This is a genomic window from Mycoplasma zalophidermidis (genome assembly GCF_018913985.1).
In the GTDB taxonomy this organism is placed as follows: domain Bacteria; phylum Bacillota_I; class Bacilli_A; order Mycoplasmatales; family Metamycoplasmataceae; genus Mycoplasmopsis; species Mycoplasmopsis zalophidermidis.
Genome location: NZ_JAHMHK010000002.1, coordinates 1 through 57671 on the forward strand (window position 1 = coordinate 1; position 57671 = coordinate 57671).

Sequence of the window (57671 nt, forward strand, 5' to 3'; positions counted from 1 at the left end):
TCTTGCTATTTTCTTATCATTTTTTGTATTAATTAAATCATATGAAATATTATCAAGAACGTAATCGTCTGGATTAATATTTTTACCTTTGTAGATAAAAATAATATCATCGCTTGTAATTGAACCGACTTTTTTATTTTCGGAACCAGATTTTAATTTTGCTTGAATTTTATTGTCAATTAATGCAATGATAGTTGCAGTAGCTGTGGCAGAGGATGCAAGTGTTGTAATTGTTTTTAAAATTTTTTTCATTTCATTTTCCTTTGAATTTCATTTTAATAATTAATAGTTTGGTGATAGGCAAATATGTGTAAATTATATAATACTCAATTATATATACATATAATTATTAATTTTAATAAGGAATATAGCTCTAAATTATGATATTTTTCAGATTTCAACTTATCAAATATAAGTTAAATTAGTGATTTTGTAATTTGATGTAGATAATTATATTTCTATAACAACAATTCTGGGGATACGGTTTTTATTTTATCAATCTATAAATAAAGTTGTGTTTTTATCAGTTTTTTTAAAAAATGCCAAGCGCATACTCTTAACGCTTGGCATTTAATTTTAATAATAATGTGATAATATTATTTTTCAATTTAATTAAAGTGTTTTTAAAATTATTTGTTACCGTTTTTATTTTCTTTCGAATGAATTAAATGGGCAATAAAGGTGTTAATTGGTGTTGGTATATTGTGGGCTTTGCCCATACGTGCAACAGCACCATTTAAATAATCAATTTCTGTTAAACGTTTGTTTTTCATATCTTGATATAGCGAGGGATAGTGTAACCCTTGTTTATCAACCGGGAATGTACCGGCAACAATTTTGTGAACTAATTCCTTATCCATATCAACATTGTCTTCAGCCTTAGCAACTAAGGCCATTTCATCAATAATAGCTTTTGATATTTCGTAGTTGTGTTCGTATGAACCATATTCATTAATATTACAGTCAATTAAAGTACACATCGTGTTCAATACACAGTTAACTACTGCTTTGTTTCAAATTGAAGCATAAACATTTTGTGAATAACTCACATTCAAACCTGCCTTATTCAACTCCTCAACAATTTGCATAGTGTAATCTAGATTTTTTTCTTCAACTTGTTTTAAATCCATTTTACCACTACCGCCAGTTTTTAAAACACCAGGCCCACCTAAACCAGATGATCAAACAGTAGTACCAATCAATATATTTTCAGGCGTAATAAATTGTTTTAGAGTTGTGATGTGTCCTAACCCGTTTAGTACGCAGATAATTTTTGTTTTTGGATTCATTAAAGGATGTATAGTTTTTAACATATCCTTTAGTCCCATTGCTTTAGTAGCAACAAAAACCAAGTCAAAACTATCTTTAATTTGGTTAACTTCACTTGTGTGGTAAACAGGGAAATGTAAATATCCTTCATTGTTTCCATCAATAATAGCTTGCAAACCATTTTCCTTCATAGCGTCGACGTGGTCTTTTCAACCATCAATAGCCACAATATCGTGGCCAGATTTGTGCATCATGTAAGCAAATCTTAAACCCAAAGCACCCGCTCCGGCAAATAAAATTTTCATAATTTGTCTCCTTAAATTTTTACTTTTAATATTATATTAAAATCTTAGAATTGCTTATTAATAAGATAATATTTCCAATTAGATTTATAAATGAGCATAAAAGCAAATTAATAGTATAGTTTGACAAAAAAATATTTTAATATTAGCACTTAAGTATTTAAAAATAAAAAACAAGCGATTGCTTGCTTAAATTTAAATGTGCCAATTAATATTCAGTAATCAAAATTACTTGGATGTTAGTATTTGATTGCAAATTTAAGATAGCGTCGAAGTTTAAATTGTCTGGCAACGAATCAATAATTAAAATATTACGAAGGTTGGTTGAGCTCTGAATTAGTTGCGCAAACATCGATAAATCTAGGTGGTCATTTTGAAATTTTTTGTGATTAAATCTTCTTAATAAGATGGTTTCTGTTGGATAAGAATTAAGTAGCGAATTAATAACATTGTTTAGATTGCTTGGCTGAGCAATTAAAGGTTTAATGCTAAATTCACAATTTTTAATATTAATCTTTGAATTTTGACTTTGAAATTTGAATGTTGAACTATATTTAAAAAAATCATTGCGGAATTTTAAATATAGTTGATATGAGCCTAAAAATATTAAACCCATAAACATAAGTGCCAAATAAGATCCAACAATAATAATCACATTAGCATCGTAATCAGCACCAACGAGCGGAGGAAACAATGTCGATAACGCAACAAAAGCAATCATTATCGAAACTAATATATAAATTACTTTTTCTCATCATCTCACTTTTAACTCTTTATTTCGTATGGATATGACCAAAATTGATACGATGGCAAATAGATATTGAATAAAAAATACTAAATTACCTGCATTAAGAATCGTAGCAAAACTATCTTGTATTTTAAATATGGATGGAATAATTGATAAAAATATCATAGAAAGCACGGTTATTAAGGTCACAAAAATTGTAGCATTTTTATGTTGACCATTTTTAGCCACTTTTGATAAAGAATGAGGGATAAAACCATCTTGCGCAAGTGGAACAACGGTTTTAGCATAATAAACCATTGAAAAAATTGTTGAAGTTATTTGTCTAAACAACAAACCCAGAGTAAAGATAATTAAACCGGTAACACCTAAAGCTTTTTCCATTAAAGCCGCCACATAATTAGACTGTGTAGAATTGGCCAAGGGCGGAACAAAAATAAAAATTAGGTAAAAAACTAGATAAATGAAAATGATAATACCAAATAGATAAAGCAATATTTTTCTAAAGTTTTTTGTTTTAACCTCGGTGCTTAACCCTGCTAATCCTTCAACACCGGCAAAAGCATAAATGAAACTTAATATCGCACTAATAATTAAATAGGGTGTGATAGTTCCGGTTTTGGTTGTAAAAATATTGGTAGCTCTTGAGCCAGTGATTGTTAGATAAATAATTACCGCAAATATAAATACTAGTACAATTCATTTAATTAAAGCTGAGTAAAAAATCACTTTTTTAGAAATGTTTAAACTTAAGGCAGAAATGATTGTTAAAACAATGAAAAATAATAGTGAACAAATTTGTAATATTAATTGATATTTAAAATCAGCCACAAAAAAGCTTACTAATGTTGAAAAAAATAATGGAGTAGTTGCGCTAAAAAGAGGTGCTTGCATAAATTGATTTCAGCCATTGATATACCATAATCAACGGCGATGGGATGAATTTTTAACATATGCATAAGATCCTCCGCTTTGTTGCCCATACCATTGTGAACCTCTAGCAAAAGCCAGCATCACACCAGCAGCAATAAAAGCCGTGATGGCAAAAATTAACAAGCTATAGTTACCAGTTTTAATCACGCTAGAGATAGTAGCAATAAATCCAAAGCCAACAATATAGTTAATCCCATAAAAAATAAAACTTTTACCGCTAAATTTTTTATTCATAATTCCTTTCCGTATTAAAAATACTGATTTATTTTATACATAAAACCAATTGAAAAGAAATAAAAAAATCATTTTTTGCATCAAAAAAAGCTCTATAAATAAGTTTTTATTTTTTTAGGAAAAATGAAGTTTTAGTTAAATTTACAAACACGCCGTTTTTGGACTAAATTTAAGCCAAAAACTGCTAAATTGCTATATTAAATCGATTCAGATAACTCATAAAAAGCAAAAATAAAAAGTAAGTCGCGCTTACTTTTTAATGATTGGAATTAAAGTAGTGTGAATGATCCACCAGCTGCTTCGATAGCATCAATAGCTGTTTGAGAAGCTGCGTGAGTAGATACTGAAAGTTTTTTAGTAAGTTTACCATTACCTAAAATTTTAACAGGTAAGTTAGTTTTGATTAAATTAGCTTTAATTAGAGTTTCTAAATTAACTTGATCGTTTTCGTTAAATCTTTCTTCTAAATCTTTTAAATTAACAACTTGGTATTCAACGTGGTTAACGTTTGTGAAACCACGTTTACCAATACGACGGAATCAAGGTGTTTGTCCACCTTCAAATCCTGGTCTGTGTCCGTGACGTTTATTTTGACCCGATTGACCTTTACCAGCTTGTTTACCTTTACCAGCGGCGTGACCTCTACCAACACGGTGCTTGTCTTTGCGAGCACCGTGGGTTGGTTTTAATGATTCTAAATTTTTGTTCATTATATTTCCTTTCGTTAATTAAATATTATCGACTGTTTGAATAGTACTTTTGAAAACGAGTTCAAGTTGCTAAACTAAACTAAATATTTAATTATAGTAAGTCTTTGACGTCTTTACCTCTAATGTCAGCAATTTGTTCTGGTGTTCTCATTTGGGTTAAGGCTTTTAAAGTTGCTCTAACAATGTTAGATTTTGAACGTGAACCGTATGTTTTTGAATATACGTCAGTGTAACCAGCTAATTCAACAACTGCACGTACAGTTGATGAAGCAACAATCCCGGTACCTTTAGCGGCAGGTTTCAATAACACTTTAGAAGCCAAGAATTTAGCTTCGTTTTGGTGTGGTACTGTACCATTTAGAATTGGTAATGAGATTAAATTGTTTTTAGCATCTTTAACTGCTTTTTTGATTGAATCGGGAACTTCATTTGCTTTTCCGTGACCAAATCCAACACGTCCCTTTTTATCACCAACAACCACAAAAGTTGAGAATGAGAATCTGCGTCCACCCTTAACGGTTTTAGATACTCTAGAAATTGAAATTACTTTTTCACTAAATTCGTTTTGGAATGAATCGTTTCTTCTTCTTGGTTGTCTACGTTCACGAGTTTGTTGTTTACGAACAGGTTTTGCGTCGCTATTAGCTTTTTCTTGAGGTTTTACAACTTCTTGAGTTGGAGCTGCTTGTGTTTGATTAATATTATCTGTCATTAGAATTTAACTCCTTGTGCGGTTTGTCTAACTGCTTCAGCGAATGCTTTAACACGACCGTGGTATACGTAACCTGAACGGTCAAATACGATTTCAGTTAATTTAAGAGCTTTGATTTTTTCACCCATTAATTCACCAGCTTTTTTAGCTGATTCGATGTTTCCCGCAAATTGTCCATTAACTAATGTTGATACACTAGCTAATGTAACACCTTTAGAGTCATCAATTAATTGTGCATAAAAGTTTTGGTGTGATTTGAAAACGCATAAACGAGGTTTCACGCTGGTGCCAATGATTGATTGACGTTCACGTAAATGTTTCTTTTGACGTGCTTGATTTCTTGATAATTGAGCCATAATTTTGTCCTTTCGAAACTACTTCGCAGCAGTTTTCCCTTCTTTACGACGAATAACTTCGTCTTTGTAAGCAATACCTTTACCTGAGTAAGGGCTTGGTTTTCTTGTTGCACGAACGATGGCAGCGAATTGGCCAACGCTTTCTTTTGAAATTGATGATAATGTAATTTCAGTTGGTTTTGGTAATTCAACTTTAACATCGGCAGGAATGTCTAATAATTCAAGGTGTGATTTACCAACAGCTAATTCTAATTGCTGTCCTTTTAGAACTGCTTTGTAACCAACCCCTTTAATAACCAATTCTCTTTTAAAACCTTCACTAACACCGATTAACATGTTTGAAATTAAAGCGTTAGTAGTTCCATGTAATTGTTTGGTTGATTTTTCTTCGTTTGCTCTTAGTGTGCTAATTTTATTTTCTTCAATTTTGATAGCAATAAGTGGTGAAAAGTTTGCTTCTAGAGTACCCAATTTACCTTTTACGCTAAATTTGGTTCCATCTAATGTTGCATCAACACCAGCAGGGATTGTTAAGATTCTGTTTCCTACACGTGACATAATCTACCCCCTATCAAATGATAGCGATAACTTCACCGCCAACATTTTCCTTACGCGCTTGTTTTTCAGTCATCATGCCTTTTGAAGTAGACACAATAGCTGTACCATAACCTGATAATACTGTAGGTAGGTCTTGAGCTGAAGAATAAACTCTTAGACCTGGTTTAGAAATACGTTTGAAATCAATGATTGCTCTTTGAGTTCCTTTGTATTTCAGGCTAACTTCTAAAGTTTTTTCAATGCCTTCACCTTTAACGTTTACGGCTTGAATGTAACCTTCAGATAATAGAATGTCAAGGATTTTAGCTTTTTTGCTTGAGAATGGAATGTTTACTGTTTTAAATTTTCTTTGGTTGGCGTTTTTAATACGCACAATCATATCTGAGATTGGATCTGTAATAAACATAATTATCAACTCGCTTTCTTATATCCTGGGATTTGTCCAGCGTGTGCTTTAACACGGAAACAAATACGACAGATTTTAAATTTTCTTAAAACAGCGTGTGGACGACCACAAATTTCGCAACGTGTGTAAGCACGTGTTGAAAATTTCGCATGTTTCTTTTGTTTAACTTTTAACGAAACCTTAGCCATAATTATTTATCTCCTTTAGCAAATCTAATTCCAATTAATTCAAGCATTCTTTTAGCTTCAACATCTGAGTTAGTTGTTGTAATTAATTGAACGTCTAATCCTTTAATTCTTCTGATTTTGTCAAAATCAATTTCTGGGAAAATGATTTCTTCTCTAATTCCTAATGAGTAATTTCCTCTGCCATCGAAGGCTTTAGGGTTTGCCCCGCGGAAATCACGGATACGAGGCATTGAAATGTGAATTAATTTTTCTAAAAAGTCTCACATTTTTTCTCTACGTAGAGTAACTTTACCCCCCATAGGCATGCCTTCTCTTAATTTTCATGATGCGTTTGATTTTCTAGCAACTGTTTGGTAGGGTTTTTGGCTAGAAATTAGTGTTAATTCGTTTAAAACTTCTTCAATTGCTTTTGAGTTTGTAACTTCTCTACCTGCGGTCATATTTAAAACAATTTTTTCAAGACGAGGTACTTGCATAATTGATTTAAATTTGAATTCGTCCATTAATGCAGGTACGACTTTTTCTAAATAGTGTTTCTTTAAGTTCATAATTAATATTCCTTATTAGTTTTCTTGATAATTCTTGTTTTTTGACCATTTTTATCGATTTGGTAACCGATTCTTGAAATTGTAGGAGCTGTTGTTTTAGTTCCTTTTTTAGCTATTACTGCGATGTTTGATACGTGGATTGGACCTTCTTGTTTCTTAATAGCGCCATCTGATGCTTGTGAAGGTTTTTTGTGTTTGATTTGCATGTTAACATCTTTAATGAAAACTTGGTTATTTTTAGAGTCAATGCGGATAATACGTCCTTGTGCTCATTTGTGAGCACCTGAAATTACAACAACTTCGTCGTTTACTTTAAATTTCATAATATTAATCCTTCCCTATAAAACTTCTGGTGCAAGAGAAACAATTTTTAAATATCCCTTGTCACGTAGTTCACGAGCAACTGGTCCAAAGACACGAGTTCCTCTCATTGATTTATCATCTTTAATAATAACTACTGCGTTGTCATCAAATTTAATGTGCGAACCATTCGGTCTTTTGATACCGTAACGTGATCTAACAATCACCGCTTTAACAACTTGACCTTCTTTAACTGCTGCATTTGGCAATGCCTTTTTAACTGAACAAATAATGATGTCACCGATGTTGGCGGTCTTTTTACGTGAACCACCTAAAACTCTAATAACACCAACTTCTTTAGCACCTGAGTTATCAGCAACCTTTAATTTAGATAATTCAATAACCATTATTCTTCTCCTCTAGCAGCTTTTTGTTTAATTTCCACTAAACGGAAGTGTTTGGTTTTTGATAGTGGACGTGTTTCCATAATTGAAACAATGTCACCAACTGATGCTAATAATTTTTCGTCGTGAACAGCGAAACGTTTTACAACTCTATAACGTTTTGAGTATAAAGAGTGTGAACGGTAGCTTTCAACTTCAACAAAAATTGTTTTGTCGCCACGAACAGAAGTAACTTTACCAGTTAAACTTTTACGTGTTGTTGTTCTTTCCATTATTTGTCTCCTTTAATTTGTTCAATTGCAGTTAAACATTTTGCAATGTCTTTTTTAACAGCGTTAATTTTGTGGCTTTGGTCTAATTGTCCGGTAGCGTTTTTAAAACGTAAAGTTAATAATTCCGCTTTAAGGTCGTTAATAAGTTTTTGTAATTCATCAACTGATTTTGATTTGATATCTTTATAAAGCATTATTGTTGACCTCCTTGTGATTCATCTTTAGTAATAATTTTTCATTTAACAGGTAACTTGTGTCCACCTAAACGTAGAGCGTCACGAGCAATTTCTTCTTTAACACCTGAAACTTCAAACATCATTGTATTGACTTTAACTGGTGTATATCATTTGTCTGGAGACCCCTTACCTGACCCCATACGAACACCAATTGGTTTAGATGTTTTTTGGAAGTGAGGGAAAATTCTAATAAAAACTTGTCCTTCACGACCCATACGACGAGTAATCGCAATACGGGCTGATTCTATTTGACGAGCATCTACTCATGCAGATGTTATGGCTTGTAAACCGAATTCGCCAAATGAAACTTTGTTACCTTTGTGAGCTTTACGTTTATCGTGACGTAAAACGAAAGGTTTACGATATTTGGTTCTTTTTGGTTGAAGCATTATTTATTTCCTCCTTCCAAAATTTCACCTTTAGAGATTCAAACTTTAACACCAATTGCACCGTATGTTGTACGCGCTGTTGCTTGTGCGTAATCAACATCTTGTCTTAAGGTATGTAGTTTCATTTCTCCACGAGAATATCCTTCTGTACGAGCCATATCAACTCCGTTTAAACGGCCTGAAACAGCTGTTTTGATACCTTTTGCTCTTGCTTTTAATGCATCGTTGATAATGTATTTTTGAGCAATTCTAAAGCTTTCACGATTTTCGAGTTTCATCGCAATAGCTTCCGCAGCTAAACGAGCGTTTAATTCTGGTTTAGCGATTTGCATTACTTGTAAATTAATATCAAGTTTTTTGTCTTTTAAATGTTTATGTAAAGCTACATTTAGAGCTTCAATGTTAGCACCGTTTTCGCCTAAAATTTTGGCTGGGTTTGCTACATGTAAAATAACAGTTACTTTATTTGATTGTGTTCTTTTGATTTCCACTTGACCGATTTGGTATTTACGTACTAATTTATCGAAGAATTTGTAAATTTTATCGTCTTGAACTAATAATGATCCAAATTCTTTTTTGTCTGCAAATCATGTTGTGTTGTGTGCCTTAGTTACACCGTAACGAAAGCCATTTGGATTAACTTTTTGTCCCATAATATTGCCTTTCTTAGTTTCTTTCTTCTAAAACTACAGATAAATTTGATGTACGTTTAAAAATTGAGAATGCTCTACCTTGTGAGTGAGGTTGGAATCTTTTTAGTGTTGGTCCCTCATTAACTATAACTTCTTTAACAAATAATTTTGATGCATCCATTCCGTGGTTGTTTGTTGCGTTGGCAATTGCTGAATTGATTAATTTAATAAATAGTTCTGAAGCTTTTTTATTTGTATTTCTTAAAATACCTAATGCTTCACGTACGTCTTTACCTCTAAATAAGGCAGCTACTAAATTAGCTTTACGTACACTAATACGTTGAATTTTTACGTGTGCTTTTGCTTGCATAACTATTTTTTACCTTTATCAGCACCGTGACCATTGTAAGTTCTTGTTGGAGCAAATTCTCCAAGTTTGTGTCCTACCATGTCATCAGTTACATATACATCAATAAAGTTTTTACCATTGTGAACTTGGAATGTTAGACCAACAAAGCTTGGGAAGATTGTTGAACGTCTTGATCAAGTTTTGATTGGTTTTTTAGCTGCGCCACCTTCAACGATTGCATCAACTTTTTTTAGTAAGTGATCATCGGCGAATGGGCCTTTTTTAAGACTACGAGCCATTATTTAGCATCCTTTCTTCTTCTTAGAATCAATTTGTTTGAAGATTTCTTAGTTTTTCTAGTTTTAACACCAAGAGCTTTTTTACCTCAAGGTGTAAGAGGTGATTTACGTCCGATAGGTTGTTTACCTTCACCACCACCGTGTGGGTGATCTACTGGGTTCATAACTGAACCACGAACTGTAGGTCTCACACCCATGTGACGGTTTCTACCAGCTTTCCCTAAGTCAACTAGTAGGTGTTCTTCATTTCCAACTTCTCCAATTGTTGCACGGCAACGAGCAAGAATACGACGTGTTTCGCCTGATTTTAGACGTAGAACAACGTATTTTCCGTCGTCATCTTTACCTAAGATTTGTGCACTGGTACCAGCTGAACGAGCGATAATACCGCCCCCTCCTGGTTGCATCTCGATATTGTGGATTAAGGTACCTTCTGGAATTGATGATAGAGGTAATGTGTTACCTACTAAGATATCAACATCTGTACCTGAAATAACTGTTTGTCCCACTTTAAGTCCTTTTGGAGTTAAAATGTATCTTTTTTCTCCGTCAGCATATGCTAATAATGAAATATTAGCTGAACGGTTTGGGTCATATTCAATTGACTTAACCACTGCCGGAATATTGTCTTTATTACGTTTGAAGTCGATTAGTCTATAAAATCTCTTCACACGGCCACCTTGGTGTCTTACAGTAATTTTACCTTGGTTATTACGACCAGCATTTTTCTTTAAAATTACTAGTAAAGATTTTTCAGGAGCATGTCCTGATAGGTTTTTGCCGTAGTCTAGAGATGACATATTACGACGACCGTTAGTAATTGGCTTGTAATGTTTAATTGCCATGTCTATATACTCCTTTGCTTAAAAATATATGAGGAAGTTTGTCTTTTAAGCAATCTTTTTAATCCTCTTTATTACGCTTCTTTTTTAGTAGCGGCTTTTTTTGTTGTAGCTTTTTTAGTAGATTTTTTAGCTGCGATTTTGGCTGCTAATTCTTCTTCTTTAGCTTTATCTGCTGCTTTAGCCTCTTGTGCTTTAGCGGCTTTTTGAGCTTGTTTAGCTTCGTCTTGTGCTTCTGATTCATTAGGGTAGAAAACAATTTTGTCATCAGCCGCTAATGTAACAATAGCTTTTTTGTAACGGTTAGTAAAACCATTAAAACGTCCTACTCTCTTAGCTTTTTTATCAACTTTGATTGTATTAACGTCAGTTACTTTAACTTGGAAAATAAATTCCACAGCGTGTTTGATTTGGTATTTATTTGCGTGATAGTCAACTTCAAAAGTGTATTTATTTTGAGCTTGTAGAAGGTTAGTTTTTTCTGTAAGAATAGGTTTACGAATGATTTGTGTTAATTCCATAATTATTTTCTCCCTTTTTCTACGAAATGAGTTAGACCTTCGTTTGATAGTACTAATACGTCTGCTCAAATTAATGCTTCAACAGTAACTGATGCAGGTTTAATAACCGCAACATTGGCAACATTACCTAATGATTTGTAAACTGTTTCATCACTTGATACAACTAAAACGTGTTTTACGTGTGTTAGTTTTAATGTGTCTAATTTAGCAACCGCTTCTTTAGTTGAAATGTTTGCTAATTTAAAATCATCAACAATAACTGCATTGTCTTGTGCCAATAATGTTAAAGCACTTAGGAAGGCAGCTTTTTTAGCTTTCTTATTAACTTTTAGGTTGTAGTTTCTTTCGGTTCTAGGGCCAAAAGCACGTCCACCACCTACTCATATTGGTGATCTTGTCGAACCGGCACGAGCACGTCCTGTACCTTTTTGTCTTCAAGGTTTTTTACCACCACCTCTAACTTCAGCACGTGATTTAACTGAGTGGGTGCCTTGTCTTCTTGAGGCTCTTTCTGACATAATTGTGTCAAAAATTGCTTGTTCATAAATTTTTTCTAAGTTGAATACTTCAGCAGGTAATTTTGAATTGTCGAAATCAAATTTCGCTTGTTCATCAACTTTAGTTACTTTAGAAGTTTTAGCTTTAGTTGTTGTTTTAGCAACTTTAGCTTTTGGTTCTGTCGATTCAACTTTTTTGGTTGCTTTTTCTTTCGCTTCTGAAACATCAACTAGTTTTTCTTCATTGATGAATTCAATTGCATTTTCATCTTTAACATTTTTGCTTGCGACAGCATCAATAATGTTAACAATTTTCGCTGAGGTTGTTGAACCTGAAAATTGTCCACCTCTATGGAATCAAACTCTTGATTCTCCTTCAAGTTTATCAGCATCTTTTTGAAATTGTTCTAGAGCTTCTTTAAATGTTTTGAAGTTTTTTGATCTGGCTGCACCTTCTTTTTTAAGGTTGAACGAGATTACATTGTCTTTACCGAATTTTTCAGATAAGTAAAATTTGTTAACTGACATATTAGTTTTCTCCTTCTTTAGCTGCTTCTGCTTCTTTAGCAGCAGCTTCTTCTGCTAATTTAGCTGCTTCTGCTTCAAGAATTAGAGGTTCCAATTCACTTGAGTGCATTCCAACTTTAACTTCAATACCGAATTTTTTAGCTCTTTCAACTAATTCATTCATCTTAATAACTTCATCAACATCAACTAGAACAACTGGTTTATGGTTTGGTAAACCTTTAACAGCTTCTTTGATGATAACAAGTGATTTTTTAGGTCCGGGAATCGATCCTTTAACCAATAAAATATTGTTTACAGTGTCAACTTTAACAACTTCAAGGTTTTGTACAGTAGTTTGTACAGCACCTAAATGACCAGGCATTGTCATACCTTTGAAAACTTTGTTTCCAGCGATATCACCAAGTGATCCAGTTTGTCTAACTGGTTGGCTACCACCACCACCACCGTGTGATTTAGGTCCGATGTGTTGGTTTCATCTTTTAATGGTTCCGGCAAAACCTTTACCTTTTGATGTACCGGTAACGTCAACAAGTTGTCCTGATGTGAATAAATCAGCTTTAACTTCTTGTCCTAATTCATAGCCTTGCATGCCACGAATTTCTTTAATGTAGCGCTTAGGTGTTGTATTTGCTTGTTTGAATTGACCTGCTAAAGGTTTGTTAATTCTTGAAGCTCTTAAATCCTCAACTGCTAATTGGGTTGCAACATACCCGTTAACTTCAGCAGTTAAAACTTTAGACACAACATTTGGTCTAACTTCAATGACTGTAACTGGAACAGCTTGTCCATCTTCAGTAAAGATTTGGGTCATACCAATTTTACGTCCTAAGATTCCTTTCATAATTTCTCCTTCTCGTTAGAAAACTAACGACCATTGCTTGATATACAAGTTGGCTTTATTTTATTTTTGTGTAATTTCGCTAATTTGAACACCAGCTGGAAATTCGAATCTACGAATTTGGTCTAGTGTTTTAGCATCAGCGTTGATTAGAGTAACAAGTCTTTGGTGTACTCTTGCTTCGAATTGTTCACGAGATTTTTTGTTAATGTGAACCGATCTAAGAATTGTAACAACGTGTCTTCTTGTTGGCACTGCTACAGGTCCTGAGAACTTAACATTATTTTTTTGTGCGATTTCAACGATTTTTTTCGCAGCAAAATCTAATTGTTCATGTTCGAAGGCTTTTAGCTTGATATTAATTTTGCTCATGTTGTCTCCTTTGTTCATATGCGAACGTTACTCCACATAAATTACTTAAGTAGTCCTCAACAACGTATTGGCCACTTAACAACCTTATGCTTCACAGTAATAGTTGCTTTTATATTCTATATTAAAATTAGAATTTCGTAAATAAATATTTCATGTTTTTATATTGGCTTATCACTTGTTATGAACCACCAAAAAGCGTTGTTATCAAAAAATATGAAATTGTTAATTAATATTACGATTTTGAATGTTTTTGATAATTTAATAATTCCAGCACTGTTTAACAAAAAAAGTTTGATTTTAATGTTAGAACAAATCAATTTGTGTTTAACGGATATATGATACACCAAAAAGCGTTGTTAAATAATAATTATATTTTTAAACTTATTACCTATATATAATGGGTAAGAGATTGTCTGAAATAATTAATATTGTGGACAAATAACAAAAAAGCAAGCTTTTTGCTTGCTTTAAATGACAGATTATTTAGTTGGTTTTATGTCCTTGAACATAAATCTAAATACACCGGAGTTATAAACAGTCGATAATTTCTGGAACTTATCAACAACACGAGTATTTTTTAATGTTTCGGGTGTTGTACCTTCAGATCATATATAACACTCTGCAGAACGAGGGTTTTTAGTTCATATCTGATCATTCCCAACCGCTATATCCAAATCATCTCTATTACCTTTATCACAACCAGCTCCAGTATTGTTAAGGTTATACAAAGGAGATGAATTATTATTATTACCCTCGGTTTGTCATACACTACCATGAGTAACCAATCATTTACTGAAATCAATATTAGATCAGTTATAGGCAGTTTTCCCATCTTGCTCCCATGTAATTGTCGGTTTGATTGATGGGTCATTTAATTGTCTATGTTTTGCCACAATTCATGTTTCAAAACGAGTGGTAAATAGATAAATATTTTTAGTATTAGCATCATAATCAACCGCGAATCTCATCGATACTGTTGTGGCGGCCGGCATTGTTTTTTCATCTTGAATTATTTTGAAATTACCTTTTTGTTTGGCAGTTACAGTTTTGGTATTATGATCAATATTTGAATTACCGATCAATAATACTGAAGGTAAAACTGCTTCTATATAAATTTGATGGTATTTAACTCTAATTCTCAGCATTTGCTTACTTGAATCAGCGTTTATTTGACTAAATTGTTGGTAAATGTAGAATTCAGGGAATAAGAATTTAAAGTCAAATTTAGAATCTTGAGAGTTTATAAACCCAGTTCTCTCACTAACATTTCCACCTTTTATATCATAAATTTTATGATTTGCATAATCAATAATTACTTCATCAGTTTCATCGACAATTCCAAACGATTTTTTAAATGTATTGAGAGTTTTAGCACTAATTGAGTTTAAATCGTTTTCTTCCCAGCCGAGTTCATCAGCTTTAGCAATAACTTGTTTACTATTGTAACCCAAATTATTTTTGTTGTAATCTTTGAAGAATATATCTGCAGAGCCGTCAAGAAGTTTGAGTTCATCTTTGGTTGTAAAGGAAATCTCCACAGTTCTATCTGTTTCAAATCCTTTGAATTCGCTATAAATTGAAAGGTTTGAAGGTTGATATTTGTATCTAAGTTTAATCTTGATGCTTTTAGCAACTTGTGAACTCTTCGTTTCTTGAAGGAACGAATTAATGTCTGGTTGTTTAACAATATAAACCTTCATATTTAATGGATTATAAATAGAATCATCGTCTAATTTAGTAAATTTAAATTTATCAAACATATTTAAGAATTGGTCATTGTTTGTAATATCAATTTCTGTTTGAGATGAATTTTCCATTCCATTTGTAATTTTTTCAAAATTCGTCTTAAATTCTTCACGTGTTATCGATGGCTTAGCAACTATTTGGTAATATGGTTTAACAAGGTTTTGTTGTTCATCGGGATCAACAGTACCAATAACATTTTCAAAGAATAAATTACTATTAGTATTCGCTCAATTTAATAATGTTGGTAACTGAGTAAAAATGTTCTTAATAGCATCATTATTTGTTGTTGTCGTATTAAATTCCTTAACTCAATTATCAGAGTCATTATTTTTACTAATTTTACCTACTTCAGACGTAATTAGAGCAAGGGTTTGCCCATAAACTTGTTCTAAATTGCTCAATTTCGGTTCATTGCCTCAAGTTATAGTTGATTTAAACAGATATTTGTAAATTTCGCTTAAATCTATACGTTTTGCAAGTAAACCTGATATTTCGTTTTTAAATGTTGTAATCATTTGGTCAAATTGAGTGATAGATGAATTAATAGAATCAACATAATTTTGTAAATCATTTGCTGATGTTGAAGCAATCATTTGAGTATATTCGGTTTTATTTTTTTCAAAAGCTGAACTAAATTCATTGAAATCTTTTTGAGTTTGAATTAACCCTGCTTTTTCAAATAGGGTTGTACCATCTTTTTCTTTTGAACCCGCTTTGAATGTAGTATTTAATAAATCAATCAAACCAGTTTTATCTTTAATCATTTGGTCAAAATCAATTCTTAATTGTTTAATAAATTTTTCAATTTTATCTTTAGCGTTATTTATTAATTCAAAGTTTTTATTCAAGTAGCCAGTCACAAAAGTATCTTGACCAGCAGGCGCGTCAATTTTGACGAATGAATTGATGCGTGCTCCTAGAGTATTATTATCATCAATAAATTGTTTAATTAAATCTTTTGTTTTAATTATAGCGTTAAAGTTATCTTTGGTTTTTTGTCCTCACAATGAATCAATCAAGAATTCACTAAAATTTGTTAAGTTAGTTAATGATTTATTTATTTCATTGTGCTGAACATCAAAAGCATTTTTAATTTGACGTTTGTATTCATCCAATGCTTGCTCAATTAATTTATTAACTGATTCAATAACTTCCTCAGGAGTTGCATCTTCTGGTTTTGTATAGTTTAAAACATTAACGGCATTTTGTTCGTAATTATCAAAAAGTGACGAACTATTGGCATTGTTGGATTCTAATTTTAAAGAATCTAATAATTGTTTAGTTTTAGTTTTTAATGATTTAGCAGAAGCTATTTTAGAGGAAACAAGTTTACTGATTTTTTGGTCTATTTCAGACAATAAGGATACCTTGAATTCTTCGTTATTTTGTATTATTTTATTAGCATTTTTTGCATTGTTGACCACAGCACTTAATGAATCATATGCGTTTTTCACATTATTTGAATCTACGTTTTCTGTTAAACCGCTGCGTTGTAATCTTAATAACGATTCAGCCTCACGATATTTAGTTGTTAATTTTCTTGAGTTTTTAATTACATATTTAATTGAATCATTACCTTCGCCAGATAATCATTTATCTCTTAAATCATAGTAATTTTTAGCTGGTGTAGTGTCTGATAGAGGAATTGCTTTTAATTCTTTATTAAATTCGGTAATTTTTGCATTAATTACATCTTTTTCCTCTTTGGTAATTAAAGTGTCATTTTCTATTTCACTTTGAATTCTAGCACTATCTTGGTTAACATCTAAACGGACCATGTGTAAATCTAAAAGTTTAATATTTTTATCAATTTCATCTTGTTTAGCGACTATGGTTGAATCGGTTGGAATATCTTGTCTAAATAATAACGTTCCTGAATCAATAGCTTTTGATAATTGATCCTTATCTTGAGAAATTGAGTCATTAAGAGGAACTAATGAGTTATTAAAATCATTGACTTCTTTTAATTTAGTAGCTAATTCCAATAATTTAGGCATAAACGATTTAAGGTTATTTACCATCACAATTACATCGTTCATTTTAGAATTATCCTTGGCATTTTCTGTATCATGCAGTAGAGTTTCAATTTTCTTATCAATTTCTCTACCTAAATAATGTGTTTTTGTTGCAGAGTTGTAATCAGAGCTGTTTTTAAACTCATTTAATGAGTCTAAAGTGTCTTTACGTTTATTTCTTAGTGTGGTTTGATTTGTTAGTTGACTTTTAATTTTGGTTATTCTTTCTTCAATTTGGGAAGGTAAAAGAATTTCGTTGTCATTAGGTAATATATCTCAAAGATTCTGGATTAACGCTTTTTCGTCAGCAACAGTTACATTATATTTAGGAACACTTTTTCGTTCGGTTTTCCATTCTTGAATTATTTTAGATACTTCATTTAGCACTTTAATGAATTCTAGAGCCTTGACAGATTTTTCTTTGACGAGTGAAATTCTAGCATCTTTGGCATTACTATCTTCATCAATGTTGTTATTTGCTTCACTGACAACCGAATTTAATCAGTTTTGTAATTTTTCTGTATTTTGTGTGCCGCTAATGCCGTCTTTTTCAAAGAAATCAACAGACTGGTTAATATTTTTTGCCTCATCAACAGTACCACTTATTTCAAGAGTTTCTTTAATTCTATTTTTTGCAATTTCAATTGCTTTAATTATTTCAATAAATTTTTCTCTATTTTCTTGAACTTTTTGTTCAACTGAATTTTGAGTATCAGTTTTGGTATCGGAACTAAACAGGATTCTCGCTTTGTCAATAAGCGGTTGTAAATCACTTGTAAGATAACTTTTTACAATGTCAGAAATAGTGTTAGCATTTGCTTGCCTTAATGTTTCTGCTGAACCTACTTGTAATCCTAACGAATCATAGTAAATTTTATTTTGATTAATGATTTCGATTCTGTCTTTGATTAAATTTAACGCATCTTTGTTTGCGATTTCTTTTAAGTTTTCAGCCAATATACTATTAATAATTTTAGCTGAGTTTTGAGTTAATGAATTATCAACCAAATTACCTAAATCTACAGGTTTACCCATAATTTGAGTAATTACTTCATTAACTTTAACTCTAATTTCATTTGAATTATTGTTTAATTCAGGAATTGATCTGAAATTATTAAAGTGTTGCAATAGCATGTTTGCTTGCTTTTTGTTTTCGCTCTTCAAACCCGCTTCAGTTTTAATTCGTTTTAGTTCACTTAATAAGGTTTTGTCTTTTAAATTAAGCTGTTCTGTGGTTAAAGGTTGATACTGAGCTCCTAATAAAGCATTTAAATCTTCAAGAGCTTTTTTATGAGTGTCGATATCTGGGTCATTTTCGTATTCATGAATTAAATCAATAATATCTTTTTGACGGTTATTGAAGTTTTCCATAGCATCAATATTTTGAATAATTAAATCTGCGGTAGCGCCGTCAATATTTTTATTAATTTCATTATTTAATTTGTCTTTAAATGCACCGACGTGATCCATCACGTTAGAAGTTCCCGTAGGTTTAGTGCTGGTTGTATTATCAATTTCTTTTTCAACAAATGCAGAATATTTTAATAATCTATTTTGAACGAGATCTTTATTGTAAGCAAATCTCATTGCTTTTTCTGCTTGTTGCATTGAATCAATTGTTGAAGTCAGAATATTAGCACAATCAGTTACGTAATTTTGACGGGCTTTTTCATAATCATCAAAATTAGTGTATTGGTCTGGTTTGGTCTGTTCATGATATGATTTTTGATCAAGTTCAGCAACAAACAAGTCAATACGTGCCTTTTCCTTGTTGTATGTAGCAATTAATTGTTCTTTTTCAGCATTTAAAGAAACCACTTTATCATGCAGTTCCTTCGCTTTTTGAAGAATAGCTTCGGGGGTATAACTCGTATTTTCTATAACGTCATTATATGTTGTTTTGTTTGTTTTAACAGCCGTTTTTACACTAGCTAACAGAGTGCGTTGTTCTTGGTCCGGAGATAATACTTTGTTTAACTCGTTAACCATTACTTTACGCAATTCATGTTTAGCTTTTGCGATTTCAATAGCTTCAGTGATTTTTTTCATTTTGGCTGCGGTCATTTCACTAGTATCGCCTTTAGCAGGCATGTTTATTTTAATGACTTCACCTAAATTGTTTGCCTCTTTGGCTGACTCGCTTTGTATTAAAGCAGGGTCGCTTTGAATGTTTTCTTTTTCAATTATTGCCCGTTTAATTTGCTCAATTAAATTATTTTGAGCAGTCAATACAGCAACGGCATCCTTAGCTGTTGCATCTGACTTGGCTTTGTCTTTCTCTTGAGCGTATGAATCTATATCCTTAATCGCTTTATTAACAAGGTTTTTCAATGTGTCGGCACTTTGTCCGGTAATAGGATATGCTTTAGATTGAATAGATTCATTACGTGCTTTGATTTGATCCTTGCGAAATGCCAAAACTAGACCATCATTCATTTGAGATGTTTTCTTAACAGCATCTTCAATACTTGCAAGAGTTGGCATCTCTTCACCGGCTTGAATAACCTTAAAAATACCATCCATTTTATTCTTGATCAACTCAGAATCAGCAATTGCTTTAGGAACTTCAGAACGTTTGTCTGGACTTGCATTAAACTCTTCAGAATTAGCTTCAAAAGTTTTCAAATTGTCTTCAATTTCTTTAACCTTAGCAATAGATTGTTTAAGAAGTTCAGCTTTTTCAAGAATTTTTTTCTTTTGTTCTGTTGTTAAGTTTTCTTGTTTAGATTCCTTAATTAAATCTTCTAAACGTTTACGTAAAGCATTTTCACCAGATGAAGTTTGTTTGCCTTCTTCAGCTGGATAATATTTATCAATATCTGCTGTAATAGCCTTCAATTTAGCTTCAACAGAGTTATTGTTACGTTTTTCTTTTAAAGTTTTAATTAGTTCTGTAGCTTGATGTTGGAGCTTGTTGATTTTATCTAAATTGACAGGATTTTGCTTAAGTTCGTTAGAAATTTGTGTTTTGATAACATCAATTTTTTCAAATTCTTCAGTAAATTGTCCTACAATGTCAGCATCCGCTTTAATCTCATCAACTACTTTGTCTAATGATTTTAGCGAGTCTTTTAAATCCCTAATAATACTTGTTGAATTTTGAATATCGCCGATTTGATTTGCAACATCATTTAAAATTTTCAATTGACCACTTTCAGCATTAGCAAAATTATTCGAATTTTCTAATTGCATTTTTTGGTCATGAGTTAAATTGCCTTGGCCGTTTTGTGAACGATCCAGAGCACCAAGTAAATCGTTAATGTTTTGAGCACGCTTTTGCAACAAGTCTTTATTAGATTGTAATTTATCTAGTTGAATCTTTTCGTTAGTGGTATACTCATGCGGATTTTCTGCAGTTGGGTTAAATGTTCTTTCAGCAAAAATTTGAGCTTGCAAACGATTATAAGCGGTTTGATTCTGAAGAATAGTTGTTTCTAAAACATTAACCAGAAATTTATATTTCTTGATTTGATCTAAAACAACTGTTGAAACAACCGGATTAAATTTCACAGAAACAATTTTTTGAGTTTCAGTATTTAATTCATTAATTAATTTTTCAAGTAAAGTTGTATCAATTTGTTGCGATTCTAAATCATGTTCCTGTTGCTTAGTTAGTTGATTTAATAATTGTAATGATGATTTCATTAACTTAACTTCAGCATTAGTTTTCGAATATAAATAAGATAGTTCAACTTTTTGTAACGATCTTAATTGTTCTCTGATTGAATATTTTTTAGCAACTATTTGATTAGTGACTAAATCTACAAAAATATTTGCATCAGAAATTTGGTTGATTAAATCTGTCGCTTGTTGCTCAACTAATTTACTTAGATATTTATCTTTGACTTGTTGAGGATAATCATTAAGGTTTAGGATAGAATTTTTGATTTGATCCTTAATTTCATCTAATTCTTTTCTGGTTTCAATTAAGGTTGACATTGCTTCTAATTTCGAATCAACTAATGATTTGATTTTTGCTAAATCAGTATTATTTTCAATAATTTCATCAATTTCTCTATTTAATTTTAATATTTCTTGTTGAGTGACACATTTAGCATTCTTATTATGTTCTTGTTCAAAATATAACAATGAATTTGAAAGTTTATCGTTGAAATAACGTATTGAATTTAAACGCGATGTATAACCCAATACTTGACTCAATAGTTTCGCCTTATCAAAACTATCTGGTTTTTCATTGTTGGTTAAAGCAACTATATTTTTCTCTGTAATTATCCTGTTTCAAACATTTTTTAATTTTGATTTAGATAAGTATTGATAAGAATAAACACGTTCCTTCAGTTTCTGGATAATTTCAGTATTTGATAGCGATGAATTATTTAGCACGGAATGATAAATTCTAATATCTTCATTTGCTTGGATGATATCGTCTTTATTTTGACTTGATTCTAACTTAAGTTTTGTGTTGTTTAAGTAGTAATCAGAAAGTTTGAAGTAATTGTTAATTGATTCCCTAATTAAAAGACTATTAATTTGTGAAGTATTTAAAAGTCCAGAATCTTCAATAACTTGAATCATTGATTCAATAAGTACTCTATTTTCTTCAATAGATTTGTTTGATTTAACCAAATCTATTAAATTTATAAGTTTTTTAATAACCTCAGAATTAGCTTCATTTTTATTATTGGTTATAGCACTATCAAATAATGTTTGTCCAACACTTTCAACATTAGCATTAACAAGAGATGTTATTTCACCAGTAATTTTTACATATTCTTCATTGAATTTTGTATTAATTTGACCTTTAGCATCAATAATTTTGTTTTCTATAATTCTTTTATTAATTTCGATGTCATTGATTCTAAATTCTCTAGCTAATACATCATGTTCAATTTGCGATATATTTTGACTGATGGTATTTTTTAATGCTTTTGTTGGCAATAATTTGTTTAATTCTGCGATATTATCATCAAATGTATTACCATCTTGTATTAAATAATCATTAATCAGTGAGTCTTGCTTTGTTAAAAATTTATCTAACTCGTTTTGATAATTTTTAACTCATTGGACACGTTGCGATTTACTAATTTTATCAAAATCATGCAAACTAATTTTTAGGTTTGTAAGTTCGTTTGAACCAAATTGGCTTACCAAATCTTTTTCTCTTAAACGGTTAGCTTGATCTGATAATAAAACATTTAGGGTTTTTAAATTGTCTTTAGAAATTTTATCTAGGTTCGCAACATTATTTGCGAAATTGAAAATGTATTTTTTATGTAAATCATTAATTCTATTGATTTCTTTATATTTTGTTAGGACTGAAGTATCAGGATTTGAAAGAATTAGTCTTGCTTTATCTCTTTCTGACTCAAGATTTGCTTTTTCTTCAGGAGATAAATTAATTAAATCAACATATTTGTCAAATAATTTAATCGAATTTTCAAATTGTTTTTCAACGTAACTTTGTCTATCAAAATTTGCTCTTTGTTCAAGCAATGATAGTGTTGTAGCACCGGCCGCAGCTAGTGAACCAACCGTTATTAATAATCCATTTATTGCGTTTTTCTTTGTCATTATTCATCTCCTTTATCTTCATGTAATCTTAAAAAGAAATCGTATTTATCAATCCCTCTAATAGAAGTAGGCTCGTTCATTGATTTTCAACCTAATTTATCGGAACTGGTAAATGAACCGGATCTTGATGCCCGATTACCTTTATCAGTAAATAAACCAGCAAATCTTTCAGCAAATTTATTGGCATAGAATTGAACATCTCGGCCAGGGTATTTAATTTCAAGATCGACCTTATCACCTTTCGGTAGGTATACCTCTCAGTACATTTCAAAATTATTTTTATAACTTGCGTCATTACCTTCTCACGAGTTGTAAATTACCGTTTCTTCCCAACCGTGAAGAACTCCATATCTGCCTGTTCCCTCTTCATAAACTGGGATGGTGATACCATATGGCATTCAGTTAGTGTATCCGTTTCCTACTCATTCAAGATCTGAACCAGATTGGATTCAAAACATAATTTTTTTACCATTTGATAATGAGGCGTGTTTTCATGTGGTTCCACCCATTTCAACGCCACTATCTTTAAGTCTAATCTTAAATTTCATGTTTTCAGTACTATTAGAAATATCTATATTTCTATCTACCTTTTCAATATCCTCCACCTTCAGATGGTTCGGGTTCGAATGTTTAGATAATCTATCAAACATTGCATCATCTCAATGTTCATCATCAAACGTTACATCTTCAGTAAAGAATGACATATTATTTTTAGTTAAATATTTACCAGCACCTTTATTGACAGCAGCCATGATGTTTGTATTCATGGTTTTATTATTTCAACCGGCTCTCGAGGCTTCGAAAATAATCGTGTTTCTTTGATGATTATTGTTTTCTGCACGTCCTTTATCTTCAGAACCTAAATTATCTTTTTGAATCCTCATGAATGATTGCGTGTTAAAAGTGACTCAGATATCGTTAAACGTCAAACTCATTGAAGTAACATCATTGAAAAAATTAGTAGAGTTTTGCGGTTGATTGTAAACAACTTTTAAGTTAATTTTTGTTTTCTTAATAGATGTATCTGTTTGTAGAAATACTGGCAGTCACGGATCAGAAGTAGAAGTTCTGGTTAAAAACACCTTAACGTTATCTAAGTTGTAAGGAGTAACTCCTTTTAAGATATTAAATGTCTTAAACAAATCAAGAACTTCTTGATTTTTAGTGATATCAACCTCTAACGAAGTATTTTGATTCTGAATTTTATTGATTTTTTCAACAAAATCTTCAAGCAGAATATTCTTTTTAGGCTTAATATTTTTCATATTTTCAGAATTTTGAGCATTAATGTAATCAAACATGAAGTTTTTATTCGAAGGGTTATGCATTCAACCATAAAGAGCGACCGATGGTTTGAAAATATTGGTCAATGCACTTTGTTTGGTATTAAGAGCTAGTTGGGCATCGGTTAATAAATCATTTGATATTGATTGTTGAGTTAGTAAAGAATCATAATCAATTTTGTACGAATTAATAAGGTTTGCAAATTCTTTGTTAGTAGTTTTGTTGTTTTCTCTATTGTTTGCACCGGCAATAAGTTCTAACATATGAGTTAGTTCACGACCTTTAATAAATTCTGAATATAGACCTATTAAAGTATCTGTGTTATTTTTGGCGTTCTTAATTTCATTGGTTGATCCATATATTAATAAATCGATGTCCTTTAAAGTATTTAAAATTGCACGTGTTATTTCAAAATATTGGTCAAATTCATCCTGAATGGGTTGTTTAACTTGTTCATTTATGTCTTGATTGTAGTTAATAGTTAATTGTTTTGTTTCAAGTTTAGTTAAATCGCTATTGATTTGGTCTTTTGATGTACCAACTTTAGATACAGCAGCCATTAACGAACTATGTTTATCATTATTGTTATTAACCTTTTTATCAAGAATATCAATATAATCGCGTAATGTTTTAGTGTTCTGAATTATAGAAGGTTGCAACTGAGCATTAAATGAATCAATTTGATTTTTCAATAATTCAGCTGATTTTCTACTTAAATCTTTTACTGTTGTGTAGTTTTTATCAAGAGTATTAAATGATTTTTTCAATGATTTACTATATGTTTTAAAGTTATTATCGACGCTTGATAAAACATTCATAGCTTCGACTACATTATTTTGATAATCATTCAACAATTTATCAAGACCTAATGAGACGGCTAGTTTTTGAGCTTCGGCAGAATTTAATGTTTCGGTTTGTCCTTTAGCAGATACACTTTTACCTGTTAATAGGTTTACATAAGCTTGCAATCTTTCTACTGCCAATGTTAAACGATTTTTTTCGTATTTTATAATTGCTTGTTTTTGGGTTTCTAAAACTGTTTTTGCAGAGACAAGATTATTTTGGGTAGTTTTAATGTTTTCTAATGTGTCAAGTGTTGGATTGTCGTCAATAACATTTACAGCCTTGTTTGTGAAGTCTGTCATAAGCGGAGTTTCAGTTTGATTGTATGAATCGGTAAGATATGACTTAACATCATCAATTTCAGATTTTAGTAAACGTGTTTCGGTTTGCTTTTGAGATTTTAATTTGGCAATGATTCCTTCGGTAGTATTTGTCAAGTAGTAAATTGAAGCAAGTTTATCATTTTCATTGTGTGAAACATTATTTAAATTAGTTGTAGAAGAGTCGATTAATGAATCCAGTTCAGTATATAGCGCTTTCATTGCATCAGTTTCAGTATTTCTATAATCAACATCAACTGTCGTTGGCACAAATGATTTAACTTCATCTATTGCTTTTCTAAGATTTATACTATTTTTTAGACTAACATCAAAGCTGTTGATGCCCTTGATTAAATATTTCTCTTCAAGAATTTTAAGGCCTTGAATATCAATACTATCCTTGGATTTTAATTCGACTATCATTGCATTCAAAATAGCACTTAATGGAGTTTTTTCGTCTTCTGATAAGTCTATATTTGCTTTAAGCTCATTTAATTTTTTTGAGTGAGAAATCAATAAATGGATTTTAACTGTATCTGTTTTAATTTGTTTTGTTTTTGTTTGTACATTAAATGAGTTAATTTCTTTAAAATAGAAATTATTTTTTACAGTTGTTGCGCCAGTTTTGTTGATTTCTTCAACTTCATTGGTAATTTTATCCAAAAGTTCCGTTAAATCTTGTGAAGGGTTTGATTCAGCTTTTGCTGATGTTACTTCTTTTCTGGCTTCATCAACAATAATAGCTAATTCAACATATTTACTAAATAGTGAATGTGCGGTAAGAGCCTCATCTTTAAGTTTTTTGATTTTTTCCAAATCATCAGTCGATTTAACATTAGAAATTTCGCCTAATTTCTCAACATAGAATATTTTTCGATCATTATTTAATTCACTGAAAGTTGCAGAACTAACATTCTTATAATTATTTGTAATGTATGTACCTTCATCATCATAGGCTTTTTTCAATGCTTCAAACGCCTCTTTACGTGCTTCGTAAAGCTCTTTTGCTTTTTTGAAGTTTTCTGGTAATGTTTTAAATTTAATTGTTATATCGTTTGATAAAGCAGTTGAGTCAAAAGTATCTTCAGGCACTGACACAACTGAATCTAAAACAGACTGTCCAAGATTCAATTTATCAATTTTATAACCATAAACTTGATTGTTGAATAATCAATCTTCTTTATTATATTCTTCAAGTAATTTTAATTGTTTTTCTACTAATTCCTTAAATTTAACTACAACACTATCAAGTGACTGAATTTTTGTGGTATCCGAGTTAATTAGTGGGTCTTTTGCAAATTGTTCAAGCTTTTCATAATAACTTCTGGTTTTGGTTTGTTTTAATTCGAGATCTTGTTCTCCATTTAGACCTAGTTTATATGTTGCGCCTTGAACTAAGGTTTTTAACTGCATCATATTTTTATTTAATGAATCAGTCTTATTTAATTTTCTTAAAGTGGCTTTAATAGTTTGCTTAATATTAGTTAATTTACTAAATTGTGATGGGTCTTTATACGCTTCACGAGCTTGTAGAAATTCTTTTTCAAGTTCTTGTTTGATTGAGTTAACCACATCAATTACAGGGCCAGTTGTTTCATTGATAGATTTAACTTCTTCTTCGACCGATCTAACCACTTCGGCAAGATCTAAAATATTATCAATGTTATTTCTTATAATTGCAATTTTACTATCAATTTCTAAAATAGATGCATTGTCTTTGTCTTTGTTGCCTGTATTAGGGACATTTTTTAATTCCTCTTGATATTTTTTTATTAGTCCTTGAGCACCGGTGATTGCTTCTAGAGATTCAGCATCATGTTGATTAGATTTATATTTATTTTCAAACTCTGTTTTTACAGCGTCTATACGCTCGCTTTCGTTTGCTTTCAATTCCTCAAATGATGTTGAGTCCATATATTGATTATGTAATGCAATTGTTGCATTATCAATATCTGTCACCAAGGCTGATTCGGATGGCACCGATTCAATAAGGGCTTTTTCAAGAACTGTTCTCTTATCTTGCTGGTCAGCAACTTTCTTAATTCTATACACAACTGTTTTTTGTTCATCTAGCAGAAGTTTCATTGACTCAATTCTTCTCTTTTGCTCAATAACTTCTTCAGGTTTATTAACACCATTAACAACATTGTCAATAGAGTTAATTATAGTATTAATTTTTTCAATCAAAGATTCTGGGTTTTGACCATTTATAATAATTAAAGCAGGATCAGATTTAATTGCATTTTGTAGAATATTTACTTTTGCTTCTAATAATGCTTTTTCGTTTTTAAATGAGTCTTTTTGGAAGCAGATATCAAACTGTTTTCTAATATTTTCAAAATCTTCCATAATTGCTCTGTCATGAGCGCTGGGCCCACCTTCATCAGGTGATTTTGTACTGATAAGAGCATCAAATTTAGCTTTCAATCTCTGAATTTGAGAACCATTATTAATAGTTGCGCTTTCATCCTCAACTAAAGTATCAAATTTTTGTTCTTTCTCTTTATTTAGTAATGATTTTAATGAACCGGCTACACTGTTTTTAATATTATTAAAATCAGCAACAATTTTAAGTTTAGCAACAGAATATTGATCTACATAAAGTTTAACCCTGCCTTTAACTGCTTCTAAATCAGCTTTGGTTGAACTTGGATCAGCCAATTTAACCTGTTCGGCAGCTATTTTTTCTTTAATTTCACTATCAATTTTTGCAAAAATAACTCTCTTATTTTTATTATTTACAGGTGAATTGTGTTGATTTTTTTCAATTTGTATTAATTTATCTAATTCTATTTTGGCTTCTTTAGATGTTTCGATTTTAGCAAGCATTTCTTCAAGAGCAAGAATTTTATCATTTATTTTATTAGGTTTATCCGAAATAACGGCACGACTATTATTAATTACGCCTTTAAAATTAGTACGTAATTCTGGATATTCTGTTTCACTGATTTTTGAAAATTCGATAGCACATTCTTTTATTTTGGCAAGGAGTTTTTGTTGGTCGGCCAGTTTAGCGGCTACTGAATCAGCATATAAACTAGATGTTTGATATATGTCAGCAACCTTTTGTTGCAATGTTTTTATTTCATCGCTCAATAATTTAATTTGTTTATTGTTTTGAGCTATTTTTTCTTCAGCAGTTACAATTTGAGATTGATTGTAAGTTTGTCTATCGTCTTTAATATTTAATTTTTCTTGATATAAATGATCTAATTTAACTTGTTTTTCTGCGATTTCGGTATTTAAAGATTTAATTTCGTTATTTACCTCTTCTAATTGTAATAATGCTTTGTTTTTCTCGGATTCAAAGATGTTTATATCTTCAATCAACATGCTATATGGATCACTGGTAATTTGGTCAGGCCCAATCTCGCTAGAAGCAATTTTATGATTATTTAAAATTAATTGTTCTTTTTTAAGTTTTGCTTTGGCCACATTTTGTTTAATCTGGTTAGTTAAATCATCAATATCACGATTTTTCATATTAATTCAACCACGATTGTGTTCATCAGGGTTGAACATTACATTATTAATAATATCTTGTAATTCTTCAATTTGAACTGATATATCTTCATTAGATGAACTCAACTCATCAGCAATCGCTTTTATGTCTTTCTTAGCTTGTTCGGTCTTAAATAACGAATCTTTTTCTGCATCACTCTTTAAGCTTAAAGCAACGTCGCGGGATTGTTTATGCTCAATGATAAGTTTTTGTAAGCTTAATTCCATTTCAGACACTACCTCAATAGCATCACGAAGGACATCCATTTGATTAGCCAATTCCTGACGGGCGTCTTTTTTATCTAACTCTGAATCATAGTGGGTTCTATCATCATTAATAACTTTGGCTTTTTCAATTAGTTTATTCAAAGCATCGCGCATTTTAGCTTCAGCGGGTGTAAATTCTTCACCAGGTTTCCGGTTTTTGGCGAATGTATCATCAAGTAATTTTGAAATAACACCCGAGGCATTTTGCGCTTCAAGATTACTACGTTTTATGCTGAAATCTTCCACTGCTTTTTTAAGTTTTTCTTGGATTTCAGGTAAATTGTGCTGCGTGGGATCGTTAAGTGCTTGGTCGGCTTGTTGTTTTAAAGTAGAAAGTTTTTTCAATTCTTCAGCAAGATATATTTTAACGTTGTCATTATCTTTAACAACTTCCAAAATGTTTGAAGCTTCATCACGAGTTTTTTCAAGGTCTTTTGCTTCAGTAATTTTTTGCGCATAGACATCTTGTAATTCGCTCAATTCATTAATACGTTGTTGTTTTTGTTCGAAAGTTAATTTATCATTAGTTTGTAATAACTCAATTTCGTTAGCGATTTTAATTACATGTTCGCTCAATTGTTTCTCAACAGGAGAACCTTGTTGATTTCAAGATTCATTAATTTTTGCCAATGTTTCTTTCGTTTTGTTGATAACAACATTAGCTTCATTAGAAATAATTGATTTATCGCGTAAATCTAAAGCAAACTTAACTAATCCACCATCAATAATATTTAAATTATTAGGACCTATTTGTTCTGATGTGAAGGCTGCCATTTCACCACGCATGGCAGTTGAATTTACTTTAACCAGTTTTTCAAAAAGCGGTTTTTCCTGTGACCATAATTTTTTAAGTTCAGGAGAAATGGTGTCTTTATCAATTTGTTCTTGGATTTGAGATAGTAAAATAGATAATTCTTCTTTGTTGATGATTCTTTCGACTTCAACTGCTTTTTCATAGTTGTCAGCAATAGTGTTTAAATTTGCAGTTTTAAAATCAACTGAAAGTAATTTCTTGTTAGTTTCGGTTAAAACATTTATTTTATTTGAATCTTTCACAATTGAAACGCGAGAAAGATCACTACCGGTCGAGAATTCAATTTGTTGATTTAATTCAGTATATTTTTGTTGATAAAAATCTTTGATTTCCTTAGTTGTCTCAACTATGGCGATTATGTCATTTAGTTGACTTACATACTTAAAGAAATCATTGTAAACTAATTGGTCTACATCGGCATTTAATTGGTTAGATAATTCTTCATCATCACTTAGGTTATGTTTAATTGTCTTTTTAGCGTCCAATAATACTCTGTTTGCAATTCTAATTGAATTAATTTGTTTTGCTAATATCGAGATTGCTTTATGAGAATCGGTGCGGTCTTGTCCGTCAATGAATTTTTGTGCCGCTTTTAATGAAGTTTCAAGTGCCAATTTAAATTGAGGTTCAATTTTATCTAATATTTTTTTACCTTCATTAATCACCTCTTCAATATAGCCCTTAAGTTCTTCACCTGATAAAAAGTAAGTAGCAGTTCTGTTTGTTATCGAAGAAACATAATCGCTTAAAATTTGTCCCATTTCAACATGTGTATCATCACTTAAATTAACCACATTGAAGTTTAAATGTCCTTTGTTTTTTTGGACAAACAATTCGACCATATCTAACTCTGCGTAGATTTTATCTTTAGTTGATAGCTCAAGATCGAAGGCTGAAACCTGTTTTTTAGCTTCAATTATTTGACTTAAAATCCTATCAACTTGTTGTTGATTATTTATGGTTTCAGCATCATATAGTTTTGCGCTTTGCATATCAAATAATTGACTAAGAGTTTCAACATTATCTCTTGAAATTACATTTTGTGCCAAACGGGTGTTAATAAAATCAATTGTTTTGGTAACCTTATCAACTTTTTTAGCTAAATGAAGGTTGTCGTTATTTGCAATTATATCTAATACAAAAACATTTGTTTTTAATTCCAAATCAAAAACAATCTTATTTTGTAATTTGTAAATTCGTGCGAATTCTTTAATAAACTCTTGATTATTTTTATTTTTAGTCAATTTTTTTACCGCGTTGTTAAAATCGTTCAACAAATCAGGCGATTTAATTAATAAACTAAATTCTTTTATTGCTTGTTTAATTTCCTGATCTGTCTTTGCTTCGGTTAGTTTCAATGTTGGAATTAAGGATTGAAGACTATTTCTGCTATCAAGCATATTTATGATAGCAGATCTCGAATCATTAGTTTGATCCTTGACTCTATTTGCTATCAATTGCTTTGAAGAATTAACTGCAATTCTTAATTTTTCTTTTGATTCTTGACTTCAACTCTCAACACTATCTGTCTTCAATAAACTCTCGGCATTTTTAGTGACATCATTTAATTGTGTATAAGCGACCGTTTGGATATCTTTAACGTATAAGTCGGCTTTTGAATGCAACAAAGGCACAGTAATGCCTAACGCCAAAGCTGGGATTCCAGCTATCAATCACGTTGCTAAAGCTTTTCTTTTGTTTTTCTTTTTGTTTTCTGACATAAAATCTCCTTTTGTTATTTATTAAACAGATTAAATAATCCGTGGGCACGCTGATTTACTGTTCATAATAAACCATCTTTGTGTGACCCTTGATATATTAAAAAATCTGCTATATACGCTATCGCTAACGCTATAACTACAATAAATATAATTGTAAAAATAATTGTAGTTACTTTGAGCGCAACATTCTTTTTGTCTTTTATTTGCGAAATGACATTTTCTGATGTTTGATTCATAAAATCCTTCCAATCTATCCTATCTATTTCTAGTTCTAGTTCTAAAAAAATCTAGATAATAGAATAATAGATAAGATTATTAATTTTATTTATTTTCTAATTATATTCCATTTACTTTGGATTTTACATATTACAAAAAATACATTTTTTTCATCAATAAATCTGTCTTTTATGATTAAAAAAAGATTCTTTTTTTGATTTTTCGGTTCTTTCATATTTAAAAAAATAAATAAAAACTGAAAAAATTTAAAGATTTTTACGAATTCAATTGAAATATGAATGAATTAGTAAATTTTTTATGTCAGTATCAGATAAAAAATAACTATATACCGACTAATAGTTAACTCATATATGAGTTTATATATAAAAAAATGAAATATTTCCACATTTTTTTATAATTATAGTAGTTAAATCAATAATTTCAGTGATTCTAATAAGAAAAAATAAATGAATTTTAAAATTTAAAGAAATTATCGTTTCAAAAAAAGATTAAAATATTAAAAATCAATTTAAAATATTAAAAAAGTTTTTTAGGTTTAAAATTTGCTGTTTTGCAGTTATAAACACTGAAAGGAAAAAAATGAAAGACACAATCAAAACAAATGAAGCCGTTCAAAAAGCAATATCAGAAATAACTAAAAAATTTGGTGATGAAGCTATAACGTTTTTTGATAATGAAGTTATAAATACACCTGTAAAAATCATACCAACTGGCTCTTATTTATTAAATGAAGCGCTCGGTATAGGAGGATATCCTCAAGGAAGAATAGTTGAGATATTCGGACCAGAAAGCGGTGGTAAAACAACTATGTGTTTACACGCGATTGCCGAAGTACAAAAAATGGGAGGTGTTGCAGCATTTATCGATGCTGAACACTCAATTGATCCGAGTTATGCTAAAAATTTAGGTATTGATTTCTCTAAAGTTATATTATCTCAGCCCGATAGTGGTGAACAAGCAATGCAAATTGTGGACTATTTAGCCAAGAGCGGAGCTATTGACCTAATTATTGTTGACTCAGTAGCTGCGTTGGTCCCAGAAGCCGAATTAAATGGAGAAATGAGTGAACAACAAATTGGCGCACATGCAAGATTAATGTCTAAGGCTTTAAGAAAAATTACCGCAACATTAAATAAAACAAATACTACTATTATTTTTGTTAATCAAATTAGAGAAAAAATCGGAGTAATGTTTGGCAATCCTGAGACAACAACAGGTGGTAGAGCTTTGAAATTTTATGCTTCCATAAGATTAGAGGTTCGGAGAATTTCATCTATTATTGACGGAAAAGATGTAATCGGTAACGATGTTAGAATTAAGGTCGTTAAAAATAAACTAGCCCCACCTTTTAAATCATTACAGACTGAAATAGTATTTGGCCAAGGAATAGATTCACTTGGCGAATTGATTGAATTAGCCTCAATAAAAAACATCATAACGAAGAAAGGGTCCTGATATTCATATAAAAATGAAAATTTATGTCAAGGAAAAAAAACTTTAAAAGAATTGTTGAAACTAAATAAAGAACTGAAAGAACAAATAGAAAAATTATGTTTAGAAAAAAGCGCAGAATAAGTAAGTTCCGCGCTTTTTTTAAAAATATTTGTTTATAAATTATTAATTATTTCTTAGACAAACTATCAACAATCATTAAGATGCCTGAAATCAAGTTGACAAATAATAAGCTAATTATACCCCACACTAAAATTTCATCACTATCATTTGAGTCAAGTTTCTTAAGAGCAAGAATTCCTAGCACAAGTGGAAAAATTAATCAGAATCCAAATATTATACTGATTATTAAAAAAACTTTGGTTATAGTTTTAAGTGTTTGATCTTTCATTTTTGTGCCTTTCATAGATATTAAGCAGTATAAGTATAGCATACTAGTAAAGTTTTTTTGCTGAATGAGTATATTGAATCGTAACTCACAAAGATTTCTTTGCCAAATGTGATAATATTTATTCTAGTAGATAAGAAGGTATCAATGCCAAATAAAAAAATTAATTTATTGTTCATTGGAGATATATTCGGACAACCCGGTATCGACACAGTAGCGAAACATATAGAATACATAAAAGAAAAATATAAAATTGATGTTATCGTTGCGCAATGTGAAAACGTAACTAATCGCAAGGGATTTGTTAAAAGCGATTATGAACAACTAAAGCGTTGTGGCGTAGATGTATGCACGCTCGGAAATCACGTTTGAGCTCAAGATGGAATTTTTGAAATCATTAATAATAATGATGTTGTTAGACCACTAAATATTCCTAACTCTTATGCTGGACACGGAACTACAATTATTAAATTAAAAAACGATACAAATTTAAGAGTAACCTCTTTGATGGGTATTACATTCAACAAATTATTAAATCCTTGAAAACACGAATTCGCAGACAATTTTTTCGATGCTATTGATAATGTCATTCAATACGGCGAAAAAACAGATTTTCACTTCATTGATTTTCATGGTGAAACAACCAGTGAAAAAGCAGTGTTAGGTCTCTATTTGGATGGTAAAGTTGATGCATTATGTGGAACCCATACTCATGTACAAACAAATGATGCAAGAGTTTTAGAAAAAGGAACTTGTTTTATAACAGATGCTGGTATGGTTGGTCCATATAATTGTGCAATTGGCGCTAATTTTGAAGAAGTATATCAACATATGCGTTATGGTGCATTTAGTAAATTCCAAGTTTCAAAAAATTGTTGTCAATTTAATGCTGTTGTTATGGAATTAAACACAATAAACAAAAAAAATAACAAGATTAAAACAATCACTATATTACCCCAAAATAATCGAAAATATTAATATAGCATTGAATTAAAATGCTATATTTCTTTTTTCATTCAAAAATGAGTATATTCGTAAAAAAACACCACCAGTAATTGATTAGTAAATTTTAAATTTATTCTAGAAAATTTAAAGAAGATCTATCAATATAAAAATACGTAAAAATAAAGAAAACAGCATTTTAAGAGATAAAGTTTTGCTGTCACCTTAGGTTCCTATTAATTAAAATATTTAGTATTGTTATTTGTTGTATAATTAGCCAAACATACTTATAAAACTTGCATTGTTTGACAGAACAAATGACACAATTTTTTGTTTTAGGATTTGAATTAAGTAAATACGAAATTACTACAAAAAATTATGATTTAAAACAAAATTTCATAATGACTATTTTAGAGAAATACAATAACAACTTACAAAATAATGTTGAACCATTAATAACAAAAAAATCTGTATATATTAAATATTCGTGATGGAATAATTAATGATAACAAAATCTAAAATTAACGTATATTCTGAATTATATGTTTGGTTATAATTAAAATGTTATTAAAAACAAATCATAATTATGTTATGTGAAAGGAATGAGATGAAACCAAAGTTATATATTATTTCAGGAGTTGCATCCATTATTACTCCTAGTGTAACATTATTATCTGCGTCTTGCAGCACAAATCCAAGGGGGAAATTCGCAAATAATTCTATTGTAGATAAAAAAACTAGGAAAAGTATTGAACAATTATTGGACGGAGCGGTCGAATCTTTAATTGACAATTTTACCGAAGATGATGTTAGAAGATTAAATGCGGACGGAAAATATTTTGAAACACTTTTTTCAAAAGAAGAACAATTGGCAAATTTATTTCTTGCTAAAATCGCATTAATAGATAAAAAAATATTAAAAAACGAAAAAATTTTTAATGGGATAAAGCAGGTTGTTATAGACGCAATAGAGGATTTTGCTAACCTTGCGAAAGATAATAAGTATTTATCCAAGATTATGAAGGATTTTGAAACTTTAATTAACCTTGATAGTGTGCAACAATTTATACAAATTTTAATTAAAACAACGTTACATAAAATTGGAGATTTGCAACAACTGAATAATATCGGTTCCCAAGAAATACAAGATAAATTAAAAGACTTAAGTGACGACTTTCAAAAAATCTCATCTCTAAATCAACAAGAAGAAGTAATTGAAATAAACAAAAAAATTGCCGAATGGATTACTAAAACTTTTAAAAACATTCTTAGTACAATAAAAATGGTTTTTGAACATATTCAACAAAAAGAATTGGACGAAATCATACATGATAAAAATAAATTAGACCAAATCAATAAAGAGTACAGAACTATTTTTAATTTTTTAGATGATATAAATCAAGTGTTTGACAAATCGTTCAATGAATTTGTTTCTTATCTTGATAGAAACAAAAATAAGAAACAAATTAAAATAGATGAAATGGAAAAATTCTTTGAATTTGTTTATCTGAACATTAATATACAAATGTTAAAACAATAAAATGTCTATAAAATCTTGTTCTATTTTATATACCAAATTACAATTTAGATTTCAGTTAGACATAATTTTGCAAAATCAAGATTACTGCTTTTATCTAGTTTATATAAAGTTATTATCGTATGTGTCAGTAAAACATATAAAAACATCAAGTGTTTTAGTATAGCACTTGATGTTTAATTAAGTAATAAGGCTAATGAATGATTTTAATAATGATTTTTGATACGGTCGAAATTTTTCTTGTTTTTAACTTCATATCATTTAAAAATTTCTTCGTCGGTATAGTCAAGCAATTTCGCACATCCAAGTGATAAACTTAACAATTCACTGATTATATCTGCGTTTACTTTACCTTTAGCATCGCTAGCAATTTTAAATATTTCTAGGATTTGATCTGTAGGAAATTTTGAAACAAGTTTAGGTTGAATAATAGGATTTACATTCAATTTATATGCATACGATCCTAGAAAATGTAACACGTCTGCAAATTCTTCTAAAGCGGCTTCCTTATTTACGTTTTTATGTTTTTTTCAATATTTAAAACATTGAACTTCATTAGCAAATTCTGCAAATTCAACTAAAACTGCTAACAGTCATTTAGCTTCTCATTCCTCTGGTTGAACATTTCCAAGATCTTCACGAGAGCTAATTGCATCGTCTAATGTTTTTTGCATTTCAAATATATTTGTGAAATCCATTCTTTTCTCCTAAATATTTTTGTAAGGTTCGCTAATATAAATTGGCGTAACTTTTATGGTTGTAAATTTTTGTTGTAATTGTTGTGTTATATCGCTTACAAAGACTTGTTCATCTAAGTGTGATAATTCCAAAATATCTATATTATGTTCTTTATATAATATTCATTCATTTCATTTAATATCACTAACTAATATTAAATCTATTCCTTTATTATTTAATTCATGAGCTAGCACAGCTGGGCCCGAACCAGATAAAATAGCAATTTTTTTGTATTTTTTGTTTAAATCTGACACGTTAGTTCTGAAATTAAATAATTTCAAATTGTTCTTTAATCTATTAGTAAGTTCATTAATAGATAAATCTGCATTAAGAACACATGGATATGTTTCGTGATAGTCAATATGGTCATTAAAACCTAATCTAAAACCTATTTGATGTGATGTACCCAACACATTATTATCATAATTAGTGTGAAAGGCGAGTACATTTATACGATGTTTTTTTATAATTTCAAGCATTGACTTTTTATAGGGCGCTGCCAAAAATTCTTCATTTCATGTCGGCATAAATTTAAATGGGTGGTGAACTAGAATTAAATTCGAATTAGTTTCTAAAGCTTTATTTAAAACTGCGGTTGTTAAATCAATTGCGACAACAACGCCAGTTATTTTTTCACTTAAATTAAACTTAACGCTAAATCCTGATGGATCTCAAATTTCCGCTGCTTCCAATGGGTAGTTATTAAGTAAATATTGAGTAATTTTTCTTAATTGCATTATTTAAAGAAATCCTTCAAATGTCTGCCTTTACGAGTTGAATTCTTTAGTTTACGTAAAATTTTATTTTCAATTTGGCGAATACGTTCTTTAGAAACACCACGTTCTTTTGCTAATTCTTCAAGAGGTGTTATTTGATATTTTTCGCCATTTTCATCAGCCCCAACACCATATCGTTTACAAATTAAAACGTATTCGTCGCGGTCAAGGGTATCTGTTAAAATTTCATTTAAAACATCGACTAATTCTTCTTGTGAAGCAAAATCAGTAGGACTAACAACACTTTCATCTTTTACGAAGTCTGAAAATGCTGAATCATTTTCTTTTCCGATTTGTTTATCCAATGAAATAGGATCAATGTTTATTTTACGAATATATCTAACTTTTTCAGCTGTATATCCATTACCAAATTTTTCTGCTATTTCTTCATCGGTTGGTTCCGTTCCGTTTTCTTGGTGTAGTTCACGTTCAATTTTGGTTATTTTGTTAATTGTTTCAACCATGTGAACCGGCACCCGAATAGTACGTGCCTGATCAGCAACAGCGCGTGTAATAGCTTGACGAATTCATCAAGTTGCATATGTTGAAAACTTGAACCCCTTCGAAACATTGTATTTTTGCACTGCTTTAACTATTCCGGAGTTGCCTTCCGAAATAAGGTCAATAAAGCTTAATCCACGGTTTTTGTATTTTTTAGCATTATTAATAACAAGACGTAAATTACGCTTAATTAGTTTATCGCGTGCACGTTTGCCTTTAAATCCACCTTTTTCCATTTCACGAGCAAGAGCCTCCTCTTCCTCTTTGTTCAACAATTTCCCGTATTTACCGATTCAACGCATGTATCATTTAACAATATCATTCGTTTCGGTTAGTTTATTACGCAAATCATGAGCAGAAATATTATCTTCCTCTTTAGATAAATCAATTTCTTCATCTTCGAAAGTTTCGATTTCTAAATCGTCGTCAGTTATGTCTTTAGATTTTTTTCTGGCGTCTTTTTTGGCATTTTTACGATTTTTCTTTTCGACTATCTCTTCTTCTTCCTCTTCAGCATAGCTAGAATCATCGGAGTATTCATAATCGTCATCGTAAGTGAATTCTTGAGTGTATTCATCATCAAATTCATCAATATCGATTGCTCCATCAAGCTCATTATCATGTCCAAAATCTTCTTCTTCAACAAGTATACGCTTTTTAAATGTGTCTTCTTCGTTGACTATTTCTTCCACTTCTTCATCAGTGATATCTTCCATTTCATCGGTGATGTCTGATTCTCCAACTTCTAAATCATCTCCCTCATCAACTTCATCTGAAATTAGATTCATTTCATGAAGATTTTCTAACATTTCGTCCATTTGTTCGTCAGGTATCTCTACTTTGATTTGGTCTAAATATTCAAAAATATCAGCTTGAGATAACTTTTCGCGATTTTGTTTTTTGGCATGCTTTTGCACTAATTTAATTACTGCTTCCAGTTCTTTGTTCATTGTCGCCATTATTTTTTCCTCCTATTTATTCTTAGCATGTTTTGAGTCATTTGCTCAAACATTGCTGGGTTTGAGGCAATAAGCCTACTGGTTTTGGGGTCTTGTACGAACGCAATATATTTATCATCGTTTTCTTTTAATGCGTTTTCGTAAATCATTTCAAAATTCATTGATAACTTTTCTTTATCTCCGAGATAATTTTTGAAATCTTGTTTTACTGCTTCAAATTCAGATTTTAATTCTCCGTTATTAGTTATCATTTCTTCAATTCATTTTTTATTAGATTGAGTTAATTCACCATTTTCTAGAATGTTTTGTATTTGCTCTTTATAGTCATCAAAAACATTGAAATTCATCTGATCTTCTTTATTTTTTTCTAAATAAAACTTAATTAGGTCAGGGAAATCAAGAATTAAATAAAATAGTCTATCAATCCAGCTTAATGTGGGTAATTTGTGTTTTTTAACAATGTTAACAGGTGATGAAATTCCATTGTGAGGAATTAGATTAATATCATATGGGTCCTCAGGCAAATCCGGTACATAATCAGGAACTTGGTACATATTCATGAATGTTGCTGTATCTATTTGCGAATTATTTAAATAAGAATCACCAGGTATTGAATATTCATTAGATTCCTGCAAATTACCTTTGAAAATAATTTTATATTTAAAGTCATTGTAAATTTTTTCAGAATAGAAATCTCTTACGTTTGACTCTGAATATTCAATATATTTCGAAAAATAAGATACAAAATTTTGAATATTATTAAGTCTATTATCACCACCGGCGATTAATAAAAATTGATTTTTACCATTTTCATAAATATAATCTAACGAATCTACTGAATCATTGATAAGGTTATTTAAATATTCGGAACCATATTTTTTGAGTATTTCATCAGGATCGAGTCTGGTTTTGTTTTTAACTACTTTCGCGTGAATATTTTTAGATAGTAAATAAGATAATGATTTTAGGGTTGCGTGTTGTCCGGCATTATCGCCATCTAAAAACATAATTATAGTTTTATTATTCAATAATTTGAAGTGCTTGTGAGTTAAAGCTGTACCCATCAAAGCAACCGCATTAATAATGCCTGCTTTATGTAGAGCGATTACATCGAAGAAACCTTCTGTAATTATTAATTCTTTTGTTTCAAGAAAATCTTTAGCTTTATAGAAATTGTAAAGAAGTTCAGATTTTTGAAATAAATGAGACTCAACACTGTTTATATATTTTGGTTTAACGTCTTTGTCTAAAGTACGGGCACTAAATCCAACAATTTTTCCATCATCATTTCTGATACCAAACGTAACGCGATTGTTAAATGATGGTTGCAATGATTCTGGATTAATTAAACCTGCTTTAGCAAATAATGTTGGATTTTGTTTGATTTCGCCAGCAAAGAATTCCAAAAAGTTTTCTTTAGAAGCAAAACCAATATCAAAATTCCTTAAAAGATCGTTTGATAAATCCCTTGAGTTATAAAAACTGTTTAATGTAGTATTTTTAAGTCTAGTAAATTCCAGCTTAAAGAATGAATTGACCTTATCTAAAAGATCTAAAACTTCTAAATCAGATTGTGAATATTTCGAGGGTTTTTGATAAAAAATATGTGAATCATAATTAATGCTTGCTTCATCGGCTAGCAGTTTCAAGGTATCGGGATAAGTAAGTTTTTTAAATTTCATCAAAAATGAAATCAAATTTCCGCCAATGCCACAAACAAAACATTTAAACAATTGTTTAGTTTCACTAACATGCATCGAAGGGTTAGAATCATCATGGAAAGGGCATAAACAAACAAAACTTTGACCTGATTTAGACAAAGCAATATATTTATTTATTACCTCAACAATGTCGTAGCGTGATAATATTTCGTCTTGTAATTGCTTAAAATTTGTATTCATATTTAAATGTGATTAATTAATTCGCTAATTTTTACTCTTTTTTGCTCCATGGTGTCTCTGTCGCGAATAGTAACAGATTCATCTTCTAAAGTATCGAAATCAATAGTTACACATTTTGGTGTGCCAATTGCGTCTTGTCTACGGTATCTTTTACCTATAGAAGCAGTTTCATCGTAAACAACACTAATGCCTTTTTCTAGAAGCAGTTCGTAAATTTCAGTTGCCTTATCATTCAATTTTTTAACTAACGGCAAAACAGCAACTTTGTATGGAGCTAGTTCTTTAGAAAAATGCATAACAATTCTTTTTTCGTTTTCCAAATCTTCTTCGTCATATGCTTCAATTAAAATTGCAAACATAAGTCTATCTAGACCCATAGATGGTTCAATTACGTAGGGGATATATTTTTCATTAGTGGTTGGTTCTAAATATTCCAAACTTTCGCCAGTAGCATTTTGGTGGGCGGTTAAGTCATAATTTGTACGGTTAGCAATACCTAATAACTCACCTCAACCAAATGGAAATAAATATTCAATATCGCTGGTTGCTGATGAATAATGTGACAATTCTTTAGGGTCATGAGCTCTTAATCTTGTATTTTGCTCACTTAATCCTAATTTTCTAATAAATTTAATCGATTTATTGATGTAATAATCAAAAATCTCGTCAGCTTGTGAGGGGTGACAAAAAACTTCTAATTCCATTTGTTCAAATTCTCTAGTACGGAAAATGAAATTACCTGGTGTAACCTCATTTCTGAAACTTTTACCAACTTGACCAATTCCCATTGGCATTTTTGCTCTCATTGAACGTTGGACATTCTTAAAATTAACCATAATACCTTGAGTAGTTTCGGGACGAAGATAAATCTTGCTTTTTGTTTCTTCTGTAACACCTTGTTTTGTTTCGAACATCAAATTAAATTTTCTGATGTCGCTTCATTCGCATTTATCGCCTTCATATTTGGTAACGTTTTTAACTAAAAATTCTTTCATTTCGTCGAAACTCAATGTTTCAGCAACTATATTAGGATTAAATTCTTCAATTAATTTATCGGCTCTATATCTTTTACCATTTACTTTATTTTCAATTAAGGGATCATTAAAATTGACAACATGGCCCGAAGTTACTCAAACCTGCGGATTCATCAAAATCTTTGAATCTAATAAATAATTATTTTTTTCGCTTTGAACAAAATATTGTTTTCATACTACTTCAATATTATCTTTTAATGTAGCTCCCAACGGACCATAGTCTCATGTATTTGCTAATCCGCCATAAATTTCACTTCCTTGAAAAACAAAACCAGAGGCTTTAAGATGGTTAATTAGAGTAGTTATGTTTTTGTCTTTGTTTAACATATTTATTTCCTCATTTCATATCATAAAATTTATTCATTGACTATTTAAATCAATGAATTAAAATTTGACAATTATTTAAAATAAAGCTGTCTTTGTAATGATTTCGAATAATCTTAATCCAATTACTACAACGAATGCTAAAAGAATAATTATTGCAATCACTAACAATGTTGTCGCAAATTTGTTTTTCGCTGGTAAATTGTATTTAGTTGCTTTAATTTCTTGCTCGTAAGGAATTAGTAATTCTTCTGTTTCATAAATGTCAACTTTTGATTCTAGGTTTTCTTGCTCAACTATTACATCGTCATTTGACATTTTTTCGTATTCGCTGCTTGCATCAACAACTTCAACATTAATTGGTTCAGATGTTTGTTGATCTGAGACTGATGCCGGTTCGACTTTTTCGGTTTCAACTTTTTCAGTTGCCACAACTAGTTCGGGTTCTTGCGCTGGTTCAAAATTTTCTTTTTGAGGTGCAACGACTAAATCTTGAGCTGTTGTATTTGAAGTTATAACCGCATATTTGTATTCATTTTTTGGTACAAAAATAATAAATTTATCATCTAACAATACATTTGATGTTTCTCAAGCTATAGAAACATTTTCACTAGAATTTTCAGGTTTGTAAAACGCTTGATTATCAGTGGTATCCTTAGCGGTATAGTCAATACATAGTTTTGATAAAAGTTGTTTAAACTCTACATTTAATTCTTCATGTACTTTAATTGTTTCCTTAACATGTATGTATGCCTTAATTGTTACCAAATCTTGTAACAAATCATCTATGTCATCAAAATTATGTTTTACACGAAAGTAGTCAGTTTGACTAACTTGTTGATGAGTTATTATTGCGTTGATGGTTTTTACCTTTTCAACATATTTTTTTAATGAATTAATTAGTTCATCTTGATCTAAATTGACATAGTATTCTAAGTCAATAATTTTTTTATTTGCTTGATTCATAATATTTCCTTTACTAATTTTAATTCAACTACAACGGGTATGCAATTCGCATTTTTACAACCAAAAACCCATATAATAATTGATATTAGAATTATATACTAAATATATAAATATCAATAATCTTTGTTATAATGCGAATTATATTGAATTTAAGAGCGATTCGAAAAAAATCATAACGGCAGATTTTTTTTAAAAAAAATATGCGTTTATTTTATTATTTTGCAGTAAATTTAAATATTAATTTATAATTGTAATATGAATAAAAAAGGTGATATATTATTTGGGAAAATAATACATATTTGTATTGATGGATTGACGGTCTTCACAAACAAAAAATATGTATTCGAAATTCCTAAAAAAAATGTAACTGATTGAGCTTGGAAAAACTTGTTCAATGAGTTTAAAATAAGAGATAAAGTTAACTTTATCGTAGAGGAAATAGACAACGAAAACAAAACTGGAATTGGAAATTTTAAGGCAAACCACAGTTATTTTGCTCGCTCACCATTTGTTGAAGAATTAAAGGAAACAAAACACGGTTTTAAAAACTTAAAAAAATCTATTGATGCTGAAGTTAATGTTTGAGATATGCAAAATAACCGGAGTTAACAATGTCTAAATTAACACTAAAAGCTTTCAATTACCACCCCGATTTCAATAATGAAAGCCTTATTGAAAAAGCAACAGGAATTATCCGAGGGATTAAATTAAAGACTATAGTCGGCTTCGAAAATTTTGGTTTTCATGAACTAGCTTTAAACTTTGGTCAATTCAATTTAAATGAAATTACTAATTTTGCTGAAAGAATAATCAAACAAAATACCAAAAATATAATCATATTTACCGATTCCAGAACGCGGGATAATATCAACGCTGCAATGGATTTCGTTTATTTTTATGACCTTCTAGGTGATAATAAAATCAAATATGAAATTATAAATTGCGATGAAAACTATACTAATTGATTCGACAAATATGAATATTTTAAAAGAACTTACTGCTTTGAAAAAACAAGTTTCATTTTTACCAAACTCAATATTTTTACTGATTCATTCGTAGAATTCATCAAAGTATTTTTAAATTATATACAATTAAAAAACGGTTATTATAGGACACTTGAACGCTGTTTTATAATTGGAAAACAATACCTTGAAGACCAGTTAAATTTCATTGAAACTATTGAAGAAAATAGACTTATAAGTCCAAATATTTTAGACGAAAGATTTTCTTTTTTTAGTGAGATAAACTTACTTTTAATGCATATGAATGGCATAAATATTAATAATGTATTAGATGGTTATACATCCGCCTCAATCGATTTTACCAGTGAAGACATAAAAAATAATTTAGCCTTCCAATATGGGTATATAAACAGTGTTCTTAAACATGAAAAAAAGCAGAATATTTTAATCGGCGGTAACCAAGGCCTCAATAAAATCTTATTAATTCAAGCTAGATTGAGTAACGAAAATATACAAAAACACAACAATCTTACAAATACCATGTGCTTTCCTGAAGATATTTATACATACGCACCGTACACGATTGGTATGAATCATAGATTTTTCGCTTCCTATATTACTTTTTACCAAGAAAAAACCGATTTCAGAATTACGCCCGAACTGAATGAGAGTGACGGAATTCCAGCATTTAAACAAAATAGGTTAAGTGACGCGAATAAATTAATAACAGATGGAGTTTTGACAACATTGTCGCACATCGCTAATATCCCTTTATGTCAGATAATACTTAATAATAATTCAGAAGGTGTCTTAGGAGCATATGTTTGTTTCATTTACTGATCACAAATTTATGAATCATATTTAAATAAATCTAACCCGTTTGTGGTTTAAAAGGAGTATATATGAAAACTATAGAATTGAATGTATCGAAAGCTATCGATTCAAAAGAATTTAATGAATACCAAGAAAGAGTATCTAAAATTCACAATGCAATTAAAACTAAAACAGTTATTGAAAAAGATTGATTAGGCTGAATTGACTTGCCCAAGAAACTCAAAGATGAAGAATATGAAAAAATGCAAAACATAGCTAAACGTTGAATTAATTCAAATATTGAGGTTGTAGTAGTTATTGGAATTGGTGGTTCGTATTTAGGCGCTAAAGCAGGATATGAATTTATTTATGGGCCTTATTCAAATAAAAAACCTAAAATGGAACTTCTTTTTACTGGCAACTGTGTAAGCGCCGAAAGTTTAGTTTCACAATTACAGTATGTTGAAAATAGACGTTTTGCTATTAATGTAATCTCAAAAAGTGGTAAAACTCTTGAAACATCAATAGCTTTCAGAGAATTTAGAAAATTATTGGAACTTAAAGTTGGTTCAATCAAAGCAAAAGATTTAATTGTTGCTACCACCGATAAATCAAAGGGTATTCTTTATGATTTAGCAACATCAAAAGGTTATGATAAATTAATTATCCCCGATGATGTTGGTGGTCGTTTTAGTGTTTTGAGTCCTGTCGGATTATTCCCATTCATCTGTGCGGGACTAAACACAGAATCTTTACTATTAGGCGCTCAACAGGCTCTAAAAAATAATTCTAGTGAAGAAATTGTTAAAAACGATGCTTACAAATACGCTGTTACAAGACATTATTTATCTAAAAACTATTCATTAGAGTTGCTTGTTAGTTATGAACCAAAATTACAATACTTTCAAGAGTGATGAAAACAACTATTTGCTGAAAGCGAAGGCAAAAACGGTAGAGGACTGTTCCCTGCGAGTTCGCAATTTTCAACAGATTTGCACTCAATTGGTCAATTTATACAAGATGGCAATAAAGTTTTATTTGAAACTTCTCTGTTTTTAAAAAATCCAAATACAAACTTCAAAATTTCAAAGGATTCAGAAAACTTAGATAAAATCTCATATCTAGATGGCAAAGAAGTGCACAAAGTAAATTGAGCAATCTTTGAAGCAACATTGGGCGCTCACCATCAGACTGCAAAAATACCAAATATTATTATTGAATATGATAAAACTGATGAGTTTACGCTGGGTTATTTATTCCAATTCTTTATGATTGCTTTAACAATGTCAGCTTATTTATTAGGCGTAAATCCATTTAATCAACCTGGTGTTGAAGTTTATAAAACCAACATGATCAAAACATTATCAGAAATTTAAAAAGCGGCAACGCTTTTTTTATTTGCCACTTTTTTCTTGAATAAATTTATTGAAATATGTGCGATAACCGAATTTTAATGTAATCATGACGCAAATCGATACTGAAGCTAATATTTCCAGCATAATTGCTATTTGATACATAATTGTGTTTGAAGGATTAGCACCCAAAAGAATTTGACCAGTCGCCATACCAGGTAAGAAGATTATTCGCATTCCTAGCATGGAGTTGATTGTTGGTATAATTGCTGAATCAAAAAGTTTTTAACAGTATTGCTTTAAAAGCAGCTTTAGGAGTTGCTCCGAGCATTAATTTTACTTCAATTTCTTCTCTTTTTTCGTTCATTTGTTCAACCAATACTTTAATTCCAAGAGAAATACCGTTCATTGAATTACCGACCAGCATACCCGCCAATGGAATTACATACTGAGGGTTATATCAAACTGGGATACCAACGACAACAAATACAAAATAGAATATTGCAGCGAGGCTACATGACATCATGGCAATATCTGTAATTAATTTAAGTTTTTTTAGACATTTTATTTTTAAAATGTCTAAAATTGCAAAAAAATTTCATAACTAATAAAAAAGCGATTGTAATAAATGGATTTTGATTATCAATAATATAGCCAAGAGCATATCCCATGATAAATAGTTGAACGCTAATTCTTATAGTCGCAATTAAAATATCATTAGTTCATTTTAATACAATCATTAAAACAATAGCAATAACACCGCAAGATAAAGATATACAAAAAGCAATCTTATGTAACTTACATTATGGATACTATTCATGATCTAACTCCTTAATTTTACCTTCATATATATGCGTTAATGTTTGGATATATTTAGTAGCAACTTCAGGAGTGTGAATTACCATTATTATAGTTTTTTTAGTTTCTTTAGTAAATATTGACAATAAATTTAAAATTAAATCTTCAGTGTCTTCATCTAGCATAGATGAAGGTTCGTCCAAAAGAAAAACTTTCGTACTAACTAATAAAACTCTTGGGAGCAAAAATCTTTGTTTTTCTCCACCCGAAAGACTTTTAGCTTCATCTTCAAGTTTTTATCTAATTTAACATCTGATAATATTTTAGTCATTTCTTCTTTAGTTGGTACTGTTCTAGATAGAAATTGAAATACAATTTTTAGTTATACTCTATTGTTTCTCCTAAAATAATTGGTGATTTGGATATCATACCCACTTCTCTTCTTAAATCTAAAGAAGGAACTAAATCTAGATCGCGTTCATTGCAAATAATGCTACCTGATGTTGGTGAGGTCATCTTATTTCACATCTTCAACAATATTGATTTCCCAGCGCCACTAGGCCCCATAATTACATTGACTTTACCTTTTCAAATTTAAGGTGCTTTATGTCTAAAATATTTTCGTATTTTATGTCATTCAATTCAAAGATTTCGCTTACTAATATTTAAAAAATATAAACAAAGTTTAATCACTCAATGAAATATATTTTTTACTTATAGCCCTTATAATGAATTTATTTGTAAAACTAATTATTAAATTTAGTAATAAAATAAAAAATAAAACCGAGTGTAATAAATTAATAAACACGGTTTTATTTATAATTTAAAGTAAGGATTGTCTAATCGTAAATACCTTCTTCAAATAATTCATCGAAATCATCACCAGATTCTTCATCCATTAATTTGGCATCAATATCTCATTCTCCATCTTCGTCAATCACTTTATCAATTGTAATATCAACGTTATCTGAGTGAATATTTAAAGATTCCTTAAAATCTTGCTTTATTTCGTTTTCGTTCTTGTTTTCTTTTTTACCCAAAACATCATTTGAATCTCTTTGATCGACAAAAAGATCATCAGTTGGTTTATTTAAATCTTGAACCGTTAATGAATTATGAATTTGTGCCGAAGATGAAAGTAATAGTTTCTTATAGAAATTGAGATTCTCATTATCATTAACCCTTAATTCATTGGGCTGTTGAACATCCTCTATATCGGAAATTTGTTCCAATTCTTCTTTATTAACTGAATTTTCAATTGTTTTTTCTTGATAATCACTCGTAATTGTTGCTATTTCTACGTTTTCTATGGATGGATAAACATCTAATTTTTGGTCAATATCATCATTAGGAGCATTTATTTCTTCACTGGCTTCATGTAATATTTCTGCACCATTTGAAGTTGTCAATGCTAAAGGATATATATATTCAATATTGTCTAAGGTATCATCTAATTTTTGCTCATTAAGAACTATGTTATTTATTAAATCAGTAATTTCTTGCTTGATGTACTCTCAATTTAATCTGTCTAGTTTGAACAATTTGTAGTTTTTCGCTTCAATAAATTTACATAAATCTTGAAATTCTAAATATTTTTTAGGATTGTTAGCATATTTATAGTCATCAACTACGATTGAAAATATATTTTTGTCATTAGACTTTATTGAAAAATCAACATTTAAAGTACCAAGCGTGTTATTTACATATAATTGAATTCAAGGCTTATTTTCAATACATTTTAATAAATAATCGTGTATTTCATTGAACAAATTACTGTGTTGTGATAAGTCTATTGTATTGGTTCTTGTTTCCTCTAAGTCAATTGATAAAAAATCTTTACGTTCAGCATCTGATAATTCCAAGAATTCTAATCATTTTTTGAATGTATATACATCATCGTTATCGAATGTAACATTAATGTCACTTGAATGAAGTGATTTTATAACAATCATTTTTTCTTTTGCTCTTGATATGGCAACATTCAATGAGTTCTTTCCGCCCGGGCGACCTACATATGTTGAATGTATCTTAGCGTTTGAATCATAACCTAGAGAAGCGATTACTAAATCAGCCTCATCACCTTGTATATTTTCAATATTCCTTAATAACAATTGATTAGATTTCAATGCATTTTCAATTTCGGGATGAATCTCAAAAATCGTTTTAGTTATCGCCTCTTGCTGTTTAGCGTTAAAACACAATAAAATTATTTTTTTGTATTCTTTTAAGCTCTTAGAAATTAAATCAAGAGCAATTTTTGCTTCAACTGCATTTTGGTTATCTATTCATTCACCACTGGCCTCGATTACTTTAATTGGTTTAGATGAAGAATTAACATGCGCCGAATCAATAACATCTAGACTTGATTTATAGAAATGTTTAGAACTAAAAGTCATTAGGGCAGCATGATTTGAACGGTAGTTTTTGTTTAATAAAATGCTGTGAATACCCAAACCTAAAGCATAGTCTAACAATGATTCAGTTATACCGTAAACAGAATCTTCATCGGTGACTCTGATGCCAAATCAATTTGATGGTTTCATTTGTTGGTCATCGCCAGCTAAAACCTTAGTTTTCGCTAGGTATAATACTGGCAGTCCTTTTTCAATAAAAATTTGGCTTGACTCGTCTAACACTGCATAGTCAAATTCTTCTTTATTTCATGCAGATAAGTCGGCTTCAGGAGTGACAATAATTACAGGGAATAATTTTTTAATCAAGTTAGAAAATCTATTAACAAATTTATATGGTTCCGTTTTCCCTAATCTTATAGTTAGTGCAAATTCACCATAATCTTCTTTTTCTTCATCACTCAAATTTTCAACACGATCAATAATCAATTTAGCAATATATTTTTTTAGCTCGTTTTGATCACTAACCTCGGGCTTGTCTTTAGGTGGTAAAATTGCAAGTAACGATGTTATGAAATTGAAATGATCTAAATCCATATCTTTGCTGATATCTTTTAATTCGTTAATGTTAATATTTGTATTATTAAATTCTTCAAAAATCTTCTCTGCTTTTTTTATTGCATCTTTTCTTTTGCGCGATCAGAATTTTCAACAAAGTTTATTGTTCTTAAGCATTCATTTTTCAATTTGTTTAACACTATCAAACTTACATTCATTTGGATATTTAAAAAATGAAGTGTCTGGAAGATTCAAGAGAACCTCTCATCGTTTGATATTTAAATCACCCATATATTTATTCAAAGTTGGCAATATTTTTGCCACTTCACCAAATCTTATATCTTGAGAAAAATTTGCGATGTTTTTGATATATCTAAGTTCCTTTTTACTTAGAACTCTCAATGCTTTTAGATTACTTACTGAATCAAATTGTTCAATATAATCAATATATTCTTTCAGGGGTTTGAAAAAGGATTTTTTGCTCATTTCGGCTGAATTAAGCATAAATAAACAAAATGGTTTTAACATTCCCATACGATTACGGATTACTTCAAGAGCAGCTTTCTTTTGCGAACAAACTACTGCAGTTTTACCATAAACCAGAATGTTAGTTAGCAAGTTAACAATTGTTTGCGACTTACCAGTTCCCGGAGGACCTCAAATTACAGTGTTTTGTTGCAATGGGGATGCTATAGCTTTATCTTGACTAAAGTTAGTTGGTGTAATTTTAAAAATACTGCTACGAGGATTGAAAATTAAATTATCAACCGCTTTAGTGTAATTAGATTTTTTGAATTCTATTTTAATAATTTTTCCAACATCATCATTTTTGATTATTTCCATCATCCGATTTCTTATATAACCGCCGGCGGGTTGAAATAGACCCAAGACAACACCAGGGCAAAATTCAAGAGATTCGTTCAAGACATTTTCTGGACTTAATTTTTCAAATTCTCCAAAAATATCCGGTATGTGAGGGTAAATGTTTTCTCATTCGGATTTAACAAAATCAATAAGATCCTTGATTGTTAAGTCAGAAATATTCATACTGGTGTCTAAATCAAAGTTAGCATTATTCAATAAGAATAGCAGTTTTTCATTTGGTTTAATATCTGAATTAGAATAAAGTTTTGGACGAGCATTTTCAATTATTACATAAGCTTCCTTCAAAAATAATGGCCCGTAAATTGATTTTCCATCAATATTTACTTTTATATACATGAAACCCAAATGAATTGGTCAAATATTAGTTTGTTCGTTAATTTCCTTGGCTCTATTCAAAAACATTTTTCATTTTATTGATTGTTTTTGAAATTGCATTTGCAATTCTTCAGTTATTTTTTTAATACCAATTTCAAAATCTTTTTTTAATAATCTCAACTTAAAATCAGAGATTGATAAATCAAAATCTTCAATTAGATTTAATGCTTCTTCATAATTTTGCGCTTGACTCAACTGTTGAGATGCAAATTTTAATTTTTCCTCTATGATTTCGATTTTAAATTCTTTTTTGTTTCAAATTTTACGATAAGTTTCTTCACTAAATAATTTATGTAAATCAAAAAAGTAGTTATTATCAACCTTTGTAAAAACCGCCTTATCATTAGGACTAACATCCAATAAATTACTCAAAATTGTTTTATATCTTTTTTCGTTTTCACTAAACATACAGACCCCTTTACATTAGTTATTTAATTATATATATAAATATAAGTTTAATTATTAAATATAATAAAACTTGGAAAACCATAATAAAAATATTTGTCTTTTTATAAGTAAAAAACTAATTATCGTCCGAAAAATATGGAAGTTTTCATATTTTTAATAGTTTAGGCGGTGGAAAACTGCAATCATTATCACTATTCCGTATAATTTAAAATGAATAATTATTTATATTTATATAAGTAAGTTCGAAAATAAATAATTTTAAAAAACAAAAAAATAACAGTAAATTTATGAAAGGTAATTAATATGTCAAAAAAACATGCATTCGGAATTGGGTTAATATTGGCCACAACGACAGTAACAGCATTTTCGGCAATTCTAGCATCTACAACCATTTTAAATAGATTTGATATTAAGAATTTAAATTTTCTTGAAAATAAGGAATATGCGCAAAAAGAAATAAACAAACTTAAAACCAACGATTTGCGTAGCGAAAAATACCGCTATTTTTTACAAATTAACAATATAAATAAGCAAAATTCATTAAAAAAAGCAGAAGAAGAAATTACTAATTTAAAAAACATAAATATGGTTGACAAGAATAATTACATATCTCAGTTGACTATCGATCTCAAAAACCAATCCCAAATAGATAAAGTTGTGTTAGAAGCAAAGAAAAAAAATTCTTCGAATAAATACCGAGTAATGCCAATTAATATGTTAGCAAACTCAATGCCTGTTGTAGGAAGAGGCTCCGAAAATTTTGCTTTTTATATTCCTGATCCCAGCAAAGATTGAGATAAAAAAACTCGTGAGTTTTTAATTAAAGCAAAAGCGGAAATGATTATTAAATATGAATTATTTAAGTATCTAAACACTAACCCGCAAAACATCACTCCCAAACAGAAAGAATTTTATGGTCAATACATTTATATTTCAGCATTTTCTTCTCGATTACTAAATGAGTTATATTCAAAATCAGGGTACCTCAATGAACAAATTACAAATGAAAATGCAATTTGAAAAAGAAATGATGAATTTAAATTTATCGTCGATCAAGTTAAAGATAGTGAGAACACAAATCAATTCAATTATATTAAGAGCATTTCTGAAATTTTGAAATTCTTAAGAGTTATGGATTTTAAGGAAAATAATCCAAAGAAATTCAGTTGACACCCTCGAAAATACGCATCAGTTTTTTATAATAATATTGAATCTGTATTGGGGACAAAACAAAATAAATTAAACCGTCAAAATTACATGTTTCACTATAATCCTTATTTAAGCAAAATAATTTCCGCCGAACAAATAAATAATTTGAACTTAGCAGTCGAGGCAATATTAACATATCTAATTGAAAATCAATATATAGATGAATCTTCACCAGAAGAAGAAATTATTTTTAATACTATCAGAACCATTTTAAGTGAAAAAGACACAAATAATTTAATCAGTATTAAAATTAGAAAAAATCAAAAAACTATAGACAACAATGAAATAACAAAAATTCGTAACCAATTAAATGATAAAGGTTTTGATTTAAGTAAACTTACATCATGATTTAAGAACGTACAAAAAATCTATATTGATTTCCATCAAGAATCAATACAGGAACTAATAGTAAGATCTTACACAGAAGCTGACATGTTATTAACAAATTTTTTAGGTATGGTTTTTTCATTTGGGCCCGATATGGGAGCCATGGAAGTTGTCAGTAAAAGAGAATTGATCAATCTTATTAAAAATATTGAAAAATATCCCTTCGCCAAAAACTTAAACTTGACACGCGAAAATCTAATAAAATTTTTAGCTGATTTTTGAAACATGATGTCAGCTGCAATGTTGAATGAAATAAATTATGACCAACTGATATCAAATATAAAAAATAATAAAATTTTTGATTTTATTGCAAAATATTCTCTATTTACGAAGGATAATGATGAAGAACCCTATAAACCTTACCATAGTAAAATACAAATAATCTTAAATGAGTTAAACGCGTTACTAAATGAGTGTGAATCCAAATCTGTAAACAACATATATACTGATAAAAACGAATTACGTAAATTAATAAATGAAATTGAAGCGAATCCAAGTTCTTTCGATATTTTAGATAAGTATCATCAAACATGATCTTCGAAAGAAGAAACTAAATTAAATATCTATGATTTAGAAAATCTGATTAGATTTATCTCGAATGATTTATTGTTGTCACTAAACCCAACACGGTTTTCATACAAATTTTTCAAGATGAAAGAAAGATCTATTAATAACGCTAATGATTTAATTCGAAATAGCATAACAAGTGTTCAAAAAATAATTCTAGAAAACATAAATCACTTTAGCTCATTAGGAAATATAGCTAAACGTGAAAGTATAGAAGACTTAGATTTATCTCGCATAACCTCTTCTTTCCTCGGGAAAATTATCGGAATGCCGATAGATTCTGATAATTCTTATATTGACAGTTTTGAAAAGGAAATTAATGATATTTTAGAATTTTTAGATGAAGAAACCTACTTTAGAAATGTTGCAGATAAATTAAGAATAAAAAAAGATGCGATATTTAAAGAATTAAGAAGTTCTCTTGATTCTAAATATTCACTAGAGTTTTCATTAAGGTTGAAAGCACTTGATAATATAAGCGATGAAGAATTTTTTAAAATACTAAATGAAAAAGGAAGAATAGTGATTGAAGCACTCTCATTAGAATTGCAAGCTAGAAATATACGTTAATTTTATCGAACTACATTCTAATTTAAAAAATAACATTAACACTAATCTTTGCACTTTCATTGATTGAGGTAAGGGCCGATTGAGAATTAATTTTAATAACAATGTCTCAGGATATAAATTAATACTCGATGATGATACTGATAATAAGTTAAATCTCTTGAAAAAAATTGATAGAAATATAACAATACATGAAAACCGTGGGAAAACCGTCATATCTATGGGTCCCGATTTAAACGATAAAGCTCAATCATTTTTATCAAAATTAAATCAAATTTATGTAGAGATATATAAGCACGAATTTAATTTAAATCTCCATCCATATCAAATTAATAATATTTTCCATATAGATAAGATATCGAAATTTGATACCTTAAAAATAGAAAACAAACAATATTGTAAGAGCATACAATCATTAATTTCTACTCAAAAAAGTTTCTACTGAGAATTCTTTGAAAAAATAATACTAACTTCGGAGCCTAGTTTTCACGATAAAATTCAAGCATTCATCCGTGAAATTAATCCTAATAATCACAACGATACAAATTATTGTTTGTTAGAATTTATGTTTTATACTTATCTTGGACATAATTATGATCTCATTTCCTCATTGCTTGAAGAATATTTAACATTTATTAAAAATATTAATATAGATAAAAAACCAGATGAACTAACTAATGAATTTGAATCTTTCAAAAAAACATTTAGTGAAAAGATTGACGATATTATTAATAAATTTAACAAATTAAACCTATAGTGATTAATCATTTTTCGATTTGCTAATTCAATTGTAAAATGAGTATAAAAATAGCAACCATTCAGCGGTTACTATTTTTTTAATCTAGATTATTTTTATTTTTTCTTTTATGATGTATAGAAGCAATAGAACTTAAAACTATTATAACAACATCTATAATTGGCAATACAACAAATGGTATATTTAAATATCTATTTACTTCATCATTATTTATATACTTACTAAATAATCCATTCAAGAAAATACTTACAATAATACCTCCTGCCACAACAATAAATAGCAATACAATCGGTGCTAAAATGAAACTTTTTTGGAATATTGAAAATAAAGCCATAATAAATACTACTATAGTTCAAATGCTAAGCAATACAGACAAAATAGCGCCACAAGCTACTCCAAAATAGTAAATCACAACTTTGCTTGAATTCATCCCGCTATTCATAGGTTCCTGTAATCAATCTGATAATCTTTTAATATTAGAGATAAAACCGGCCATAAACCATTTAATAGATACAAAATACAAAGTAACATTTTCTGAATTTGTTCAATTAAAATAGTTACCTTTATTAATGTTTGCAATTTCTTTTAACTGCATAATAAACAAAAAAACCATTAGCAGCAACATCACAACTGAAAAGTAAATTATTTTACTTAATTTTAATTTTTTCACACTACCTCCGTGTTTTAAGAATTTGTTAATTTCTTTAATTCATTACCATAATTATAAATTCTTTTTTCATATTCTTCAGTATTAAATGGAGGTTTTGTTTGAGTTTGCACCCACAAAACAACCAAATAATTTACTAAAATCTTATGACGCAATAGATGAATATAATTGTAATTTCCATAAGCATTTAGAAATTTTGTTTCTAAATCACCCCTTAAATTACCTGCTTCAATAATATATGCCAATTCAAAATGTTTATCTCCCAGGGTCGAGTATTCCCAGTCAACAAAGAATATTTTGCCATTAGTCTGAATCATATTAAATGGTCATAGGTCATTGTGCAACGGAGTTGTTTTATCCATTTTAGATAGCGTCAAATTCACACAGCGATAATATTCTTCCAAAACAGGAACACTGCGGTTTTTTTGTTTTAATATTCTGCGATATTCTTTTACTCTCGCAGCGTGATTAGATTTAGGAAAACTTAATTTTGAATCATGGATTTGTTTTACTTGTTGAGCAATAAGTTCAATGTTTGAGAAATCAAGTGTTGGTTGTTTACCTTCAATGAATTCTCATTTTATAATATCTAGCTTATTTTCAATAAGTTTAGGAACAAAATTAAATTTACTTAATATGTGGTAATCAATTTTGTGATTGAAGCCATTAAATTGCTTTTCTTGAACAAATTCATCACCGATTCGATAAGAAATGTTGGTATGTCCAGTTGTAATTTCTGTTTTCATAATTCTCCTTTTAAATGGAATTTATTGTATTTTTTGCATTTTATTATAAAATTTAATACATATATTATAAGGAGAGCAAATAATGGACAAAACAAAAATTAGAAATTTTTCAATCATTGCCCATATCGACCACGGCAAAAGTACTTTAGCTGATAGAATTTTGGAACTTACTCAAACAGTTAGCCAACGTGAATTGGAGGAACAAACCCTAGACACAATGGACCTAGAAAGAGAAAGAGGAATTACAATTAAGTTGAACGCGGTACAAATAAAGTACAAAGATTATATTTTCCATCTTATTGACACACCAGGCCATGTCGATTTTACCTATGAAGTCTCACGTTCTTTAGCCGCTACTGAAGGTGCATTATTAATTGTTGATGCAACACAAGGTATTGAAGCACAAACATTAGCCAATGTCTATTTAGCTCTTGAAAATAACTTAACAATTATTCCAATAATAAACAAAATTGACTTACCATCTGCGGACATCGAAAGAACAAAGGCTGAGATTGAAAGAGTAATTGGACTACCAACTGACAATGCAGTTTGTATATCTGCTAAAACCGGATTGAACTGTGAACAAGTACTTGAAGCTATTGAAAAATACATACCTGCACCCTCTGAAGCAGATGATTCAAAACCTTTGAAAGCACTAATTTTCGACTCATATTTTGACGAATATCGTGGAGTTGTAATGTTAGTTAGAATTGTGCAAGGTAAATTAAGGCGTAATGACAAAATTAAATTTATGTCTTCAGGGCGTATTAATCAAGTTTCTGAATTAGGGGTAAAATCACCTCGCGAAGTTAAAAAAGATTATCTAGAAGCTGGTGAGGTTGGATGAGTTGCTGCCACAATTAGAGATGCAAGAGATGTAAGTGTTGGTGATACTATAACCTTAGAAGAAAACCCGGCGGAAAAACCGTTGCCTGGTTACAAAAAGAAACAACCGGTTGTTTTTACGGGATTTTACCCAGTTGACACACGCGATTATATGGAATTAAAAGAAAGTCTAGAGAAAATTGCAT

Annotated in this window: 49 protein-coding genes and 2 pseudogenes (1 of these 51 running past the window's edge); 10 read left to right on the plus strand and 41 right to left on the minus strand. The window is 29.9% G+C overall.

The genetic code is table 4. The annotated features are described in order from the left end of the window. The 26 genes and pseudogenes from KQ878_RS01680 to KQ878_RS01805 form a co-directional block, all read right to left on the minus strand. Positions 1-252, minus strand: a 252-nt coding sequence (locus KQ878_RS01680) for a hypothetical protein (protein WP_216567810.1), incomplete at its 3' end; no start/stop codon positions are given. 377 nt (positions 253-629) lie between these two features. Further along, positions 630-1574 (minus strand): 2-dehydropantoate 2-reductase, encoded by a 945-nt coding sequence (locus tag KQ878_RS01685; protein WP_216505499.1) that lies wholly within the window; start codon positions 1572-1574, stop codon positions 630-632. A gap of 205 nt (positions 1575-1779) precedes the next feature. After that, complete coding sequence (locus tag KQ878_RS01690) at positions 1780-3483, minus strand: APC family permease (protein ID WP_216567811.1); 1704 nt, start codon at positions 3481-3483, stop codon at positions 1780-1782. 269 nt (positions 3484-3752) lie between these two features. Continuing rightward, a complete protein-coding gene (rplO, locus tag KQ878_RS01695) occupies positions 3753-4193 on the minus strand; it encodes a 50S ribosomal protein L15 (RefSeq protein WP_216505501.1) in 441 nt (146 codons plus the stop codon). 91 nt (positions 4194-4284) lie between these two features. Next, positions 4285-4905 (minus strand): 30S ribosomal protein S5, encoded by a 621-nt coding sequence (rpsE, locus tag KQ878_RS01700; RefSeq protein ID WP_216505502.1) that lies wholly within the window; start codon positions 4903-4905, stop codon positions 4285-4287. Beyond that, a complete protein-coding gene (rplR, locus tag KQ878_RS01705) occupies positions 4905-5261 on the minus strand; it encodes a 50S ribosomal protein L18 (RefSeq protein WP_246526107.1) in 357 nt (118 codons plus the stop codon). Before rplR ends, rpsE begins: the two co-directional genes overlap by 1 nt. Positions 5262-5279: 18 nt before the next feature. Continuing rightward, positions 5280-5819, minus strand: a complete 540-nt coding sequence (rplF, locus tag KQ878_RS01710; RefSeq protein WP_216567812.1) for a 50S ribosomal protein L6 — start codon at positions 5817-5819, stop codon at positions 5280-5282. A gap of 10 nt (positions 5820-5829) precedes the next feature. After that, complete coding sequence (gene rpsH / locus KQ878_RS01715; RefSeq protein WP_171110832.1) at positions 5830-6225, minus strand: 30S ribosomal protein S8; 396 nt, start codon at positions 6223-6225, stop codon at positions 5830-5832. Between the two features lie 2 nt (positions 6226-6227). Beyond that, entirely contained in the window at positions 6228-6413 is a 186-nt protein-coding gene (locus KQ878_RS01720) for a type Z 30S ribosomal protein S14 (RefSeq protein WP_171110835.1), read from the minus strand. Positions 6414-6415: 2 nt separating this feature from the next. Next, the gene (rplE, locus tag KQ878_RS01725; RefSeq protein ID WP_216505504.1) at positions 6416-6961 is read right to left on the minus strand and encodes a 50S ribosomal protein L5; all 546 of its coding nucleotides are present in this window, start codon (positions 6959-6961) and stop codon (positions 6416-6418) included. Positions 6962-6963: 2 nt separating this feature from the next. Then, the gene (gene rplX, locus KQ878_RS01730) at positions 6964-7284 is read right to left on the minus strand and encodes a 50S ribosomal protein L24 (RefSeq protein ID WP_216505505.1); all 321 of its coding nucleotides are present in this window, start codon (positions 7282-7284) and stop codon (positions 6964-6966) included. A 15-nt stretch (positions 7285-7299) separates the two neighbouring features. Continuing rightward, positions 7300-7668: a 50S ribosomal protein L14 gene (gene rplN / locus KQ878_RS01735; RefSeq protein WP_216505506.1), complete on the minus strand. Its 369-nt coding sequence runs from the start codon at positions 7666-7668 to the stop codon at positions 7300-7302. Further along, positions 7668-7937 carry a 30S ribosomal protein S17 gene (gene rpsQ, locus KQ878_RS01740; RefSeq protein WP_171110843.1) on the minus strand — a complete coding sequence of 90 codons (270 nt, stop codon included), beginning with the start codon at positions 7935-7937 and terminating at the stop codon, positions 7668-7670. The genes rplN and rpsQ overlap by 1 nt, the downstream gene beginning before the upstream one ends. Beyond that, the gene (rpmC, locus tag KQ878_RS01745) at positions 7937-8131 is read right to left on the minus strand and encodes a 50S ribosomal protein L29 (RefSeq protein ID WP_171110846.1); all 195 of its coding nucleotides are present in this window, start codon (positions 8129-8131) and stop codon (positions 7937-7939) included. The genes rpsQ and rpmC overlap by 1 nt, the downstream gene beginning before the upstream one ends. Next, positions 8131-8562, minus strand: coding sequence for a 50S ribosomal protein L16 (rplP, locus tag KQ878_RS01750; RefSeq protein WP_216505507.1), 432 nt, complete (start codon positions 8560-8562; stop codon positions 8131-8133). The genes rpmC and rplP overlap by 1 nt, the downstream gene beginning before the upstream one ends. Beyond that, on the minus strand, positions 8562-9215 hold the full coding sequence (rpsC, locus tag KQ878_RS01755; RefSeq protein WP_216505508.1) for a 30S ribosomal protein S3: 654 nt from the start codon (positions 9213-9215) through the stop codon (positions 8562-8564). The genes rplP and rpsC overlap by 1 nt, the downstream gene beginning before the upstream one ends. 13 nt (positions 9216-9228) lie before the next feature. Continuing rightward, the gene (gene rplV / locus KQ878_RS01760) at positions 9229-9564 is read right to left on the minus strand and encodes a 50S ribosomal protein L22 (protein ID WP_171110851.1); all 336 of its coding nucleotides are present in this window, start codon (positions 9562-9564) and stop codon (positions 9229-9231) included. A 2-nt stretch (positions 9565-9566) separates the two neighbouring features. Next, complete coding sequence (gene rpsS / locus KQ878_RS01765; RefSeq protein WP_171110856.1) at positions 9567-9842, minus strand: 30S ribosomal protein S19; 276 nt, start codon at positions 9840-9842, stop codon at positions 9567-9569. After that, positions 9842-10687: a 50S ribosomal protein L2 gene (gene rplB / locus KQ878_RS01770; RefSeq protein WP_171110858.1), complete on the minus strand. Its 846-nt coding sequence runs from the start codon at positions 10685-10687 to the stop codon at positions 9842-9844. Before rplB ends, rpsS begins: the two co-directional genes overlap by 1 nt. A gap of 71 nt (positions 10688-10758) precedes the next feature. Continuing rightward, positions 10759-11205, minus strand: a complete 447-nt coding sequence (gene rplW, locus KQ878_RS01775) for a 50S ribosomal protein L23 (RefSeq protein WP_216567813.1) — start codon at positions 11203-11205, stop codon at positions 10759-10761. Between the two features lie 2 nt (positions 11206-11207). After that, positions 11208-12230, minus strand: a complete 1023-nt coding sequence (gene rplD, locus KQ878_RS01780; RefSeq protein ID WP_216505510.1) for a 50S ribosomal protein L4 — start codon at positions 12228-12230, stop codon at positions 11208-11210. A 181-nt stretch (positions 12231-12411) separates the two neighbouring features. Continuing rightward, positions 12412-13071, minus strand: a pseudogene (gene rplC / locus KQ878_RS01785) (50S ribosomal protein L3); the annotation flags it as partial. Between the two features lie 60 nt (positions 13072-13131). Beyond that, on the minus strand, positions 13132-13440 hold the full coding sequence (rpsJ, locus tag KQ878_RS01790; RefSeq protein ID WP_216505512.1) for a 30S ribosomal protein S10: 309 nt from the start codon (positions 13438-13440) through the stop codon (positions 13132-13134). Between the two features lie 479 nt (positions 13441-13919). Next, the gene (locus tag KQ878_RS01795) at positions 13920-22733 is read right to left on the minus strand and encodes a hypothetical protein (RefSeq protein ID WP_216567815.1); all 8814 of its coding nucleotides are present in this window, start codon (positions 22731-22733) and stop codon (positions 13920-13922) included. Beyond that, positions 22733-31483: a hypothetical protein gene (locus KQ878_RS01800; RefSeq protein ID WP_216567816.1), complete on the minus strand. Its 8751-nt coding sequence runs from the start codon at positions 31481-31483 to the stop codon at positions 22733-22735. The genes KQ878_RS01795 and KQ878_RS01800 overlap by 1 nt, the downstream gene beginning before the upstream one ends. A gap of 14 nt (positions 31484-31497) precedes the next feature. After that, the gene (locus KQ878_RS01805) at positions 31498-31719 is read right to left on the minus strand and encodes a hypothetical protein (protein ID WP_216567817.1); all 222 of its coding nucleotides are present in this window, start codon (positions 31717-31719) and stop codon (positions 31498-31500) included. 559 nt (positions 31720-32278) lie between these two features. Here KQ878_RS01805 and recA point away from each other — a divergent pair. Next, positions 32279-33295: a recombinase RecA gene (gene recA / locus KQ878_RS01810; RefSeq protein WP_373422573.1), complete on the plus strand. Its 1017-nt coding sequence runs from the start codon at positions 32279-32281 to the stop codon at positions 33293-33295. Between the two features lie 46 nt (positions 33296-33341). Here the strand turns inward: recA and KQ878_RS01815 are convergent, their stop codons facing one another. Then, positions 33342-33578, minus strand: a complete 237-nt coding sequence (locus KQ878_RS01815; protein ID WP_216505516.1) for a hypothetical protein — start codon at positions 33576-33578, stop codon at positions 33342-33344. A gap of 129 nt (positions 33579-33707) precedes the next feature. Here KQ878_RS01815 and KQ878_RS01820 point away from each other — a divergent pair, with 129 nt between their 5' ends. From KQ878_RS01820 to KQ878_RS01830, 3 genes are all read left to right on the plus strand, one after another. Then, the gene (locus tag KQ878_RS01820; protein ID WP_216505517.1) at positions 33708-34538 is read left to right on the plus strand and encodes a TIGR00282 family metallophosphoesterase; all 831 of its coding nucleotides are present in this window, start codon (positions 33708-33710) and stop codon (positions 34536-34538) included. Positions 34539-34807: 269 nt separating this feature from the next. Beyond that, on the plus strand, positions 34808-35005 hold the full coding sequence (locus KQ878_RS01825) for a hypothetical protein (protein ID WP_216567819.1): 198 nt from the start codon (positions 34808-34810) through the stop codon (positions 35003-35005). A gap of 104 nt (positions 35006-35109) precedes the next feature. Next, the gene (locus tag KQ878_RS01830) at positions 35110-36042 is read left to right on the plus strand and encodes a hypothetical protein (RefSeq protein ID WP_216567820.1); all 933 of its coding nucleotides are present in this window, start codon (positions 35110-35112) and stop codon (positions 36040-36042) included. A gap of 203 nt (positions 36043-36245) precedes the next feature. On the opposite strand, the gene KQ878_RS01835 is transcribed toward KQ878_RS01830, so the two are convergent. The 6 genes from KQ878_RS01835 to KQ878_RS01860 all read right to left on the minus strand — a co-directional run bounded on the left by KQ878_RS01835 (position 36246) and on the right by KQ878_RS01860 (position 43238). Continuing rightward, positions 36246-36737 (minus strand): dUTP diphosphatase, encoded by a 492-nt coding sequence (locus KQ878_RS01835; protein ID WP_216505519.1) that lies wholly within the window; start codon positions 36735-36737, stop codon positions 36246-36248. A gap of 9 nt (positions 36738-36746) precedes the next feature. Beyond that, positions 36747-37514, minus strand: a complete 768-nt coding sequence (locus KQ878_RS01840; protein WP_216567821.1) for a Nif3-like dinuclear metal center hexameric protein — start codon at positions 37512-37514, stop codon at positions 36747-36749. Beyond that, a complete protein-coding gene (locus KQ878_RS01845; protein WP_373422571.1) occupies positions 37514-39013 on the minus strand; it encodes an RNA polymerase sigma factor in 1500 nt (499 codons plus the stop codon). The genes KQ878_RS01840 and KQ878_RS01845 overlap by 1 nt, the downstream gene beginning before the upstream one ends. Then, a complete protein-coding gene (gene dnaG, locus KQ878_RS01850) occupies positions 39013-40914 on the minus strand; it encodes a DNA primase (RefSeq protein WP_216567822.1) in 1902 nt (633 codons plus the stop codon). The genes KQ878_RS01845 and dnaG overlap by 1 nt, the downstream gene beginning before the upstream one ends. A 2-nt stretch (positions 40915-40916) precedes the next feature. After that, positions 40917-42275: a glycine--tRNA ligase gene (locus tag KQ878_RS01855; RefSeq protein ID WP_216505522.1), complete on the minus strand. Its 1359-nt coding sequence runs from the start codon at positions 42273-42275 to the stop codon at positions 40917-40919. Positions 42276-42350: 75 nt separating this feature from the next. After that, positions 42351-43238, minus strand: coding sequence for a hypothetical protein (locus KQ878_RS01860; RefSeq protein ID WP_216567823.1), 888 nt, complete (start codon positions 43236-43238; stop codon positions 42351-42353). Between the two features lie 255 nt (positions 43239-43493). On the opposite strand from KQ878_RS01860, the gene KQ878_RS01865 reads away from it, so the two are divergent. The 3 genes from KQ878_RS01865 to KQ878_RS01875 are packed head-to-tail and all read left to right on the plus strand — an operon-like array spanning position 43494 to position 46389. Then, positions 43494-43847, plus strand: coding sequence for a S1 domain-containing protein (locus KQ878_RS01865; RefSeq protein WP_216505524.1), 354 nt, complete (start codon positions 43494-43496; stop codon positions 43845-43847). Positions 43848-43849: 2 nt separating this feature from the next. Continuing rightward, the gene (locus KQ878_RS01870) at positions 43850-45091 is read left to right on the plus strand and encodes a glucose-6-phosphate isomerase (protein ID WP_216505525.1); all 1242 of its coding nucleotides are present in this window, start codon (positions 43850-43852) and stop codon (positions 45089-45091) included. 11 nt (positions 45092-45102) lie between these two features. Further along, complete coding sequence (locus tag KQ878_RS01875; RefSeq protein ID WP_216505526.1) at positions 45103-46389, plus strand: glucose-6-phosphate isomerase; 1287 nt, start codon at positions 45103-45105, stop codon at positions 46387-46389. Between the two features lie 18 nt (positions 46390-46407). Here KQ878_RS01875 and KQ878_RS04185 read toward each other — a convergent pair whose 3' ends face one another. The 6 genes and pseudogenes from KQ878_RS04185 to KQ878_RS04375 form a co-directional block, all read right to left on the minus strand. After that, a complete protein-coding gene (locus KQ878_RS04185) occupies positions 46408-46611 on the minus strand; it encodes an ABC transporter permease (protein ID WP_216505527.1) in 204 nt (67 codons plus the stop codon). Next, positions 46547-46969, minus strand: coding sequence for an ABC transporter permease (locus KQ878_RS04190; RefSeq protein WP_308506969.1), 423 nt, complete (start codon positions 46967-46969; stop codon positions 46547-46549). The genes KQ878_RS04185 and KQ878_RS04190 overlap by 65 nt, the downstream gene beginning before the upstream one ends. After that, positions 46911-47162 (minus strand): ABC transporter permease, encoded by a 252-nt coding sequence (locus tag KQ878_RS04525; protein WP_506737022.1) that lies wholly within the window; start codon positions 47160-47162, stop codon positions 46911-46913. The genes KQ878_RS04190 and KQ878_RS04525 overlap by 59 nt, the downstream gene beginning before the upstream one ends. 15 nt (positions 47163-47177) lie before the next feature. After that, a pseudogene (locus tag KQ878_RS01895) lies at positions 47178-47441 on the minus strand (ATP-binding cassette domain-containing protein); the annotation flags it as partial. A 100-nt stretch (positions 47442-47541) separates the two neighbouring features. Further along, a complete protein-coding gene (locus tag KQ878_RS04195; protein ID WP_258451778.1) occupies positions 47542-47757 on the minus strand; it encodes an ATP-binding cassette domain-containing protein in 216 nt (71 codons plus the stop codon). 245 nt (positions 47758-48002) lie between these two features. Next, entirely contained in the window at positions 48003-51740 is a 3738-nt protein-coding gene (locus tag KQ878_RS04375) for a DEAD/DEAH box helicase (protein WP_216567826.1), read from the minus strand. A 303-nt stretch (positions 51741-52043) separates the two neighbouring features. Here KQ878_RS04375 and KQ878_RS01910 point away from each other — a divergent pair, with 303 nt between their 5' ends. Both KQ878_RS01910 and KQ878_RS01915 read left to right on the plus strand, forming a co-directional pair. After that, positions 52044-54473, plus strand: coding sequence for a hypothetical protein (locus KQ878_RS01910; RefSeq protein ID WP_216567827.1), 2430 nt, complete (start codon positions 52044-52046; stop codon positions 54471-54473). A gap of 79 nt (positions 54474-54552) precedes the next feature. Further along, positions 54553-55227, plus strand: a complete 675-nt coding sequence (locus KQ878_RS01915) for a hypothetical protein (protein ID WP_216567828.1) — start codon at positions 54553-54555, stop codon at positions 55225-55227. Between the two features lie 79 nt (positions 55228-55306). On the opposite strand, the gene KQ878_RS01920 is transcribed toward KQ878_RS01915, so the two are convergent. Continuing rightward, entirely contained in the window at positions 55307-55897 is a 591-nt protein-coding gene (locus tag KQ878_RS01920) for a hypothetical protein (protein ID WP_216505533.1), read from the minus strand. Positions 55898-55911: 14 nt separating this feature from the next. After that, positions 55912-56640 carry a phosphotransferase gene (locus KQ878_RS01925; RefSeq protein WP_216567829.1) on the minus strand — a complete coding sequence of 243 codons (729 nt, stop codon included), beginning with the start codon at positions 56638-56640 and terminating at the stop codon, positions 55912-55914. A gap of 82 nt (positions 56641-56722) precedes the next feature. On the opposite strand from KQ878_RS01925, the gene lepA reads away from it, so the two are divergent. Next, a protein-coding gene (lepA, locus tag KQ878_RS01930; RefSeq protein WP_216505535.1) for a translation elongation factor 4 crosses the window boundary here: on the plus strand, positions 56723-57671 show its 5' portion. Its footprint extends 845 nt past the window's final position; the window shows 949 of its 1794 coding nt (coding positions 1-949); its start codon is at positions 56723-56725; its stop codon lies beyond the right edge, outside the window.